46 protein-coding genes are annotated in these 57,671 nt (G+C 61.5%); 15 read left to right on the forward strand and 31 right to left on the reverse strand.

The window, feature by feature from the left end:
• Nucleotides 1-779: 779 nt before the first annotated feature.
• Nucleotides 780-1,931 carry a DUF6602 domain-containing protein gene (locus tag GD429_RS06365; protein ID WP_152856186.1) on the forward strand — a complete coding sequence of 384 codons (1,152 nt, stop codon included), beginning with the start codon at nucleotides 780-782 and terminating at the stop codon, nucleotides 1,929-1,931.
• Nucleotides 1,932-2,232: 301 nt separating this feature from the next.
• On the opposite strand, the gene GD429_RS06370 is transcribed toward GD429_RS06365, so the two are convergent.
• Complete coding sequence (locus GD429_RS06370; protein ID WP_152856187.1) at nucleotides 2,233-3,015, reverse strand: hypothetical protein; 783 nt, start codon at nucleotides 3,013-3,015, stop codon at nucleotides 2,233-2,235.
• A 465-nt stretch (nucleotides 3,016-3,480) separates the two neighbouring features.
• Here GD429_RS06370 and GD429_RS06375 point away from each other — a divergent pair, with 465 nt between their 5' ends.
• The 5 genes from GD429_RS06375 (at nucleotide 3,481) to GD429_RS06395 (ending at nucleotide 10,208) form a co-directional block, all read left to right on the forward strand.
• On the forward strand, nucleotides 3,481-3,807 hold the full coding sequence (locus GD429_RS06375) for an H-NS family nucleoid-associated regulatory protein (RefSeq protein ID WP_152856188.1): 327 nt from the start codon (nucleotides 3,481-3,483) through the stop codon (nucleotides 3,805-3,807).
• Between the two features lie 132 nt (nucleotides 3,808-3,939).
• Nucleotides 3,940-4,857, forward strand: a complete 918-nt coding sequence (locus GD429_RS06380; protein WP_152856189.1) for an SOS response-associated peptidase family protein — start codon at nucleotides 3,940-3,942, stop codon at nucleotides 4,855-4,857.
• Between the two features lie 79 nt (nucleotides 4,858-4,936).
• Nucleotides 4,937-5,653, forward strand: coding sequence for a translesion DNA synthesis-associated protein ImuA (imuA, locus tag GD429_RS06385; RefSeq protein WP_152856190.1), 717 nt, complete (start codon nucleotides 4,937-4,939; stop codon nucleotides 5,651-5,653).
• Entirely contained in the window at nucleotides 5,574-7,052 is a 1,479-nt protein-coding gene (locus tag GD429_RS06390) for a Y-family DNA polymerase (protein ID WP_152856191.1), read from the forward strand. The genes imuA and GD429_RS06390 overlap by 80 nt, the downstream gene beginning before the upstream one ends.
• 9 nt (nucleotides 7,053-7,061) lie before the next feature.
• A complete protein-coding gene (locus tag GD429_RS06395) occupies nucleotides 7,062-10,208 on the forward strand; it encodes an error-prone DNA polymerase (RefSeq protein ID WP_152856192.1) in 3,147 nt (1,048 codons plus the stop codon).
• A gap of 1 nt (nucleotide 10,209) precedes the next feature.
• On the opposite strand, the gene GD429_RS06400 is transcribed toward GD429_RS06395, so the two are convergent.
• The 5 genes from GD429_RS06400 to GD429_RS06420 form a co-directional block, all read right to left on the reverse strand.
• Complete coding sequence (locus tag GD429_RS06400) at nucleotides 10,210-11,256, reverse strand: replication initiator protein A (protein WP_321574433.1); 1,047 nt, start codon at nucleotides 11,254-11,256, stop codon at nucleotides 10,210-10,212.
• Between the two features lie 100 nt (nucleotides 11,257-11,356).
• Nucleotides 11,357-11,767, reverse strand: a complete 411-nt coding sequence (locus GD429_RS06405; protein WP_038785655.1) for a TrfB-related DNA-binding protein — start codon at nucleotides 11,765-11,767, stop codon at nucleotides 11,357-11,359.
• Nucleotides 11,768-11,829: 62 nt separating this feature from the next.
• On the reverse strand, nucleotides 11,830-13,200 hold the full coding sequence (locus tag GD429_RS06410; RefSeq protein WP_152856194.1) for a ParB/RepB/Spo0J family partition protein: 1,371 nt from the start codon (nucleotides 13,198-13,200) through the stop codon (nucleotides 11,830-11,832).
• 29 nt (nucleotides 13,201-13,229) lie between these two features.
• On the reverse strand, nucleotides 13,230-14,048 hold the full coding sequence (locus GD429_RS06415) for a ParA family protein (RefSeq protein ID WP_038785398.1): 819 nt from the start codon (nucleotides 14,046-14,048) through the stop codon (nucleotides 13,230-13,232).
• Between the two features lie 10 nt (nucleotides 14,049-14,058).
• On the reverse strand, nucleotides 14,059-14,463 hold the full coding sequence (locus tag GD429_RS06420) for a hypothetical protein (RefSeq protein WP_152856195.1): 405 nt from the start codon (nucleotides 14,461-14,463) through the stop codon (nucleotides 14,059-14,061).
• A gap of 741 nt (nucleotides 14,464-15,204) precedes the next feature.
• Between GD429_RS06420 and GD429_RS06425 the strand changes: the two genes are divergently transcribed.
• Nucleotides 15,205-15,453 carry a helix-turn-helix domain-containing protein gene (locus tag GD429_RS06425; RefSeq protein ID WP_152856196.1) on the forward strand — a complete coding sequence of 83 codons (249 nt, stop codon included), beginning with the start codon at nucleotides 15,205-15,207 and terminating at the stop codon, nucleotides 15,451-15,453.
• 937 nt (nucleotides 15,454-16,390) lie between these two features.
• On the opposite strand, the gene GD429_RS06430 is transcribed toward GD429_RS06425, so the two are convergent.
• From GD429_RS06430 to GD429_RS06445, 4 genes are all read right to left on the reverse strand, one after another.
• On the reverse strand, nucleotides 16,391-16,696 hold the full coding sequence (locus GD429_RS06430; RefSeq protein WP_152856197.1) for an H-NS family nucleoid-associated regulatory protein: 306 nt from the start codon (nucleotides 16,694-16,696) through the stop codon (nucleotides 16,391-16,393).
• A 668-nt stretch (nucleotides 16,697-17,364) separates the two neighbouring features.
• A complete protein-coding gene (locus GD429_RS06435; protein ID WP_152856198.1) occupies nucleotides 17,365-18,396 on the reverse strand; it encodes an extracellular solute-binding protein in 1,032 nt (343 codons plus the stop codon).
• Nucleotides 18,393-19,244 (reverse strand): ABC transporter permease, encoded by an 852-nt coding sequence (locus tag GD429_RS06440; protein ID WP_152856199.1) that lies wholly within the window; start codon nucleotides 19,242-19,244, stop codon nucleotides 18,393-18,395. Before GD429_RS06440 ends, GD429_RS06435 begins: the two co-directional genes overlap by 4 nt.
• Nucleotides 19,231-20,076, reverse strand: coding sequence for an ABC transporter permease (locus tag GD429_RS06445; RefSeq protein ID WP_415748929.1), 846 nt, complete (start codon nucleotides 20,074-20,076; stop codon nucleotides 19,231-19,233). The genes GD429_RS06440 and GD429_RS06445 overlap by 14 nt, the downstream gene beginning before the upstream one ends.
• Here GD429_RS06445 and GD429_RS06450 point away from each other — a divergent pair.
• From GD429_RS06450 to GD429_RS06460, 3 genes are all read left to right on the forward strand, one after another.
• A complete protein-coding gene (locus GD429_RS06450; RefSeq protein WP_193727074.1) occupies nucleotides 20,051-20,359 on the forward strand; it encodes a hypothetical protein in 309 nt (102 codons plus the stop codon). The genes GD429_RS06445 and GD429_RS06450 overlap by 26 nt on opposite strands.
• Before the next feature lie 258 nt (nucleotides 20,360-20,617).
• On the forward strand, nucleotides 20,618-21,070 hold the full coding sequence (locus tag GD429_RS06455) for a GNAT family N-acetyltransferase (RefSeq protein WP_152856202.1): 453 nt from the start codon (nucleotides 20,618-20,620) through the stop codon (nucleotides 21,068-21,070).
• Between the two features lie 16 nt (nucleotides 21,071-21,086).
• Nucleotides 21,087-22,106 carry an AraC family transcriptional regulator gene (locus GD429_RS06460; protein WP_152856203.1) on the forward strand — a complete coding sequence of 340 codons (1,020 nt, stop codon included), beginning with the start codon at nucleotides 21,087-21,089 and terminating at the stop codon, nucleotides 22,104-22,106.
• Nucleotides 22,107-22,272: 166 nt separating this feature from the next.
• Here GD429_RS06460 and GD429_RS06465 read toward each other — a convergent pair whose 3' ends face one another.
• The 4 genes from GD429_RS06465 to GD429_RS40920 form a co-directional block, all read right to left on the reverse strand.
• Nucleotides 22,273-22,848: a hypothetical protein gene (locus tag GD429_RS06465; RefSeq protein WP_152856204.1), complete on the reverse strand. Its 576-nt coding sequence runs from the start codon at nucleotides 22,846-22,848 to the stop codon at nucleotides 22,273-22,275.
• A 6-nt stretch (nucleotides 22,849-22,854) separates the two neighbouring features.
• Nucleotides 22,855-23,343 carry a hypothetical protein gene (locus GD429_RS06470; protein WP_152856205.1) on the reverse strand — a complete coding sequence of 163 codons (489 nt, stop codon included), beginning with the start codon at nucleotides 23,341-23,343 and terminating at the stop codon, nucleotides 22,855-22,857.
• Nucleotides 23,344-23,570: 227 nt separating this feature from the next.
• Nucleotides 23,571-25,136 carry an integrase gene (locus GD429_RS06475; protein WP_152856206.1) on the reverse strand — a complete coding sequence of 522 codons (1,566 nt, stop codon included), beginning with the start codon at nucleotides 25,134-25,136 and terminating at the stop codon, nucleotides 23,571-23,573.
• Nucleotides 25,137-25,707: 571 nt separating this feature from the next.
• Nucleotides 25,708-25,977, reverse strand: coding sequence for a hypothetical protein (locus tag GD429_RS40920; RefSeq protein ID WP_227791558.1), 270 nt, complete (start codon nucleotides 25,975-25,977; stop codon nucleotides 25,708-25,710).
• Between the two features lie 10 nt (nucleotides 25,978-25,987).
• On the opposite strand from GD429_RS40920, the gene GD429_RS40925 reads away from it, so the two are divergent.
• Nucleotides 25,988-26,167, forward strand: coding sequence for a hypothetical protein (locus GD429_RS40925; protein WP_227791559.1), 180 nt, complete (start codon nucleotides 25,988-25,990; stop codon nucleotides 26,165-26,167).
• Nucleotides 26,168-26,410: 243 nt separating this feature from the next.
• Here GD429_RS40925 and GD429_RS06485 read toward each other — a convergent pair whose 3' ends face one another.
• From GD429_RS06485 to GD429_RS06525, 8 genes are all read right to left on the reverse strand, one after another.
• On the reverse strand, nucleotides 26,411-30,199 hold the full coding sequence (locus tag GD429_RS06485) for a hypothetical protein (RefSeq protein WP_152856207.1): 3,789 nt from the start codon (nucleotides 30,197-30,199) through the stop codon (nucleotides 26,411-26,413).
• A gap of 22 nt (nucleotides 30,200-30,221) precedes the next feature.
• Complete coding sequence (locus GD429_RS06490; protein ID WP_152856208.1) at nucleotides 30,222-30,599, reverse strand: hypothetical protein; 378 nt, start codon at nucleotides 30,597-30,599, stop codon at nucleotides 30,222-30,224.
• Nucleotides 30,600-30,949: 350 nt separating this feature from the next.
• Complete coding sequence (locus tag GD429_RS06495; protein ID WP_152856209.1) at nucleotides 30,950-32,098, reverse strand: hypothetical protein; 1,149 nt, start codon at nucleotides 32,096-32,098, stop codon at nucleotides 30,950-30,952.
• Nucleotides 32,099-32,321: 223 nt separating this feature from the next.
• Nucleotides 32,322-32,582: a hypothetical protein gene (locus GD429_RS06500; RefSeq protein ID WP_152856210.1), complete on the reverse strand. Its 261-nt coding sequence runs from the start codon at nucleotides 32,580-32,582 to the stop codon at nucleotides 32,322-32,324.
• A 54-nt stretch (nucleotides 32,583-32,636) separates the two neighbouring features.
• Nucleotides 32,637-32,852 carry a hypothetical protein gene (locus GD429_RS06505; protein ID WP_152856211.1) on the reverse strand — a complete coding sequence of 72 codons (216 nt, stop codon included), beginning with the start codon at nucleotides 32,850-32,852 and terminating at the stop codon, nucleotides 32,637-32,639.
• A 281-nt stretch (nucleotides 32,853-33,133) separates the two neighbouring features.
• Complete coding sequence (locus GD429_RS06510; RefSeq protein WP_152856212.1) at nucleotides 33,134-33,487, reverse strand: hypothetical protein; 354 nt, start codon at nucleotides 33,485-33,487, stop codon at nucleotides 33,134-33,136.
• A 140-nt stretch (nucleotides 33,488-33,627) separates the two neighbouring features.
• A complete protein-coding gene (locus GD429_RS41805) occupies nucleotides 33,628-36,468 on the reverse strand; it encodes an IS1096 element passenger TnpR family protein (RefSeq protein ID WP_321574434.1) in 2,841 nt (946 codons plus the stop codon).
• A complete protein-coding gene (locus GD429_RS06525) occupies nucleotides 36,461-36,955 on the reverse strand; it encodes a hypothetical protein (RefSeq protein ID WP_152856213.1) in 495 nt (164 codons plus the stop codon). Before GD429_RS06525 ends, GD429_RS41805 begins: the two co-directional genes overlap by 8 nt.
• Before the next feature lie 469 nt (nucleotides 36,956-37,424).
• On the opposite strand from GD429_RS06525, the gene GD429_RS06530 reads away from it, so the two are divergent.
• The gene (locus GD429_RS06530; RefSeq protein WP_227791560.1) at nucleotides 37,425-37,880 is read left to right on the forward strand and encodes a hypothetical protein; all 456 of its coding nucleotides are present in this window, start codon (nucleotides 37,425-37,427) and stop codon (nucleotides 37,878-37,880) included.
• A gap of 196 nt (nucleotides 37,881-38,076) precedes the next feature.
• On the opposite strand, the gene GD429_RS06535 is transcribed toward GD429_RS06530, so the two are convergent.
• The 4 genes from GD429_RS06535 to GD429_RS06555 all read right to left on the reverse strand — a co-directional run bounded on the left by GD429_RS06535 (nucleotide 38,077) and on the right by GD429_RS06555 (nucleotide 41,995).
• Nucleotides 38,077-38,700: a hypothetical protein gene (locus GD429_RS06535; protein ID WP_152856215.1), complete on the reverse strand. Its 624-nt coding sequence runs from the start codon at nucleotides 38,698-38,700 to the stop codon at nucleotides 38,077-38,079.
• 66 nt (nucleotides 38,701-38,766) lie between these two features.
• On the reverse strand, nucleotides 38,767-39,003 hold the full coding sequence (locus GD429_RS06540; protein ID WP_152856216.1) for a hypothetical protein: 237 nt from the start codon (nucleotides 39,001-39,003) through the stop codon (nucleotides 38,767-38,769).
• Between the two features lie 824 nt (nucleotides 39,004-39,827).
• Nucleotides 39,828-40,793 (reverse strand): ParB/RepB/Spo0J family partition protein, encoded by a 966-nt coding sequence (locus GD429_RS06550; RefSeq protein ID WP_152856217.1) that lies wholly within the window; start codon nucleotides 40,791-40,793, stop codon nucleotides 39,828-39,830.
• Nucleotides 40,790-41,995: a ParA family protein gene (locus GD429_RS06555; RefSeq protein WP_152856218.1), complete on the reverse strand. Its 1,206-nt coding sequence runs from the start codon at nucleotides 41,993-41,995 to the stop codon at nucleotides 40,790-40,792. Before GD429_RS06555 ends, GD429_RS06550 begins: the two co-directional genes overlap by 4 nt.
• Before the next feature lie 688 nt (nucleotides 41,996-42,683).
• Between GD429_RS06555 and GD429_RS06560 the strand changes: the two genes are divergently transcribed.
• The 3 genes from GD429_RS06560 to GD429_RS06575 all read left to right on the forward strand — a co-directional run bounded on the left by GD429_RS06560 (nucleotide 42,684) and on the right by GD429_RS06575 (nucleotide 47,399).
• Complete coding sequence (locus GD429_RS06560) at nucleotides 42,684-44,108, forward strand: replication initiation protein (RefSeq protein ID WP_124759602.1); 1,425 nt, start codon at nucleotides 42,684-42,686, stop codon at nucleotides 44,106-44,108.
• Between the two features lie 807 nt (nucleotides 44,109-44,915).
• The gene (locus GD429_RS06565; protein ID WP_152856219.1) at nucleotides 44,916-45,704 is read left to right on the forward strand and encodes a DNA-binding protein; all 789 of its coding nucleotides are present in this window, start codon (nucleotides 44,916-44,918) and stop codon (nucleotides 45,702-45,704) included.
• 477 nt (nucleotides 45,705-46,181) lie between these two features.
• Entirely contained in the window at nucleotides 46,182-47,399 is a 1,218-nt protein-coding gene (locus tag GD429_RS06575; RefSeq protein ID WP_152856338.1) for a twin-arginine translocation pathway signal protein, read from the forward strand.
• Between the two features lie 380 nt (nucleotides 47,400-47,779).
• Here the strand turns inward: GD429_RS06575 and GD429_RS06580 are convergent, their stop codons facing one another.
• The 5 genes from GD429_RS06580 to GD429_RS06600 all read right to left on the reverse strand — a co-directional run bounded on the left by GD429_RS06580 (nucleotide 47,780) and on the right by GD429_RS06600 (nucleotide 57,183).
• Nucleotides 47,780-49,315, reverse strand: coding sequence for a hypothetical protein (locus GD429_RS06580; RefSeq protein ID WP_321574435.1), 1,536 nt, complete (start codon nucleotides 49,313-49,315; stop codon nucleotides 47,780-47,782).
• Between the two features lie 385 nt (nucleotides 49,316-49,700).
• Complete coding sequence (locus tag GD429_RS06585; RefSeq protein ID WP_152856220.1) at nucleotides 49,701-50,246, reverse strand: SMI1/KNR4 family protein; 546 nt, start codon at nucleotides 50,244-50,246, stop codon at nucleotides 49,701-49,703.
• Nucleotides 50,240-54,535: an RHS repeat-associated core domain-containing protein gene (locus GD429_RS06590; protein WP_227791561.1), complete on the reverse strand. Its 4,296-nt coding sequence runs from the start codon at nucleotides 54,533-54,535 to the stop codon at nucleotides 50,240-50,242. The genes GD429_RS06585 and GD429_RS06590 overlap by 7 nt, the downstream gene beginning before the upstream one ends.
• A complete protein-coding gene (locus GD429_RS06595) occupies nucleotides 54,532-55,005 on the reverse strand; it encodes a DcrB-related protein (protein WP_152856221.1) in 474 nt (157 codons plus the stop codon). Before GD429_RS06595 ends, GD429_RS06590 begins: the two co-directional genes overlap by 4 nt.
• A gap of 27 nt (nucleotides 55,006-55,032) precedes the next feature.
• Entirely contained in the window at nucleotides 55,033-57,183 is a 2,151-nt protein-coding gene (locus tag GD429_RS06600) for a type VI secretion system Vgr family protein (RefSeq protein WP_152856222.1), read from the reverse strand.
• Nucleotides 57,184-57,671: the final 488 nt, after the last annotated feature.

The following is a 57,671-nucleotide window of genomic DNA, read 5'->3' on the forward strand; positions in this document are numbered from 1 at the left end:
CCCTCAGTGAGGGGGGCTCCTTGGAGCCCCCCTCACTGAGGGTGGGGCCGTTCCTATTCGGAGTTAAAACCCAGTTAAAAAAATCGGTTAACCGCGCGCGCGTTTACGCGCTGGCAAACGACCGCTGGACAAGGCCTCCAACTCGATCAGGTGGTCCAATCGACGCTGGCACGGTGGCGCAAAAGACGCGCGGACGGAGGTGTGATAGACGCGCACGGTGGTCCAATAGACGCTCAGGCTCCGGAGTTATCCACAAATCGGCCGCACGTGGTGCGAAAGACACAAGCCCATTCACCCCGCGGCACCTCGACTTCGGAAGGTGGAAAGCACAGCGAATCCGTCGATCACTTTAGCCTGCAAGCGCTCGAGACCGATTCCCGTTTTCGATGGGTGGTCCGATAGACACGTTGATGGGTGGCGAGATAGACACTTTCACGAGGAAAAATTCGGAACTGCTGGTGGCGCGATCGACGCGGTCGAATTGGTGGCGCGAAAGACGCGGCGCACGAGCTTCCGTCACGCCGTACAGTCGCCGACCCCGGTGGTGCGATAGACGCGCCAAGCAACCAGTGTGGACTTTGGTACATGTGATCGCCCAGGCAGCAACGTGATCGGCGAAAGGCTCGTTCCCGAGCACCGCAGCCGCCAATCAGCGACCGTTGCCCCCCTTGCAGCCAATCGAGAAATCTGACTCAATGTCCGCCTCACAGCCGAAATCAGATTTTTCAATTCGTGACGACTATTGTTGGCGCACGGTACCGATACGAAGGCGGGCAGACATGCAAAGCATCATCGATAAATGGGCGTCCGCAGTGGCTGAGGTGGCCAGTAAGGCTTTCGAAGTCAGTGCGTCGATCAGCAACCATAGCGACATCCTGGGCGACGCACGGGAAAGTTTCATCCGCGATGTTCTGAGCAAATTCCTGCCAGCAACCGTCCATGTTGGTACCGGTCAGATCGTCGACGCCGGGGGAAATACTTCGAAGCAGATCGATGTCGTCATCTATCGAAAGGACTTTCCTATCCTGAGGAGCTTTGGAAACGCGGACGTTTATCTCGTTGAAGGCGTACTTGCGACGATCGAAGTAAAGTCGACACTGGATAAGGCCAAGCTGACCGAAGCGTTAGACAACGGGCGGTCCGTGAAGGACCTGCGTATCCAAACGCTTCGCGCGTCCGTCGACCAGTTCTGTCAACATTCATTCGGGAAGAGCTTTGATGATCTCGACCTTCCGGAGATTAACTCGCTCAGTACCTGGTTACTCCCCCCGCACTACGTCTTTGCATACCGTGGGTATACGGAAAAGCAAGCGCACTTGCTCGCGAAGCACGTAGACGCGTGGACATCTGGTTTCCCTCCCGAAGAATCCGACGAGACTGACGTCGCTGACGCGAACCAGCCCACGCCGGACCCTGCTGCTTCGACGGGCAGTTTGACCCACGCTGACATTCATCCACAAGTGGTCCGAGTCGCTGATACTGAAAGCCCATTTGCTATCGGTGAATGGGCTACACACGATTTAGGTGCGCGCTTGGAGCGGGTGAAGCTGATTGCTGCCGGTGCGATTGATGCGAAGGACCCAAGCGTGCTTCCACATGTCATCGCAACTCAAGGAGCGGTTGGAGTGCTGAATCTCAACAACGTGCTCGGGTTGACGGATGACCGATTCGCCTTCGGCGTACGATCTGAGCAAAACCCGCTTCGGGTTCTGATATCGCATCTTTTGACGACCATTTTTGAACGAATGGGGTGGCATCAGCTCGGGGCGTCGGGTATCCAATACGCACTAGGTGAGTACTCTCGGCTAACCTCGCTCAGTGATTCGGCGTGGCAAGGATGCGTGGAGAATTACTTCGGTATCCGTGATGCAAAACAGCTCTTAGCTGACCGCGTAACGTCCCGCCCTGATGATCAACAAGGGGAGCAGTAAATCTTGCACGGAGGCTCTGCCGTTCGTCAGCACAGCTGCCCATCGTTAAGCATCCGAAAGGCCCACCCGACGGGGGCATCTATGTGGCTGTCAACATGTCGGGTGCCCGCGTGAGTCAAAGAAGCCGACCGTTCCGAATGGAAGCGGCCGGTATGCTCGAGCGCTTTAAAAGTGAAGCACGTCGGCGGCACTACGACGGCGCGTGGCCGGCATCACCGACCACGTCGCCCTGCGATTTTGCTCGCGCCGATCGACCACGTGCTGTACGGTTCGTCGACCCCTGATCTTCACCGACTTTCCGTCACATGATGATGGCGCCTTTGTCGCCATAACCCATGGGGTTGACATCCATAGCTGCGAGGCGCGGCGTGATGGTACGCGTGCCGTGGTACGAGCTCTCTCCGCTTTGCAACCAGGCGCCTCGACTGCGCTCAACGAAGACGTGGCCGTTCGCTTCTCCCGACAGTAGATGCACCTCGACGCATAGCTCGTCGAATCCGACATCCCGCACTGAGCATCGAGCGCGTACTCCCTCGAGTAGCTCGAATTCGAATTCGTGGTCCCGCGTCGTGCGCCCGCTGGAATCTGCACTAGCCCAGCGGTTATCGCCAGGTCGCAACGAGAAGGCCTTCCGACGCAGGCTCTCATTCACGCCCGACACCATCAAGTTTCGCCATGCACGAGCACGCGTTGACTTGTACTGGTGCGGCTCCTGATTGAAGCAGGTTGTGGAGATGAGGCCGACCTTGTATGCATCCGGGCGCTCGACGTTGATGCGTTTCATCTTGCCGGTCTTTCGGTGTCGCCCGTATCGGATCTCCACGAACGATTCGAAAGAGAAATCCGAAGGGCACGTGTAACCGAGCTCTTCGAGCCGCGCAGCGAACTGACGCTCGTCCAACAGGACAATTGCCGGGTCAGTTGCCTGCGCAGGCAGGTCAGCGCGCAGGGCCGCGTGGGTCGAGTACCCTAGGGCACGCGAAAGCGCTTCAGTCAGGTGGGAGGATTTGACGTGCTTGAACGCTGCCAGCGAGTGCTGCTTAAGCGCCAAAAGCGGAATTTCGGACAGAGCAATGCTTGCCATGATGGGCTCCGGTATCTAGCTGACGGTTCCCGATTACGCATCAGCCCGGACCAACTGGCCGTGTGCAGAATCCTTTGAATTGAGTCCTGGTTTAACCCGGGAACAGGTTGGGCTCAGGCGCCTGCGGCCGATTCTACGCCGGAAGCATCGACACAACAAGGGGCACGTCCGGCAGCACCCGGCCGAGTCCATCCGGCCACCCCGCGGTGACCCGACAGCGTTCAGTCGCACCCGGCACAAATTCGAAGCAGGATCCAATGGGCCATCCAGTGACGGCCGCAGCAAAACTATGGAGCGGACTCGTCGTTATTCACATATCTGAAACGGTTATCACACTGCCAAATCGGTACCCGTGAACGTTACCTACACCCGCGGTGCCGCACGACGAAACTCAGGCCTCGCCACGTGCCATGAGGTTCAGCTACCATCTCGCTTTTCCAAAAATAGATTTATCTGCAATTCACCTTGACCACCGAACTCGATAATCTGCAGGCGCAATTACGCGACCTGAATCAGCAACTTGCCGACGCAAAGCGCGACGAGAAACGAGCGGCATTGGAAGCCATTCGTGAACAGGTTGCGCTTTATGGTGTCACCGAAGATGAATTGCTGCGCGCAGCGGGTTTCCGGAAAGCGCGCAAACAGCGCGCGCCAGCGAAATACTACGACCCATCCTCCGGCAAGCAATGGTCGGGGTTCGGGCCTCGGCCGAAGTGGCTCGAGGGCAAGAACCTCGACGACTACCTGATCGAGCGGGCTGCGAAACCGTGGTGGCCTGGAGAGGAAGCCTGACGGACCACCGGTGCGGTGATCGGCCGGTAGATTGTTCGCCCGTCGGATCGACCCTCACGACAGCGCGCGTTCTGCCCGCGCTCGCGACTTGCGGTACCCTGTCCCAGAACGGTTGCCTTATGGGGGACAGCGATGTGCTATTCCGCAAAGATCCAAGCCAACTACCGGGAGTACGTGCGTCTCTACGGCGCGGACATGGACGTCGAAACGTTCAGTCGACTGTACTTCGCCCGCGCCGCGGGCGGCGACATCAAGATCCCCAAGGCAGTTGACGCTGCATTCCTGGATTCGTCCGGCGTGGCCGACATCGCGGGCGCAATTAACGAATTTCGAACCCGTCGAACGCGCGAGCTCGAGGCCGATCTCTTTGGGCTGCGTACGCGGCTCGCTGCCGCTGAGCGGAAGCTGGCGCATAAGGTCACCAAGACCGCCAGCGAGGACGCCCGGATCGCCACCGACAAGATCGACTCCGCGTTGCGGGCGCTCGACGATCTCCGCCGGCAGGATTCGCTGGAGCGCGACTTCCGGATCTTTCCAGGTTGGTATGCCCCCGTCTTGATCGAACTGGATGGCAAGCGCATGGTGGTGCCGATGCGCTATCGATGCCGCCTGCCGGGATGGTCCGATGCCGACGAACGGGGGAAGCCGGGCACATACAATGCCCGCGTAGACTCGCTCTCGACCGCCTGGCGCAAGGTCTTCGGGTTCACGCACGGCATCGTGCTCGTCGACGCCTTCTTCGAGAACGTCAAGCGCGACGGCCAGAAGGTCGTGCTGCGCTTCGACCCTGCGCCCGCACAGCACATGCAGGTTGCCTGCCTGTGGACGCGCACCGCGGTTCCCGGCTCGGACGATCTCTGGTCGTTCGCCGCGATCACCGACGATCCGCCACCCGAAATTGCGGCTGCCGGCCACGACCGCTGCATCGTTCCGGTGAAATCCTCCAACGTTGACGCCTGGCTCACGCCGGACCCGTCGCGCCGCGCCGCGTTGCGCGAGATCCTCGCCGATCGCGAACGACCCTACTACGAACATCGGCTCGCAGCGTAATTCAGGGAGGGATTGGAAGGAGCGCGGTCGATAGCATATACTGGTTATCCATACAGTATTTTGAGCATCGACGAATTCCATGGCCTCCGCCCTCGCTCACCCCGAGACGATCCACCCAGCGCTCTGGAAGGCGTCTCAACTGGCGCGCTCGAGTGTACGCGGCGTAGACACCGGCCATCCGGACCTGACGGCCGAGCTACCTGGCAGTGGCTGGCCTGCTGGCGCGCTGGTCGAGCTGCTCGCGCAGCAGCCGGGCATCGGCGAGCTTCGGCTGCTCGCGCCCGTGCTCGCGCGCGCGGCAGGGAAGCCGGTCGTGCTGATCCAGCCGCCACATGCGCTGCAGCCGCTCGCGCTGGCGTATTGGGGCGTCGATCCGTCCGGCTTCATCATGCTGCCGACGTCACGGGCAGCCGATGCGCTTTGGGCCGCTGAGCAAGCGCTACGCGCCGGAACATGCGCTGCAGTACTGCTGTGGCAATCTGCCGTGCGCACCGACGCCCTGCGTCGCCTCAACCTGGCCGCGCAGACCGGAGCCGCACTGTTCTTCCTGTTTCGCCCGGCAGCCGCCGCACGCGACGCTTCGCCGGCGCCGCTGCGGCTCGCGCTGACGCCGAGGCGCGACGGCGTCGACGTCACGTTCGTGAAGCGCCGCGGACCGGCACGCGATACGCCGCTGTTCGTACCGCTGTCCCCCTCACCGATCTTGTTGAACCGCCATGCCCGTCTGGATAGGCGTCTGTCTTCCGTCCCTGACTCTAGAGTCGTTCCGGCCACGATCGTCGGCGCCATCGCCTGACGATGCGCGCGGCCTCGTGGTGCTCGAGCACGGTCGCGTCATGGCGCTCGATGGCGCCGCGCGCGCGCTGGGTGTCGTCGCCGGCATGCGTCGCGGGGGCGTGCTGTCGCTCGCACCGGACGCGCAGATCTGCGAGCGTGACGTCGCGCGCGAGCGCGAGCTCGCGCTCGGCGTCGCATACACGCTGCTGCAATTCACGCCAAGCGTCGTCGACTCCGACGAAGCTGTCGTGTTGCTCGACGTGACGGCGAGTCTGCGATTGTTCCGCGGGATCCGCGCACTGCGTGCGCGCGTGCGTGACCTTGCCGCGTCGTTCGGCGTCTCCGCAGCCGTGTCGGTCGCCTCTACCGGTTCGGCCGCATGGGTGCTCGCCCGCGGACTGCGTGGCGGACTCGCACTGTCCTCCCGATCGCTGCACCGCGCGCTTGAGCGCGTGTCGCTCATAGTGGCGCCGCCGGCGCGCGCATATGCCGAATGGTTCGACGAACTCGGCTGCTCCACGCTCGCCGACCTACAGCGTCTGCCGCGTGCCGGCCTCAAGAAGCGTTGCGGCACGCAACTGCTCGACTGGCTTGATCAGGTCGCCGGCATCGCGCCAGCCGCCTACGAGTGGCTGGAGATGCCGCCGTCCTTCGACGCGCGCGTCGAACTGATGGATCGGGTCGAGCACGCAGAGGCGTTGCTGTTCGTCGCGCGGCGACTCATCCTGCAGCTGACCGGATGGCTCACGGCGAAACAGCTGGACGTCGCAGGGTTCGCGCTGCGGCTCGAGCACGAGCGTGGACGTGACGCGATCGCGCCGACCGAGATCGAGATCGCGCTGGGCGCACCGACGCGATTCGAGGAACACCTGACGCGACTCGTCAAGGAGCGCCTCGCGCACATCGAGTTGGCCGCGCCCGTGATCGCCGTGCGTCTCATCGCGCTCCGTGTGCAGGAAGCGGCCGCGCCAAGCGACTCGCTGTTTCCGGAGCCTGGTGGCACGCCGCAGGACCATGCGCGGTTGCTTGAGCTGCTGACCGCGCGCCTCGGCGCGGAGAATGTGCGCGTGCCGGCTCCCATAGCCGACTACCGTCCCGAGGCGGCCGCCCGATGGGTGCCACTGCGCGACGCGCCGAAGCCAACGCCGCTGCCAGCGGACCTGCCGCGCCCCGCATGGCTGCTCGACAAACCGGTCCCGCTTCTCACACGCCAGCATCGACCGTTCTACGGCTCGCCGCTACGCATGGTCTCGCCCGGCGAGCGCATCGAGGGCGGCTGGCAGGACGGCCGCATCGTCACGCGCGATTACTTCGTCGCAGAAGACGAAGCAGGCGTGTGCTATTGGATTTTCAAGGAACGGCCTTCGGCCAGCGACGAGCACGACTCACGCTACTACCTGCACGGCCTGTTCGGATGACGATGGCCTATGAGTACGCCCTACAGCATCCTGCCTGCCTACGCGGAATTGGAGGTAGCGACCGATTTTTCTTTTCTGCACGGCGCATCACGCGCCGAAGAATATGTCGCGCGCGCGGCGCAGCTCGGCTACAGCGCGATCGCGATCACGGACGAATGCTCACTCGCCGGAGTCGTGCGCGCACACGTGGAGGCGAAGGCGGCCGGCCTGCCGCTGATCATCGGCTCGCACTTCCGACTAACCGCCGCCGATGGCTCGCCGGCGATCGCGTTCACTGCGTTGGCGATGAACCGCGCCGGCTACGGCAATCTGTGCGAACTCATCTCGCTCGGTCGGATGCGCAGCAAGAAGGGCACATACCGGCTGGCACCGCTCGACCTCGAGCACCCAGAAGCGCCCTACACACACCTGCGCGGCCTGCCCGACACCATCGCGGTCCTTTCACCCGACTTCCCGGCCAACGAACAGCGCCTCGACGCGCAGGTTGAATGGTTTGCCCGCGTGTTTGGCGATCGCGCCTGGGTCGCGCTGACGCTGCACGCGCGCGCGATGGACGACATTCACCGCGGTGTCGTCGAGCGCATCGCCGCACGCCACGGCGTACCCGTGGTGGCCACCAGCTGCCCTTTGATGCACGTCCGCTCGCGCAAACCATTGCAGGACGTACTGACCGCGATCCGGCTCGGCCGCCCCGTCGCCGAGTGCGGCTACGACCTGGCACCGAACGCCGAGCGCCACCTGCGATCGCGTCTGCGCCTCGCGAACCTCTATCCGGCCGGTGCGCTCGAGGAAACCGTGCGTGTCGCGCAGCGCTGCACGTTCTCGCTCGACGACCTGAAATACGAATACCCGGATGAACTGGTGCCCGCCGGCTATGACGCTGCAACCTATCTGCGCGAGCAGACCTACATCGGCGCGCACTGGCGCTTTCCCGCCGGCATTCCGGTCGACGTGCAATCGCAGATCGAACACGAGCTGCAGCTGATCACCGAACTGCACTACGAGCCGTATTTCCTGACCGTCTACGACATCGTGCAGTTCGCGCGCGGGCGCAACATGCTGTGTCAGGGGCGGGGCTCGGCGGCAAACTCGGCGGTGTGCTACTGCCTCGGGATAACCGAAGTGGACCCAAGTCGCTCAAATTTACTGTTCGAGCGCTTCGTGAGCCGCGAGCGAAATGAGCCGCCCGATATCGACCTCGATACCCCCAACGCGCGCAGAGAGGAGATTTTTCAATACCTGTATGCCAAGTACGGCCGCGATCGCGCAGCGCTCGCGGCTGCGGTCACGACGTACCGGCCACGCAGCGCGTTGCGTGAGACTGGCAAGGCGCTCGGCGTCGACCCGGCAATCGTCGACAAGGTGTCGAAGACCCATCACCACTTCGACTCACGCGACGACGTGCTGCTGCGTTTTGCCGAGGCTGGCCTCGATCCGGATGCACCGCTCAACCAGCAATGGGCCGCGTTCGCCGCGCAGCTGCTTGGCTATCCGCGACATCTGTCGCAGCACTCCGGCGGCTTCGTGATCAGCCGCGGCAAACTCACACGGCTCGTGCCCGTCGAAAACGCTGCAATGGAGGAGCGCACAGTCATTCAATGGGACAAGGACGATCTGGACGCCGTCGGCTTGTTGAAGGTCGACGTGCTCGCGCTCGGGATGCTGTCCGCGTTGCAACGCGCACTCGCGTTGATCTCGGAAAAGCGCGGCGAGCCGTTCGAGCTGCAGGACATTCCGCCAGAGGATCCGGCCACCTACGACATGCTGTGCGACGGCGACAGCATGGGCGTATTCCAGGTCGAGTCGCGCGCGCAAATGTCGATGCTGCCACGGCTTCGGCCGCGGTGCTTCTACGACCTGGTGATCGAAGTGGCGATCGTGCGGCCGGGCCCAGTGCAGGGTGGCATGGTGCATCCATTCCTGCGGCGCCGGCAGGGACTGGAGCCCGTGACGTTCCCGTCCGAGGGGATGGAGAAGGCGCTGAAACGCACCCTCGGTGTGCCGATCTTCCAGGAGCAGGTGATGCAGGTCGCGATGCTGGCGGCCGGGTTCTCCGCCGGCGAAGCCGACCAGTTGCGCCGCGCGATGGCGGCCTGGAAGCGCAAGGGTGGACTCGAGCCCTACCACGATCGTCTCGTGAGCGGCATGCTCGCGCGTGGCTACGATCGCGAATTTGCGGAATCGATCTTCGCGCAGATCAAAGGCTTCGGCGAGTACGGGTTTCCGGAGAGCCACGCGGCCAGCTTCGCGCTCCTCGTCTATGCAAGTGCGTGGCTGCGCCGCCATGAGCCCGCCGTGTTCTTGGCCGCGTTGCTCAACAGCCAACCCATGGGCTTCTACTCCCCGTCGCAGCTGCTGCAGGATGCTCGGCGCCGCGGCGTCCAGGTGCTGCCTGTCGACGTGGCCGTGAGCACGTGGGATTGCGCGCTCGAGGGCGAGTCGACGTCGGCGCCCGTGCGGCTCGGCTTCTCACTGCTGCGCGGCATGCGCGAGGACGCGGCGGCCCGAATCGAACTCGCGCGCGCGGTGCGGCCCTTCGTCGACGTCGCGGATCTCGCCCGCCGCGCGCAGCTGGATCGTCATGACCTGCAGGTGCTTGCACGCTCGAACGCGCTGCGCACACTCTCCGGCGGCAACCGGCGCGACGCCCTTTGGCTGGCCGCCGCCGCGGTGCCGGATCGTGATCTGCTGCGCGGGACCGAACGCGACGATGCCGCGCCGGCGCTGCCCCAGGCCTCCGAAGGCAATGAGATCGTGACCGACTATCGGGCGATGGGCTTCACGCTCGGCCGGCATCCGCTCGCGCTGCTGCGCGATCGACTCGACATGGACCGCCTGCAGAGCGCCGAGCAGCTGGCGACGCTGCGCAACGGACAGTTCGCGCGCGCCTGCGGGCTCGTCACGGTGCGCCAGCGCCCGGGCACGGCGCACGGCGTGCTGTTCATGACGCTCGAGGATGAGACCGGCCAGATCAATATCATCGTGTGGCCCGACCTGCTGGAGCGGTTTCGCAAGGAAGCGCTCGGGGCGGCACTGCTCGCCGTGTACGGCGTCTGGCAGGTGGAGGGGAAAGTGCGGCACCTGATCGCGCACAAGCTCGTCGACCGGACCGAGCTGCTCGGTGCGCTGCCGACGGCCGCGCGGGAGTTCCGCTGAGCTATGCCGTCGGGATCAACTCGTACTGCGCGTCGACCTGCGAACCCGAGTCCCAGCGACGCAGCGCGTAGTACCACTTCAGGAGTTTTTTTGACAGCAGTTCGCGGTGGATACTGGCGATGAGTTGCTCGTCTTGCCGGCGGTTGTCGCGATCGCACCGAAAGAACACGACCATGGCTTTTTCGTCATCGAGTGCGATATGGAATTCCGGCAGCTTGTCCGCCTTCATCGCATCAACAAGGTCGCGTCGAAAGTATTTGAGCGCTTGCGCGGATCCCGACTTGTCATAGAGCTTCCCTAGACCGATCTTGAACCAGAGCTTCTCGCCGCAGTGCTTCTTGGCCACGTCGTACAAGCGGCGTTCGAGACCCTGTCCAAGGCCAAAGTAGCCGGGATGAACAGTGAGAATGCGCCGGTTCAACAGCGAATCGAACGTCCAGGTGGATAAGACCAGCTCGACCTCGAGCGCCCCTTTCTTGTTGCCCGTGTAGGTGATCACCGAGTACTCCTCGATCAATCCGTATCCTTGCAACGTGGGGTGAATCCCCGCCTCGTTTGCCCCGGGCCGCGACGTGTCGAAGTTGGTTTCGATAATCGTACCTTTCAGGCGCCGGCAGCTATCGACGAAACGTTCGTACGACGCACCGCCCGTGCTGCGACGCGTGTACTTCAGGAAGTCGCGGACCTTGAAGCGGATGCGGCGTGACACCGGCAATTCGGCGTCGGCGGCCTTGCAGATCAGCGTCGCCGCGTAGACCAGCAGATCCTTGTCGAAGATATTGGCGGCGCCGACGACACTCGGAATGATTCTGACGAGCTGCTCGCCATTGCGGTAGATCCGCACTCGCGTGTCCTTGCCCTTTTGCAGGGAGAAGAGAGGGAATTCAAGAGAGTGAAGGTCTTCGCGCGGCTTCCAGGTCGGATTCAGCTGTTCGCCGAAGAACAGTTCGAGTTGTTCGGGGTCGAACTCGCCCTCCTCCGCCAGCGATGTGTCGTCGCCCCCATCCGGAGCGTCCCGCAAGTCGACGCCCTTGCCAAGATCCGGCACGGGTCGCCCCGGACCTGGCCTGCGCCCCGGGATTGGCCCTCTCGTTGAGTAACTGGTTGTTTGTTCGACTGTACTCATTCTCTCCCGCGATCCCCGTATTTCACTCCAGCTTGCTCGTCTGCGTCCCCAAGGTCTTGACGAGAGCCGATAGAGCCGACTGCACTTTATTTGTGTCTTTCGAACGCTGCGCCGTTGCCAGAAACAGTTCAAGCGGTTCAATGATCGTGCACGGCACCTCGAACCCGTGCTTCAACCATAGGATGACGTCGCCCTCGTTCAGATTCGATGCCAGCAACCCCTCGTAGTAGCGCGTCACCAACTGATTGACACGCTGTCGAGACACACCGAATTCCCTCGCGACATCTGCCGCGGGCCGTCCATCTACGATCACAGCTCGCGCGATATCGCGGGTTTGCTCCGCAAACGACTTCGTTCCGAACTCGCTTGCCTGCTTGCGCATGGCAGCGTCAAGCGCCGAAAAATTCTTTGCTGATAGGCGGAAAGTTGCCAAGGTTGCTATCCGAAAAGGTTGACAGGCAACGTAAAGGAGCCTGTCCGCCCCAATCCGTTGCATTACAGCGCCCAGTCGCCCGGGGCCAGAGGATGAATTTCGCGGTCGGTATCGTACCTGAAGTCATCTGGCATCACGCTGGTGGTCCTACTCGGATGCAATCTGTTCAGCAGTTCGAGTGGTCCACTCGAATTTAATTCAGCATTGAACCTGTTTATTATTTTACCCGCGATTTCGGTCCCCATGCCAACCAGCGCCGAAGCGGCAAGGTCCACGAAACCCACCCACATTTTCCACTCGACGTCCTCGGGCCCCAACCCGGCCGCGCTGAGATCGGCAGACAGGTTGCGAAAGCGCTCGATCGACCCGGTGCCGATTTCGAAGATTTCCTCTACTCGCCAAACCACAGTTTTCTTCGGGTCCGTGCCCACTGACCGCTGCTGCTTCGCACGGGGTGGCACGTTCGGCGACGCCGAACCAGACTCACCGCCCGAGACAGCGGGCGCCCCGGTCGAGCGGTCCGGCGTTTGGGCAGAAATTGCCGATCCTAGGGAGCCGTCAGGCACTTGTGCATCCTCGGCGCCCACGTCGGTCCCGGCACGCGCTCCGGCCGCCACAGGTAAGGCGGGCGAGGCGGGCGCCGAGTTCGCGTCCTGCAGCGCGGCGGTCTGCGCTCCTTGCTCTGCAATCGCGGGGGAAGCCGGCTCGCCACCGTGTTTCAGCATGCTGAGGCGGGCGTCGAGCGTCAGCCGGCCGATCTTGCGGCCAACCCGCATCTCCGCCGCGATCTCGGCCGCCGTCTCGGTGCTGACCGACTCGATGTCCGCCAGCTTGTTGGCCGCCTCGACGTCATCGAACAGATTCTCATCGAACAGCGCCCGACTGATCGGGCCATATTTCAAATAACGGAGGTGCTTCGAGATCCACGAGGCACTGCGTTGCTTGCCGTTCGGCGCAGTCCAGATACGCGCGGCCTCATCCCGGCCGAAACGCTCGACGTCGGCCGCAAGCCCCGTCGCGGTCTCCCTCAACGAAAACGGCTTGCGGTCAACGTTTTCCGAGACCTGGTACAAGCGGATGACCAGGTAGGGGGTATCGGCCGGGAAGATCTTTGCCTGAATCTCTGCCCACCCGTTGAGCTTGCTCGCACGAATCCGCCGCTCGCCCGCGATCAATTCATATTCGTCTTCGTCCTTGATCTCGCGGACCAGGATCGGTGTATGTATATGGCCAACCACCTTGGCCCGCTCGGCGAAATCGGGAACGTCGGAAAAGTCGTCTCGCACTTGCGGCTTTGCCCGAACCTTCGCGATCAGGATGACCTTGGTGATTGCGCCGGTCGCCTTCTCGATCTCTGCCGCCCGCGCACTGGCCGTCGCCGCACGCGTGAGCATCGAAAGGGATGAGAACCTCCCACTATTTTCCTGCTGCATTCCATCCACCCCGTATTGCGTATTAATTGTTACAGCCCGACTCGGTCGAAAATCGTCGTACACACCGCCTGCATTTCCCTTGCGGCCCGCCTGTCGCTTTCGCCACGCCGGTACTTCCAGACCGGATGAAAGCTCGTCAAGCGCACACCGGCGCGATCCTGTAGTTCATCGTCGAGAACGGCGCCGTCGAAGACATTTCGGACGGTGGTTCTCATGGACAAGTCATCGGCCCGACGCGGATTGACCTTATTGAGCAGGACGCCGATCAGCTCAAGCGCGGGGTTCCACTCTCGTTGCACGAGGTCCAATTTCAGTGAGGTCTCCAACAGACCGGTCATACTGTCGATGCTGAGATCGGTGGGCAATACGATGTACTGGGAACAAATCAGGCCGCCGAGTACGAGGTTGCTCATCGTCGGGGGCGTGTCGATTACGCAGAGATCAAACCCGGCCGTCAGCTTTTCCAGCGACTCCCGCGCGACCAGTGCGCTGTCGAGCGGCCACGTCAGCACGTCCGCCAGCTCCGGCGTCGCGCCGATCATCGATACGCCGTCGATAATCTTCATCGGCTCAACAGGCTGTTCATTTTGATAGAGCAAATGCGCGCTCGCACTGGGCATGACATCCGGCAGCCCCATGTGTTCCCAACTCAGCGCCGAACCGACAACCGTCGGGCCGGCCTGCGCGACCAGCTTCATATAGAGCAAGGACTTGGTGAGGTTGCCCTGCGGATCAAGATCGACCGCGAGGGTTCGCAGACTCCGCTCAATCGCCGTGTAAATCAGATGGCGTCCTGTCGTCGTTTTGCCGACACCGCCCTTCCCGTTGCAAATACCAATAATCTTCATTGCCCCTGCCTCATGCGTGTTCGAGGCACTCAACGGGCTCGAACACCCTGCCGAGGTTATGAAAGACGGCGAGCCAGTTTGCGGCGTAAAGGTTGACGCGCGCGGACTGCGCATCCGTGTGCGGGCTGGCGACACTGTAGTGACACCCTTCCTGGAACCGCGTCACCCGAGCCGATTGGTGCAACGGGTCGACATCAAAGCAGATCCACGACTGCGCACGACCACGGGATTCGTGCTGATCGTGCGCGATCTCCACTTCGAGATGGCCGTCGGTCCTTTCATCGATCGTGCAGTGGACCGCCATGTCACCCTCCACCCGCGGCGGTGCGAAGCGCGTTCGGGAACCCTCCCCTCCAAGTTCCGGAATGAGGTCGATGAGGAGGTGAAAGATTCGGGACTGCACGGTGGTCGGCATGAAATGCTCCTTTTTTTGTTGGCCTTTTTTCCGACGGTGACGACCGCCGGTCTCGATGCGCTTTTATCTTATTATTAGATATGTTGACGGTCAATAGATGACGAATGCTTTCGTTTGGAGGATTCCTCTAGATGCTGGCGTACGAGTTGGTTAATATCTCCGGGCCGTCGATCAGCCACCCGACCGAGCGACCGGCAAGCAAGGCCCGAACGTGCCGGCGTACACCAATGCGCCGAGCAACAAACTAAATTCTACTCAGTTCTCTTCGTGAGTGTGTTTTCGCATGCGAAAAGCGGACGCTGCTGGCATTACCCCCGATCAGGCGAGAATCCTGGCGCTGCTCGATTCGGGGCTGTCCCAAACCGAAGTTGCTGAGCGACTCGACATGCCACCCGCAGTGATCGGGCGCCAGGTCGCGCGTGTCAGGGACAAGGTGCTGGCCGGCACCTACGCTCCCCCGCTCCTGCCACTCGAAGCGGCCGCGTCCACCGAATCCCACCGTTAAGCAAATTCGTCCACGGCGTCCGCCCCTCCTTCGACCGCCGGGCGCGAAACCCTGGTATCGCGCCGACCGGACGGTCCCGCCCCACGTCACACCGTCCCGACGTCGGCAACACGATTGACCGAGCGGTCGATGCCTCAACAAATGGGGGCAAATCATCAGACAAATCGATCCGTGATGGGATCATACTCGGAATAGGTCAAAATGGCCTATTTTCGAAGGCCGGGGAGTATTCGCCTATGCCCCGGACTATCCCTATTCGCGATCCCCGCTACGTGCGGCTTCGCAAGCAACTTCATGCCTTGCGCACTCAGGCCGGTTTGACCCAGGTCGAACTGGCCGCACGATTGCGCATCGACCAATCGAATCTGTCAAAGATCGAACGCGGCGAACGGTATCTGGATACGCTGGCCTATGTGGATTGGTGCCGCGCTTGCGGCGTCGAGCCAACGGATGCGCTGCAGCAGCTCCTCGAGCTCGATGGGTAGTCAGTCGCCTCTGTTCACCCAGCCAAGCCAATCCGCTCGCCATTCAGTCGGTAGCGGTGGATGTTGTCGCCAAGGGCTCGAGCCATCGGGGTTCATCGGTCGACGGACTGCAGGCGTGCCGCACGATCGAACGCTCTGTCGAGATACTGGGCAGGCCCGTCTTTGACGTAGACAGTTCGCATAGGCCGCGGATCTGGCAGCAGCGCGGCAAATTCGCCCGGTTCGCCGGCCGATACTGGAGCGCCGGCATGTCCTTGTACCAGGCATGCTCCAATCACCGCTGGGAACCCTGTTTTCTCCCCCGCCGTGTAATCCGAGAGCGCTCGCGCTTTTCTGACGCGAGCGAGATTTCGAGGAGCTCGTCCGCGAGGTGGCATGATTGCTTCGCGAGATCGACATGGTGCTTGAGGTCCCCTGATGCTGAGTCGGAATGGGCTTCCACGCGGCCCAGAACGATCAAAATGGCGGTGTCGGCGTGGGCCCGCGCCCGCTTGGCGTGGGACCGAGCCTTACGCACCCGGGAGCCTATCCGCTCAATACGAGCACGAACGCTTGGAAGGTGCGCCGTTTCCAGCATCGAATACCGATTTTCCAACTTCTCCAGCTCGGCAACGCACGCTTCCGCACGAGCGGCGTCGGCGAGAACGGCCCGGACTGCCTCTGAGGCGATTGACGCGCTCGACAGTCGAAGGGAAGGCTGACTTCGATCTCGACCAAGACCGAAGCCAAGAATCACTGCGCGAAAGCGACCGAATGCGCTGCGGATACAGGCGATCCTGGAGTGTGGAGGCATGGTTGCACGTGAGGTTGTGTCCGCCCACGTCTCGCTCATACGACGTCGACGCATGTCGGATCTTGCGTCGGGATATGTCGTGCAGCGGTGCGAGCGAAATACCTGATATCCAATAAAATTGAACGGACTGCCGGCTACTCTTCACTATGTCAACGTGTGGATCAGAAACTTCTGTCGGTCATGCCCCGCAATCCACCTGGGTTCACGTCCGCGCCCACTCCAGACTGCACCCGAGACAGGATCGCGGTACTTTGCGATAGCGGGGCCGCGCCGCTTCACGCGACGCGACCGGGGCTGAATATCTGCAAACAGATCCTCCGGTTTCAGTTCGAACTCCGCGATCAACCTCTGAATCTCCTTGATGGCACCGTGTACTTCATTCTTGCGAGCGAGCTCCGCTTGAGCTTGAAGCGCGCGGACCTTCGCTTTGAGCTCTTGGTAAGTTGGCATCTTGTCAGTTCCGAATTGAATGACGCTTTGACCTAGTCAGTTGGTGGCGATCCTCGCTCATAAACATCAGGACTACATATAATCATGAATTAATGAGTGCAAGGACCACGTGGAATAAAAAGCGCGATCGAGAGGGAAGATCGCGAACCGCCTGCGTTGAGAGCTACCGAGTCGCCGAACACAAGCGGGGCCGGCGACCGAGGCTACCTGTCTTCGCCGGGATAAACTGGTGCGCCAAGAAAACAAGTGGCGCGATACGGCGATCTGGATGGCCGTCTGTGCTCATGAAAGCACGAGGCACGCGTGCGCAAGCTTCCGCTGACGTACGCGGGCTGGGCATGCGGCCTGCTGTTCGACCGACGCAGGGAATTGCGATCGCCTCGAGCGAATCGGGTCGAAGCATAGACGGATGCGCCTACGCAATGCGTTTCGGTCAGGCAATGTTGTCGTAATATACGGTCAGCCATGGTGGTCTCTCACTGTGTACGCCAAGGTCAGGCCGCAGGCGATGTTCGCAGCATCGCTTGCGGCCGCTCCGTTCCGGAGCTTTTCTTCGAGCCCCCCCCGCTGCGCGATTTCCGCAACAGATGGCGAGGGTTCGTCTCGATTGGTCAATCCTCCGCAGGAGTGGATCGCTCATCCGTGAGGTCGCCGGGGTCCAGTGACATTCAAGCGTTCCCCTTCAGCTTCAGCCAGACCTTGTTGCGCAGTTGAATCGCCGCGGGCGAGCACATCTTGTACGGCTTGAGCCGATCCCTGTACTGCTCGGGCGTTTTGATCGCAGGGTTATTCAACAGCGCCGGATCGACGTAGCGCTCCGACCCAACGATCTCGTTGCTGTAACGAATCGCGTTGGTCACCAGCGCGATGTTTTCAGGTCGCATCATCCAGTCGACGAACTTGTATGCCGAGTCGACGTTCCTTGCCTTGGCCGGGATCAGCAGGCTGTCCATGAACAACCGGACGCCCTCTTTCGGATAGACGAATCGAATCGTCGTCAGACGATCCTGTGCGCGCGCCGCAGCGCCGTTCCAGACGTGCTGAACAGTAATTTGCCGGGTGGCGAGGCGATCGATCGTACCGTCGTTGCTGTAGGTCTTCACGAAAGGCTTCTGCTTTTGCAGGACGTCGAGCACGCGCTTCGCATCCTCGGGACGCTCGGTGCATTCATCCTGTCCTAGATACCAGCTCGCGGCCATGTACAGCTCCTCCTCGACGTCCAGATCGCCGACCTGCCCGCGCAGCGCCTCGGAAGGCTCGAAGAAGGATTTCCAGCTATCGTCGAGCCGGCCGCCCGGCACACGCGCGCTGTCGTAGGCAAACCCGGTTAGCACGACCGTAAAGGGCATTGCGTAGTCCCGCTGAGGATCGAACGCCGGATGGCGGTATTCCGGCTTGATGTTGGCGATATTCGGCAACTTGCTCTTGTCGAGCTTGAGCAGCAGGCCGGATTTCACGAGCACCGGGACATAGTAGTCGCCGGCCACCACGATGTCGTAGCCTCCTCCTCCCGCCTGCAGCTTCTGGGTCAGTGCGGCATCGCTCGCATACGTGTCGAGCGTCGTTTCGATGCCGGTATCAGTCTGGAACTTCTTGAGCAAGTTCACAGGCAAGATGCCCGGCCAGCTTCCGATATGCAGCTCCGCGGCCTGAGTCGTGACAGCGGCAAGAAGCAACATCGCCCCGATTGTTTTTTTCATAGCGTTCCTATTGCTTGGAGATTCGATGGATGTACGTCGGACTGCCTGGTCGCGGACCGCCGCTTACCCCGACCACCGAGGATCCACACAGCGACCAATTGCACCGACGAGAGGCCGATGACGACGGTTGAAACAGCACTTACCTTTGGTGTGATGCCAATCTTCATCGCACTGAAGATGTACATCGGCAAGGTGGTCATGCCGGCGCCGGCGAGAAAATAACTGGTGATGTAGTCATTCATCGAAGCGACGAACGCGAGCAGCGCCCCCGCGACAATGCCCGGCAGCGCCAAAGGCACGGTGATTTGCCGAAATGCCGCCCACGGTGTGGCGGACAGGTCCGCGGCGGCCTCGAGCAAGGTGCGATCGATCGTCTTGAGCCTGGCTTTGATCGGCAGGTAAGCAAGCGGCACACAGAAGACCACGTGTGCAAACAGAACGACGCCGAATCCAGGCTCGGTCTTGAACATCGAGAACAGCATCATGGTGGCGATCGCCAGCACGATTTCCGGTATTGCCAGCGGAAGCGCGATGAGAAGTCCCGCCGAGTCAAAACCCCGCCGGTCCCTTCTCGACCACCACGCAACCGCCGCACTCGTCGCAAGCGCGGTGGACAGCACCATCGACGTCAACGCCAGACCGAGTGAGTTTTTCGCGGCGCGGACCAGCGTCGGATCCCCCCAGGCCTCCACGTAGGCCCGGAAGCCGAACCCGTCCCATACGAGCGCGGACGGGCCCACGTTGAAGCTCATCCATATCACCGTCAGCATCGGCACATAGAGGAACACCAGCACGGCGCATGCGATCGACGCGGTCAACGGAAACCGCCGCAGTTCAGGCGAACTCATGAACGTGTTCCTGTCGTTGAAGGAGGGAACCCAGTCGGGACACGAGCATGGCCAGCAGTACAACGGCGAGCAAGGCGAACGACATGGCGGCGCCCAAAGGCCAATCCCGGCCGCCCGCGAACTGGAAATCGATCAAGTTGCCGATCATGAATGCATGGTTGCCACCGAGCAGGCCCGGGATCGTATAGGACCCCAGTGCGGGAACAAAGACGAGCCCCACGCCCGCCATAATGCCCGGACGGCAGCACGGTACGACCACATGGATCAATGCGGCCGGCTTGTGTGCCCCCAGATCGTAGGCCGCTTCGACCAACCGCCAGTCGAGATCGTCGAGCGCCGCGAAGATTGGCAGGACCATGAACGGCGTGAATGCATAGACGAGTCCGATCATCGTCGCAAGATCCGTGTAGAGCCAACCGAGCGGGCCTCGTACGAGGCCGGTTCTGGCCAATATCTGGTTCAGCAACCCGTCGTCCGCAATGACGATGATCCATCCGTACATCTGGACGACGACACAGGTCCAGAACGGAATCGTAATCAGGATCAACAACGCGGCCTTCCACTTCCGGGGGCGCGTCGCCATGAACAGCGCCGTCGGGAATCCGATCAGCAGACATCCCGCGGTGGTCAGCAGGGCCATGGTCATCGACCGGGCGAAGATAGCGAGATAGCCCCGCTGAAGCACAAGCGCTCCATCCCAGTCCCGATCGAAAACAACCCGCTCGTACGCTCGCGCAGTGAAGTCCCCCCACGCGACGCCGCCGAAGTCGAGCGGCGCGCTGAGCGAGACCACGGCCAGGACAATCATGGGAAGAACAACGCCTGCGGTCATGACGAGCACCGCCGGGTTGCTCATCGGTCGCCACGATTTCAGTAGATTGAGTATGGGGATTTGGCGCACTGCCAACTACCTCAAATCAGTCAGTTCGATTGGCAAGAAGCGTACCAAATCGATCGCGCCATTTATAGTCGACGCACGTGCCGATCGCGCCAATGTGTTACCCCTGAGCGCCAAGACTATTATAAGTTTCCTGGACGGCATTTTATCTCAAACTATTTCGCAGATTGAAATTCTCAACTCGGGTGTTATTTTGATCGATACAGCGACTTTTTAAGGTCCGTTTCGGTACGTACCAAAACGCCATGGCATCACCAGTCAAAGCTGCCGTACTGCAACCGCCGCAAGCCTAATGGGATGATTGATCTTTTTGGCACACCATCGGCAGCAATACCCCGCGCACACGCGTTTCGCCAGACGGCTACCCATCCCCTCATTGCATAGTGATTATTGGCAAATACGCAAAAATCGTGAGATAGTTGTGCAAGCCGCACCGAGTAAATTTCACATAATGAGAAAAGAGACGATAACGAATATGACCAATGCTGAGAAGCTACAATACCGGCCGATGAATGAGCGCGACATCGGCGCATTTTATGACGTGCGATTCTCCGTGAGCGAGAATAGAATCCACCCCCACCAAGTTCACCTTCTCAACCGCAACCTGCTGATCGAGAAAATCAGGCAGGGAGGTGGCTGGATCTGTGAATGTGGTAATGAGGCCGTCGGGATCTGTCTGCCAGTCATCACCGAAAAGCCGTTCATCTCCGCCTTGTTTGTGAAACCGTCGTTCCATGGCGTCGGCATCGGCAGCGAGCTGCTCGACCGTGCGCTAACATGGCTGAAGGAAAAAGGCGTAGATCAAATCACGCTCGTGACCGATCCGGGTTCCCGGGCTGATGGCTTCTACCAGCGTCTAGGGTGGAGCCGCGGCGAACTGGACGAGTATGGATGCCAGGTCGTGTTCACGAAGTCGCTAGGGAATTAGATATCCAAGGAGTCGAATGAAGCCGGTCGCCGACGTGATTCACCGCACTGCAGCGCAACGTCCTGCGCCGCTTCACACCATCTTCATCACGCTCGACTTGATGAAGCGCTTGGGGGTTCCGGTCGACGTCCTGCTGAAAGGCACCGGCATTTCGCCGTTGGACGTCGAGCGGCCAAACGCCATGGTGACGCACGCGCAGGAAATGGTGCTGTTTGCGAATGCACTGGAGGCTACCGGGAACACCGGGATTGGGCTTCAAATCGGCCACGCGATCCCCGTGACGTCGTACGGCCTGCGCGCCCACGCCATGCTGGTGAGCCCGACGCTGGGTGACGCGCTACGCCTGGGCTTCGAGCACCCGTTGCTGGGAATCAGTTATTTCCGGATGAGGATAACGACAAAGGGCGACGTGGCTAGAATAACGGTTGGTGGCTATACCTATCGCACGGATCTCCTTGTCGTGAACACCGACATGGTTTTCACCGCTATCCGCCGGGAAATGCGCGACTTGATCGGACGATATCCGGAATTTCTGAGGATCGGGTTTGCTTATCCGGAGCCGCCGCACGTAGACTCTTACGGAGCCTATTTCAACTGCCCTATCGAATTCAACTCCAGTGAAAGCTATCTCGAGTTCGATCGATCAATACTTGAAACCGAGCTCCCGCTTGCACATCCGATCGAATATGAATTGGCAAAAAAGGCGTGCTCGAAGCGCGAATTCGAGCTGGCGCACTGGGTCCCATCTGACCTCATCGGGCGCCTCCTTGGCCTGATGTATGACAATCCAGCATGTCAAGACGTCGCCGAATTGTCAAAAAGGCTCGGGATCTCGCTGCGTAGCTTCCAACGAAAACTTCAGGAAATGGGGACGTCGTTCAGTGCTTTGCATAATATTGTCCGCCAAGATCTGACGTCGCAATACCTCGCGGAAAAGGAATACACGGTTAAAGAAATCGCAGCAAGATTGGGGTACAAAAATACTTCCGCATTCAGCCGGGCGATGAAGCGATGGTCAAGAGTTGCAGCTGAATAAGCGCAACATAGAACGGGCTCGCCCTTGCATACGCCTCGTCCTCCCTCTCGGGGTCAGCAGCCGGCACGGTTACGATATTCCGCCCTGCTGCGCCGGCTTGATGCGCGGCCTCGGCTGCTTTTGGACGTCGCACGCCCGACACGAATGCGCCGAGGTTAATCGAGAGTCAGAGGCTTGGCTCGGTTTTCGAGTCAGCCGCGAGGCCTGCATCTTTGCGCGCGGCCTCCAGTACCTGCCGCCCCATCTTGATCTTGTTGGATGAAGCAAGTGTCGCGATGCCAGGAAACACGAGTTTGGCGCTTTCTAGTTTTGATTGCGCAACTGGGTCATCTTCGCTGACCTTTTCCGGGAAGACAGCAATAAACCACACCTGAAAAACCTGCGCCTCTATAGGGCCGCCCTGCCGAAGCCGCATGTAGTCCTCCACTGCCAGAAACAAGATGGCGGAAACATTATCCTCGCGCAGTTCGACCGAGCTATCAGGGTTCGGGTCTTGGTCAGCGTGCTTGAAGAAGTTTCGACACGGCTGGTTGATGTAGTACTTCAGCGTCCGTCCGGCTGGAAGACTTTCGCGCGCCTGCTTGGAGAAACTTTCGATGCCCGCGCTCGTGCAGAGCACGTCGATGACCTCCCATGCGTTCGATGCCAGCGAGTACACGGACACGGGATCGCTGCCATCGAAGAAAAGGCGAATGGCTGTAATGAGTTGCCGCCTGGCTGCGTCGATTTTTGTAACGAGCATGTTCGTCTACTCCTGCACGTGGGCTCGATGGAACATCTCAGTGACTGCCTTCTTAACCGCCTCGGGGTTCATTTCATGCTGGTCGGGATGGGCGTACTTCACCATGTAGCCCGCCATAACGTGCGTGATCGCATCTGCCTCGGTACGGACCCACTGCGCGAGCTGGATCACGTCCGCATAGCTGGCCGGGTCATTGTCGTCATTCGCGGGCCAGCTGTTGCGAAGAAACCAGCGGTGCATGAGTTCGTTGCGGCGGTCAATTAGGGTATTGAGTCGCCCCTCCAAATCTGCAGCGATCTGCCCTCGCTGCGAAAGGACTTTCACGACGTTCGCCGTCGCGTTTTTGTATCGTCGCTCTTCGATCATCCCACCCGTCGCCTGAAGGTACGCCGGGTCGGTGATCATCTTGAAGCCTTCGTGAATCGACACGAAGGCCACCTCGAACATCTGCATCGCGATCACCGCGCGCCCGATCGCCGCGTATGCTTGCTCCATGCATTTCTCCCGTAAGTAAGGCCGCGCGGAAAGCCGCTCGAGCAGCAGGGCGGACAACGTCGTCGTCGCGTCGAATCGGTTATTCGACGCCGAGCCCTGTCAGCAACACAATGGTGCCGGGTCACCCGCGGCCGCATCTGGGGCATTTGGCCCCTCGGATATTACCCTGACGCCCCGGGCGCTACGCCCATGCACATCCTATGCATGGCCGACCTGGCAAGCGCTCGTCAGTTCGCTTCGAGCAAGTCGACGCATCCCAATGGAGCGTCCCGACTCACCACTGCCAGCGCCAAATTTGCTTTCGCCACGAGCTCGAGCGGTCGAAGACCCTGGACATAGTGCCCATGAGTAATGCGGTCCATGCCTGCGCCAGCGAGCTTCGCCACGGTGCGAAGACTGGCAGTGAGCGCGACGCTATCGAGCCGCCCGCCATGCAGGATCAAATTGCGCTGGCGATACAGCCGATGGAAGGACTCGCTGATCATGTCCTTGATCGTCTGAAGTTCAATGCGAGGATTGCTGAGCAATTTCTTCATCCGGGCAACGGCTGCCTGATCCGCTACGCTCGGCAGCGCCGGGATCCGCTCCTCGAGAATCATAGTCGCCAGGATGCGACATCGCTCACGATTGACGTCGACCCCCGAAAGCTCGGCAAAGTTGTCGGGCAGGATGCGCTCGACGCGGTGGGACAGCGCCGTAAGTTCGGCGCGAGGGAACGAGCAAGTGACCAGCGTGGCCAGATTATCCGCCGCAGAGGCTCGGTCATTCGGGTCCGCGAGCAAACCCTCAATTGCGCCCCATCCGCCTGCAACGGCGGCCGGCGGCGAACTCCCCTCCAGATGCGCCAGCAGCTCCAAGGCGGCGTCCACGTCCTGACTGACGTCCGTCGCGAATACTCGGGCCTCACGATGCAACTCCCTGACCTCGACGCCTCGAGCGCTTGCGGTCATCAGCGCCGCGTCGGCGCTGCCACGAACCCACAGGTTTGGCAGGTAGTGGAGTGGCTGGCCCGTCGCGAGCAGGGCACGTGCCGAATAGCGATCCGCTTCATTGCGGGCAGCCTCCGCCGCGCCGATCTCGTCGCGCGCGCGCACGGTGATCACCATGGCCGCAGCGGCCCGCACGCCAGCTGTGTCGAAACCATTTTCCGACAACCATCCGGTGATCGCGGCGCCGGTCAGCCAGACGGTGGGTAGCCCACTGCGTGCCCATGGGGCGATTCTGAACGCCAGTAATACCTCGAACTCACGCGGGACGTTCGTCCGCACGATGCCCTGCAGTTCCTCACACAGTTCGGCTAAGGTGACTGGTTCAGGTGCGTCGTTCTTTTGGGCGATTACGGCTCGCAGATGCTGACTCGAGAAGCCCATATCGAGTAGATGAGCGCCAACGTGGCGTGCGAAGTGCTCGGCACGAAAATCGTGCCTGGCGACCGCAGTTGCCCATCGAGCGAGATAGTCGATCGACACCCGCTCCGAAAGCTCGCGTATTGCGAAGTGTGCGACGCCTTCAGCACGCGGCACCTGTTGCACCTGGTCGCGAAGAAACTGTTTCTCTTCTGCTGTAAATGCGGGGTGTACGCCAACGCGCTTTTGTAGCGATGACGCGATGCGCTTGACTGAACCCTCGCTTAGATGCCCCTGTCTCATCACTGAACAGGCCTCGAACAGTTCCTCCATCGACAACGTAGTACCGATGCCCCAAAGCGAACGGTACCAATGCTTTCGGTCGGAGAAGAACTCGACGAGCCGAGCCAGGGCAATTCTTTCAGGCTGATTGACAAGATTGAACATGTGGCCTAAGATGGGCGTTCGGCCAGCAGCAGTGCTGGTCCACAGTCTAGTGGGGCGCGACCCGATTGGTGCCGGCAATCTTTGATGGCTTAATCCAAGAGGCTCAAGCCCCCAGTTCTTAAAAGCCCCGCTCGATGCGGGGCTTTTTCTTTGCGGTTCCGCTGCAATTTGAGTCGCCCATGCGGAGCCTCGGCGAGGCCCCCACGAGGGCAGAAAATTATACGGGATACTCGTCGGCTCGATTGCGCCATCGAATCGCGGCGAAAGTCGAATTCTTGTTCCGTCATCACACCGGCAAGCCGGGCTGATACATGCCGGTGATCGCCCGGCAAGCTCCTCCCGCCCCGTCACGCGTACAGGCGTCCGCCGGCGACCTCCGCCCGCGCCTCGCTCTCGGACGCGTAGCGGCGTTGCTTGGCGGTCAAGGCGATCGCGACGCGCAGGTCGTCGCCGGTCAGTGGCACCCTGCAGCACGGTGACGCTGCCGCGGATCAGTGTGCGTGCGACCTTCGCCAGCACCTCGCGCGCGGCAAATATCGGAGGCCTCATTCTGCGACGCGGTCGCCAGCTGTCAACCCGTCACGTCACGCGAGCTTCCGGCTCCCGTTTCCGCGTGGCGGATGCGGCCGGCTTCGTCCGCCGCGTCCTGAGTGAACCGCATCCAGGCTAGGTCGAGCTCGACAATGAGCCGACCAGCGTCCTCGAGCAAGCGCTCGCGATGCGCATCGAACCAGCGCGCCTGCGCGATCAGATCGGCCCGATCGTCCGCCTTTCGAACGGGCGTCGAAAAGTGGCGGTGCAGATCGTTGACCGAGACGGCGCGGCCAAACAGGCTTTGCATCAGCCCGCGCGTGGTCGCGATCGTCGCGTCGGGCGGGGGCGGATCCAGCGACTGCACGAACGCGATCACCGCGCGTGCGCGCGCGGCGCTTGATGCCGCTCAGCAAGCCTTGCAAATGGCGATCGCCGACGCCGGCATGCGCGAGCATGGCCGTGACGGCGTCATCGCGATCGCGGAAAGTGAAGAATGACATGGCGCGCTAGTGCTGTTTGAAGATATATCTTTGTACAGCATCGGCGGACGAGATTCACGGTCTGCTGACCGCGTTTCGTACTGCCAGGGCTATGCGACATCCATGAGCCCGAACGCATGACTGCGCAACACCTCTACGTGGCTCTCACGCGAGGCGCAAGGCGAGTCGTGGCTTTGCTCGTCGACGCCTCGCTAACGCCCGTCACAGGCCGCTAATCGATGGGATGGATGCAGTACCCTCCTACTCGAAACGCTCATCGCGTTCTCGGTCCCGCTTGGCCTCCCACACCGCGTCCTCGCTTGCCTCTCGAAGTAGCTCACTTTTCTCCTGTTCGATAAATGCGGACAGCGAGGGGACGCTGCGGGTATCAAATCGACTCAGCAAGATCGCGTTCTCCCTCAGGATCGTCGAGCGCGAACCGCCCCAGATCATCGGACGCAGCCGCTCGACGAGTGCGCTCATGACGACCTGCGCGTCGGGCGCCTCATGAGCCAACCGCGCAGCAAGCGGTCGCCAGTTCCGTGGTTGATGCTCGATTGTCGTCTCGAACACTGGCGCGACGGTGGCGATGAGCGGGTAACGGGTGGCGGGCTCTTCCGAGCACCACGCGAGCAACGATTCGTCGCTCACTTCCTCCAACGGATTTCCATGGTTAAGGATCGTGCGCGTGATCAGCCGGGCACCAGCCGCAACTTCGGTTTCGTCGCCCGTAAACAGGGCATCCAACATTGCTCTCGGCTGCAACTTGGCGAGACACTTCAGCAACTCGCCACGATAGACCCCAAACCGCTGGTCGATCGACGCCCGGCGTAAGTTCGCGCAGAGGGTAAGCACCACGGAATGGCCCGCTTCCCCGATCGCACAGACATCGATCACACTCTTCAAGTGGTAATCGTCCGCTAACGCATCATCGACGTCATTGAAATCGACGGCGCTCAGTACGGTTCGTCCAGCCTCAACGATCGGCGCCGCGTGCAGGCGCTTGTCGTGAATGTCGCTGAAAAACTGGCTGCCGAGCATTCGTATCGCCACCCGCATGCCGTCTTTCACCTTTGATACAGAAACAATAAAGCTGGCGATATCGACGGCGGGAATCACTTCAACAGCCCGGCCGAAATGGATGTCCACGTAACGTGCAATCGGCACTTTTCCGAGTTCAAGCGATCGGCGCAGTCGCGCGATGCCATCAGGCACATTCAATACCGGCGGCAGCAACTGAGGGAAATGCGATGCAAGCGGATCCTTCCGCACGGCCTCGTCCAATAATTCGCCAAGCAGCGGCGAATGCCCGTTCGCGAGCTCGAGAAGGAAGCCGCTGAGAACTCGCAAGTCGCAATTTTCCTCGGGAATCTGCCCGAACGCAGTGACCAAGCGATTCCATAGGTCCTTCGGGTCCAGTGCGCCTCGCGCCAGTCCCATACCGAAATACCATATATTCGACCCGCCACCCAAGATTTCGGGCATCAGCTCATCAAGCACGGCCGGATCGTTCGCGACGTCGGCGGCAAGGGCAAATACCTCGTCATTCTGCCGCTCCACGGCCCGCTGAAAATTGTGTGCGTCGGTGGCGTCACCTTCGTCCAGATCGTAGCCGCTGCTCGAGAACACTCGAGCCCGGATTCGCTCGACGAGACTACGCGGTCGTAGCATATTCGCCATCGCACCCAGCCGCGCGTAGTTTTCAGAATCCTTGTCCTTTTCATCATAGAAGCGGGTCTGCTTCACGGCGTGCCAACCCTCATTCCAAAACCCCTTTTTCGCGAGCTGTTTTGCTAGAACCTCCAGGTCATCACGCAATCCCACCTGCACCCACAGGCCGCGAAAACTCGCCGCTATAACTTCCTGAACATCGCGTTCGACTGGAGTGTTGGATAGAGCAAACTCCTCCGCCACTGAGAGTGCTGCTTTATACCAATGCAGGACGTCCGAAGCCGTTTCCGGGTGATAACCAAAGTCACGGGAATGCGCACCAAACTGGAAGTCGTACTGCGACGTAAAAAAATGAGAACACAACAAAGCTCGGAGTGCTGACAATCCAAGCTTGCGCTTGATTGCGTTGTCAGACCGCAGTAGCTTCCGCACGACTTGCACCCGCTGCTCGGCCGAGGCATGTGTTCCTGAAAGGAAGAGATGGAAAAACGAGGTATGAATATTACTTGCTGCGCCGAACTTGCTGTGGACAGCAAGGAACTGAAGCAACGTCGCGCACCGGTCGAAAAGGTCGGCCCGCCAAGCTAGGGATCGCAATGCGTGGGCAACATAATCATGCCCGTCCAGCGCTAGATCAGGGCCGACTGGCGGCACGTTGACTTCCAGTGCTATCAGACCGGCTTCGGGCGCTGCGGGGAGGCAGTTTTGAAAGACTGCCTTGCCAAAATCGTTGAGATTCCAGACGTGTTGGCCGATCCATCCCTGAGCGGCTAGCCATGTACCAACGATACTCCTTGCTTCGGCGCTGCTGTCGAGATAGCCCAATCGCCTCGCAAAGGAGATCGTCAAGCGCTCCGGTGCACCACCCGCAAGAGCCTCATTGATCCGGTCAAGGGTGAGATTCTGCAGCGCACTCGTCGCGAGGTGGTTTGCGAGCGCATGGGGAAGAATCGCACGCCATTTCCCTCGGCGTTGCGCAAGGTCTCGTCGCAGTAGCTCCGCGACGGCCCCATGGGCTTGTTCGGGACTAGCACCGACCAGGCCAGCAATTCGGTATAGCTCAGCATCAGGACCGTCGGATAGGTCGTCTGCGTTGAACGAGTAAACGAGCGCGCAGGCCTGTGCCATCGCCAAGAGCGACTTGTCGAAGCCCTGACGCTGGGCGAAGAGGCGCTCGAATAGCTGTGCATCGCTTAGTTTCGCGAGTGTGCCGCCTCGATTGACCGTACTAGCTAGCGCAATCGCAATACGGGCGTTGCCGCAAGAGAACTCGGCCGCTGTTCTCACGTTTATGCCGGATAGCCTCGGGAAGCGGCTCTGTAGAAGTGTTTCGACGAGCCCAACCGACGCCGCGCGGAGCTCGAAGACTTCGGTGCCTTCCGGCACGTCATCCTTAATGTCATACTCGACAGTCAGGATACTCAGGCTACCGCCCGAGGACCGCACCAGCTCCGATAACCGTCCGTGCAACTCCGAAGGGCAATTGTCGACGATCAAGATTGCACGAGCGCGACTGGCAATCAGGTCGGACGTGAGCTTGAACGGTTGCGGATCTGGGTCGTTGCTCAAATTCGTGTAAACCGCAAGCGCGGGGTCCAACGCGTCCTGACCAACGCGATCATCGAAAAGTGCCTGCACAAACCGCGTTTTCCCAACCCCAGACAAGCCGACTAGTCTCACAACGCCCGGTGCTTGACGCAATATTCCACGAATGCGGTGCAACCCGTCCAACGCGGACATCTCTCGTGAATTGCCGGAGGAGCGGTCTCGCATCCGGACATCGTTGTCGACCAGATAGGCTGCGTCGACTCCTCCAGCGGGGTATGCCCATGGACCAAAAGCTTCCCAGCCTGAGATTGACCGGCCGATTGCGCCTCGTACCCAAACGACGAGTCCTGGATGGTTGCGCACCCACGTCGCCAATCGTGTACGATCGTAGAAGTCGCTATGAAGCTTGCCAGCTAGCCCGTTGGCCGCCGCCGTAATCGCCTTCTTACGCTTCGCCAACGCACTATCGCTAGTGGTCCCCAACGAGCTGACGATGATGTATGCCCCTTCTTCTTCAGCGAGATCCCGGATCACCGGGCGGAGTTCTCCTTTGGGGCGCATTTCCGCAGTGATGGCGCCCGGCGGCATATCCTGTCGCTTGACCTGAAAGCCGGTGCAACAGCGAGGAATAAATCCATCATCCCACTCTCGGTTCGGTACGCTGACTCTCACGTCAAGGCCGCCATCGGTTGCATTCTGATCGCCCCCCCAAGTGACGGCCGCAGTGGAACACCCACGGCTACGCAATTCCGCTTCACATAACCGGCCGACGAGGGTTCTGAGCTGCCGATCATCTAGGTTGGCAATATCCTCGGGGGTAATTTCAAACATGTTCGAGAATTCCGTGTCAGATTCATTGTTCGGACGGTCGGACATCACATCCGCAGCGCTGAGTTGCTGAAGCGACGGTGCGATCGGCCTCGCTGTGAAGCTGCGCGATTGCAAGCCAATCGACCTCGGCAAGATCGAGCGTCGATTCCAGATAGGGAATCACGCGCTGCTTGAACTCGGCCGGCATGCGCGCCTCGGTGGTCTGCGTTGCACGTCGGTAGTGTGCGATGCCCGGCTTGAGAAGCCAGTTCTCGCCATTTCTCCCGAGAAACAGGTGGATGTTGTAGCTGAGGTCGGGCATTCCCGAGACCCATCGGTCGACGAACTGCAGGAATATCGCGAGGTCACGCGCTTCGCCGAGATACTGAGCGGTCCGGTCTTCGACAATAGAGTTCAGCATAGGTCGGGTAAGTCAGGCGACGGTGACGGAAGAACCTGGGTCTGCAAGGTCCGGGCATGGCCGGCACACCGGATTGGATCGACACGTCAATCTCGTGGCGTCGTTGAATGCCCAGCTAGCAGCACCGAGCATGACAGACGTCACTGGACCCGTTCCCGGATTGCTGGTTGCAGGTCCTCCGGGGAGGTGCCCCCTCCCGCACGTTGGCGTGGTGTGAGAAATGCGCTACTACCGCGTCGCGCTGCTCCAGCTCGGAAGCCAACTGCTGATCATCCATTGAAGTATCCCCGTAGTCGATCATCGACGCGCAACTCCCGGAGGATCGGGAAGATTCTGGCACTCTACATCGCCTAACTGACGGCACGATATGCCGCGTGCTGCGTCTGCAGTGCGTGGATCTTCGCGCGAAGCTCTTCCTCGTAAGCGAAGTTGCTTTCGAGTCCGACCGTGGCGTCCTGGACGGCTTTTATTAGCCGTAGCGCCCGCACGTCGTGAAACGGATTCAAGCCGATGAAATTCCCCAGTGTTAAGTCATCAGGCGGTGGCGCGGAAATCAGCTCGACGAGTTTCGCCGCAGCCCGAGATAGGTCCCATTCGGATACAAACAACAGTAGCGCGCACAGCGCGAGAACCGGGGCACCCTTCGATTCCTCGCCGATCAGGGATGGGCGGCCAAACGCCCGCCGAAGTGGCTGCCAATGAAGGGCGGCAAATTCGGCCAACGCGATCGCGCGTTCGTAGTGCGTTGCAAGCGGCGTCGCATCAAACATGGTTTGGCCCATGCGTTGGTTGATGAGCGCGATCGCGCGCTCCTTCGCATTGAACCAACCGAAGCCAGGTCGAAGCCGTGCGAGGAAGCGCTCGACGACCTCGCTATACCGAGTCGACAGTTCCCGTTGTGCCGCGTGCTTCCAGTCGAACTCAGGAACATCGCCAAAGCACGGCTGAAAAGGCACGCTGCTCCCATGGGCACGGTGCGCCGCAAGCTGAATACACCAGTTGACGGCCGCTGCTGGTCGACTAATGTGGAATTGATGGGCGGATCTCAGCTCGAAATGCCACTTTCGGAGCGCGCGCATGTCAACCTGGTTGAACATTTGCCGCTCAATGCCCGTGCATACCAGTTGGCCAATCGCACGTGTCAACGCGGACTTTGCTTCGCCGAAATCGACCCCACCTTCGCGCTTCGCATCAGAGGTGTCGTTGCGATAGAAGTCGCACAGCGGATGATGGGCTGTCTGTTCACCGGGGCCGACGAAGCGGAAATGTGCCTGTCGAACCACCCGCCCGTTGCTGCTGCGGCCGCCGCGAACAAACATCGCACCTGTCGCGAAGCACGAAGGGCACTCGAGCTCCGGGACCACTACAGCGAGCGCTTCCCGAATCAACGGCGACGCGAGATCGATTGGCGCATCCGAGGCGGTGCCCGTACATAAGCGCGCCAATTGCTCTACATCCAGTTCACGACCGAATTGCTCTGAATATGCTGTCCGCGTCATATCGAATCCCGCTGTTTTCCAAGTTTCTTAATATTTGTTCCGCATCTAGTCCGCGAGACGGGACACGGCACGTAGCGACGCTCTGGCCCAGCGTGGAAACCGGCGAACGACAGGAACACCGAACTGACGGCGATGGATGATCTCCCGCACGCTCAGACGAAATGCAGCAGGAGACGCTCAACCGAGTTCGTCATGTCCCCCGCTTTGCGAAGGCCACGGCCCCTCATCGGTACTTCCGCGATTCATTCGGAGACTGAGGTGTGCGGTATCGGTAGTTGTTGTCGATCCACTGCTTTGCCCATTCGATCCCGCGTTCGCAGGCTTGGGCTCGATAAACGCGATTGCCAAGGTCGGTGAAAATGAACCGCTCGTCACCACGTGAGACGATCACACCCGAGACGAAGAGCCGCTGATTCGCCAAAATGGTCGGTGACGCCTCGATCTTCCAGCCCTCGTACTCCGCGAACCGATTCACCCGTTTCATCGCAACCTCCGGCTGCTGCTTCGCTGTCGTATCCTATCGCGCACACATGGCGCGCTATTCCGCTTTTATGCGTCGCGCTACCGGGCCGCGCCATCCTGTAGCGTTCGATAGAAATTGGCCAGTCACGCCATAACCATGGCGGTCGAAGCCATAGGGTTCCGTGACCAGCCCCATCGTTGCCATCGCATCGAGGGCGGACACGGCGGCTCCGTTGTTGATGGGGTGCCAGTCTTTTCTCACCTCGACTGCAATCTCCGCGAGTCTGCGCATCCCATCCTCCTCGATATTCAGCCGTTGTCGGTCACTGCATAGTAAAGGTGCCACCACCATCCGGTGCGGGTCTGAATCGTCGTCATACAGTTCAGTGCGTCAGGGCCCGAACTGTTGTCCCCGATCGCCGCAGTCATCTGTCGCATGTTCGGGCATACTCCGAGCCAAAGGGCGTACCGCGTGTTTTCGACCCGCACTAAAGCTCGGCCCAACACGTGCGTCACAATCAGCAAAAGCACGATTACAAAGTTTCGCATCAAGCGCTCCTGCTTAGCGAGTCGTCATGTGGCGTTCTTCGGTGCATCTACGACACTTTTCAACACGTCCATCGTTTTACTCTGAAGGCGCTCCATATGCTTCGGCTCCGGGCGCCACATACCGATCGCATTGCGCGCGATGTCGAAGCCGATCTGAAAGATGATCGCCAACGCCTCATCCGAGGTCGGAAACGTTGCCGCGTTCTCATCCGTTGCGTCGACGTCTTTCCGCTGCACGGCAACCAGTGAATCCGTGCGCCCCGTCTCGACGAGCAACACACACCAGCCGCCGGCGATGCGTTGAAGCATGAAGTCCGAAATGAGGCCCCCCGCGCGCTGGGCGCTTGCGGCTTCGACAGAAATGGTACGAACTTTCATCACGTGATTCAACGGTCCTATTTTTCAGTACCACGAGCTGAACCCCGACAGCTATTCGAGCGAGGAGTGATTGAAACGCCGCGAAGTGATCGGCCGCAACGGTTCACAGGAAGTCAAGGGGCACGCCGGCTCTCCGAGTGTCAAAGTACAACGAGCCGCGCATTCGCCTCGGCGAGCCGAAACCCGTCCGGATCGAACGGCTCGCCCAACCACTCGAGCAGTTCTCGCTTTTCGTCGGTCATCCGGCCGGCGAGCGTGCGCAGCAACTGCGCATAGCCGGCCGGTCCGCCACTGTCCTCGGGTGGGCACGCCCCGGCGCCGGCGACGCAGCGCGGATAGCGCGCGTCCGCGGTCGCCGGCCCAATCGCCTCGATCGTGACGGCGTGGCGCCAGTCGTCGTCGAGGTCGTACGTGTAGGTCAGCGCCGCACTGATCGCGGCCACCTCGTCGAGCCGCACGTCGGCCGCCCCGCTTGCCAACGGTTTCAGCGCCCCAACCGGCCCCGCAAACCCGAACCCGTAGCGATGCCGGTCGTGCCAGCCCATCGCGGCCTGGATCACGTCGTGCAGCGCGGCCAACGAAATGTCGGCCGGCACTTCGAGGCGACGCCAGACTTCCGGCATCACGTCCTGCAGACTGACCCGCAGGCGCATCACGCGCGGGCCGGGCGGCGCCTCGACGATATCTCCTTCTGCCGACGCCGAACGTCCCGCCCCGCCCGGAAACGGAATCACGTTGCCGGCCGGCACCCGATAGGTCCACGTGCGCTCCGTGCCCACCCACTGCGCATCGATCTCGGCCACGCAATTGTGCAGATGCGCTTCGTCGCGGATCTCTTCGAATAGATCGTCGAGCGCAACGTCAAGTGCCGCCTCGTCTTCGTGCAGCACCTTGAGCGCGTACACGCCGGGCGCGAGGCGTTCGGCCGCGTGATCGGCCAGGATGCCGCCCTCGAGCGCGCGGATCGTCCGCGCGCGCCCGCGCCCGGTGGATGCCACGTTCTCGACGCGCAGCGTGAGCTTGATCGGTGCGCACCGCATCCCGGCCACCTCGTCATCATCGCGCGCAAGGAAGGCGTCGCCATCTTCGTCACCGATCAACTGCGGCGCGAGCGACGCCGATTCGGTGGGCACCGCTCGCGCCTGCTGCTGGTAATAGTCGAGCGCCGCTTCGAGCACGCGCTGCTGCTGCGCCTTCACGTAGATCGACGTGGTCGCGAGTGATGCGTGGCCGAGAATCTGCTGCACCACGTCGATCGGCACGCCGCGCGCGGTCGCATCGGTGCCGAACGTATGGCGCAGCGCGTGCGCGCTGGTCTTTTGCAACTGCGCGGCGTCCCACAGCGACAACGCGCCCCAACGCTGCAGCTCGACCTGCAGCCGCTTGAGCGCCGTCCGTACCAGGCGTCCGAGCGCATCGGGCGTGTAAGAATCGACCTCGGCGACCGGCCGCTCGCCGTGCCGGGCCTGGGCCGCCGCCGTGCCGGGAATCGTCAGCGGTGCCAGCAAGGGCAAGTCGGGCGAGCAATCATCGGTCACTTCCCTGCCGTGCCCCCCGTCCCACGCGAGCCGGCGGTCGGCCCAGTGCGCGCGCAGCGCATCGAGCGTGGCGGGGCTGACCGGCACCGTGCGCACCTTGCTGCGCTTGCCGACCAGCGTGAGCGTCCACACCGATTGCCCTTTGATGCCGTCGACGCGCTTGATGCCGCTGCGCCGCGCACGCGCGGCTTCGGCGCGGCGCAGGCCCGAATCGACCATCAGGCCGATCGCCGCGCGCGCGATCCGCCATTGCGCGGCCGCCTCACCTGGCCGCGCGCAGCGCGCATCGAGCGTGTCGCGCAACGTGCGCAGCAGATCGGGAGACAACGCCCGATCGACCTGCAGCGACCACTCGCGCGTGAGCGTGGCCGGCAGCGTCACTGCGCTGAACGGGTTGCCGGCCAGATAGCGCACCTTGACCAGCCAGTCGAATGCCATGCGCAGCGTGCGCACCGCATAGGCCTGGCTGTCGGCCGACAGCGAGCCGGTAAAGGGACGCCAGCGGCCACTCGCGCGGGGCCGCTTCGGTCCGCAGAAGTCGGCGCTCGGCTGCGCTAAAAAATCCTTGTACGCGTCGCAGTCCTCGACGCGCAGTGACGAGACCGCGACGCCGCGCACCTTGAGCGCCCACAGCACGAAACGCTCGATCTCGCGCGTGTACGCGCGCAGCGTCGCGGGCCGGTCGCGGTAGCGCGCGAGCCACGCGTGGAGGGCGGCCAGGTCGTGCTCGGCGCGAATGAACGGAAACCCCACCGCGCGGTTGGTGCCGCTCGCACCCGACAGCTCGACCGGCGCGGCCAGCCGCTCGAGCGGTGCGAGCCCTTGCGTGCCCGGCCCGACCACGATCGCGCGATCGGGTGCGGGCGTGAGCGGCGTCGCGTCGACGTCGGCATCCACGCGCGCGCCGAGCGTCGCCTCGTGCCGGCGCAGCCAGACCACCAGCGTCTTCGCGCGCAACGGACCGATGCGGGGAATCGAGCGCCACCAGCTGCCGCCGAGCCGGTTGCAATACGCAATCAATTCGCCGAGCGTCGCGATCCCCTCCCCGATCAGGCGCTGCGCGACGAGTGGCCGGAACCACAGCGTGAGCGCGTGATCGGCCGCGGGCGCAGCCGCGGCGAGCTTGGCCGCGTCCTCGACCATGCGCAGCGTCAAGGCGGTGAGCTTGGCTTCACCGTGCTGCCGCATCGACGCGCGCAGGTGCTCGGCCAACGCCGCGGAACCGTTCAGGAGCGCCAGACGCACCAGCGCGTCGCGCATCGCGGTCAGATGCCGCTCGACCGCGTCGGCCTCGGCCGGCACCGCGCCGTCCTCGACGTCGTAGAAGCGACGCGCGATGGTCGCCGCGGGAATGCCTTGGATGCGCGCGCGCAGCGCCGCGAAGTCGGTGCGCGTGTAGGTCGCCGGCGGCGGCACCGTGAGCGCTTGCGGGCGATTAGCCATCCGACGGCGCTCCCGCGTCCGGGCCGATCACGCAATAGCTGTGGCGCTCGAGCAGCGCGATCGCATCGCGGATCTTCGCGTGGCCGAGCACACGCTCGCGCTCGCGTGGTTCAGCGGCCTCAAGCGCGGCCTGCTTGGCGGCCCGCACCGATCCTGGATGCGGCCGTTGCGCCCCGCAGGAAGTCCCCTTGGGGGACACGCTGGTCCAAGTGTCGGGCGCGAGCCGGTACCCGCGGGCGCCACCGGGGCCGACGTCCGGCCCGATCCGGCCCGCCTGTGCCCCACTCGGCACGCCGGCCTGCAGCTGATCCTGCAGGCGCCCGAGTTCAAGCGGACTGCACGCGTCGCTGGAGCACGGTGCGAGCGTGAACCCGGCAGCGCCCGCATTGACTCGGGCGGGCTGGCCGAGCGCATCGAGCAGGGTGCGCCCGAGGGTATCGCGCCGGGTGACGCGTGCGGGCAGGTGGGCGGAACGGCGGAGCACCATGAGGGTCGGCGGGCTAAAAGGGAGTGGCCCTAAATATTCAAATCGCAACTGCTGTATTCTAGCAATTAAACAGCAGGCTGCTAATAGGAGTTAGCAGACAAGAGCTGCCGCTAAAAAAATCGGGCCGCCTCGTTCTCATGTCGGCGGCCCGCATTCAACCCAACTACTCCGGCGGTCAGGCTGTCTAGGCCCGAAAGACCGCCGCGCATCCAGCATAGGCGCTGCTGGACCGGCCAGCAAGGCCGATTTCGAGGGTGACGATCCGCCTCTCTCCGCCCTCCCCTGCTCGGCTCGAGTCAGATGCCGGCCGGGCAAGTTCAATGCCGCTCTCCATCCATGTGGCGTCGCCCCCGCTATCCGGCGCAACGTCTGATGCGCAGAGTTATCAGATGTGGCATTTTTGCACCCGGCTCGACGGCCGAAATACCGTGCTGTATAAAGATATATCTCCATACAGTACGGTTTGACGATGCCCTTCTTCACGCCGGCCGATCACGACGCGGCCGTGCAGGCCATGCTCGCGCACCCCGATCTCGGCAGCCGGCACCTGCGCGGCCTGATGAGCGGCATCAAGCGCCGGGCCCGGGCGCGAGCGGTGATTGCGTTCGTCCAGGCGATCGCCCCGCCCCCGCCCGACGCGACGATCACCACCACGCGGCAGCTGATGCGCGTGCTGTTCGGCCACGCGGTGTCGGTCAACGACCTGCACCGCCACTTCGCGACGCCCGGGCGCCGCGCGGACGACCGGGCCGATGCCGAGGCGCTGGTCGCCTGGCTGGCGGACCACAGGGAGCGGCTGACGGCCGACGCCGAGGCCGAAATGGTCGAGCTCGAGATCGCCTGGCAGCAGTTCACGGCGAGGGCCGCGGCGGCCGCCGGCGCGATCCGCACCGCTGGCCGGGCCGAACGCCACGGCGAGGCGTAGTTCGCCAAGCCGTATGCTGTATGGAGATATATCTGGATACAGGATCGAGAAACCCATGAAAAACCCGACCGGAGCCGCGTTGGGGGAAGTATTTGCGTGATCAAGCGGACCGTCTTGGCATACCAATAGGGAGAGTTCGACATTGACGGTGCGCCACCACAACCCGGCCGCAGCCGGGTTCAGGCATTCACGTCGGTCAGTCGCCGCACGCGCGATGCGCGTTGAGAAACGCGAGCGGCCCGTCAATCGGAAAGAACAGCCCCTCGTTCGTCATGGTCCCGTCGACGAGTTGGCCGTCCTTGATGAGCTGAATGTCGAGGTTCGGCTCGACATAGCGCCCCTCGTTCGCGATCTCGCGTTCTCGCGGGGACCACAGTTCCTCTGCCTCGCAGTTCTCGAGCCCCACCCATTGGCCACTCGCCAGAAACAGCCCGATCCACTTCAGCTTTCGGCCATCGTCCGTCGTCACCAGCACGAGCCGGCGCAAGGTCCCCTTTTTAGTCGCCAGCTGGATTGGTGAAGCGCCGAACGTCGACTCAAGAATCGGATCGTGCTCGATCAGAAAGTGGAACACCTCAGACGTCGGCTTCGCATCGAATTGCTCGACGACGGCCGCCGCGTAGGCGATCCACTCATTCAGGACCGCCTGCTGTTGGGCGATCACGTGCTGGGCTTCCGCGTCCGGATGGAACTGCTGATCCGGGTGCTCGGCTATCTTTCGGTCCATCAACGCCTGACGGTCGGCATAGCGTTGGTAAAACTCGGCGCGCAGTTCGCGCAAGCGGTGACGGGCGGCCTCAAGCTCGGCGGTCGGTTCCATGGGACGGTTCGTTGCGTAAGGTTTCAGGATGCATCAATGGGTGCGCCGGCGGCCGACGCGTGCCGATCAAGTCGTCGGCGCCGCGTCGATCTCCGCCAGACTGCCAATGCTTCGACCGGACTCGGGGTCGAAATAGGGGCTGATAAACAGAAGCGTGTCGACGTCGTAATCGAGCACGCGGACATTGCGCTGCACACACTCCACACCGAGCGGGCCGGCGTAGCGGATCGGGGTGGCGTCGCGCGCCTTCAGGAGACGCTTCGTTGCAGCGGCGTGAGCCAGAACGCGATCGCGTAGGGTCATGGTCGGTCCCATCAAAGTGAAAACGTCGATCGTACCTGTGAAAAAACGGACCGCTCGACACCGTTTTCCTACACGCGGTACAGCGCTGCTTTCCTTCCTGCGAAGTCTGGTCCACACATTACGTCGCCGGCCGCAGCCGGTTTTCGATCGGCAGCCCAGCGACGCGGGTAAATTCAGCCGTGTTGGCCGTGACTTGGGATGGCGTCGACGTCCAGCGCATGCGCGGCGATCAGCATGTCGTTGGCGGCGATGCGGGCATTGCTTCTCGAGCTCGGCCCGCAACCGTCCAGAGCACCGGTTCAAGAGTGCTCGAGACTCTATTCTGCTTCACGAAAGATATCAATGCGGCCGAGCAGAGTTGGTCTTGCCCCACCTACTGAGGCCCCACTAAAAATCGCACCCGCAAAGGCTTTCGGACTTGCGGTTCTCGGTCCGGACTTGACCGCAATGTGGTCAAGTCACGGGGGCGCCACTATCCCATTAGCGCTCGAACTCTTTTGATATCTTCAGGAGTAGAGCGCGCTTTCGCCGGGTGAAGTCAGAAAAGTCTGGGGCGGGGACATCCCATAGAGGCCTCCAGCGCAAAGTGCGCACGCTGACTGATGGGCTAGGCGAAGCGGGTGCGGCCACCATCTCGTAGCGCCTTGTTGTGGGACGGCGAGTGTTCTAGTAGAACACTCCAGCGAAAGGGCCAGCAAAGTGTTCTACTAGAACACCAATAAAAACAGCCCGATCGGCTAGCCAGATCGGGCTGTTTTGGTCAGACTGACCATCTGTTTAAGTCGAACCTTGGCGGACTCTTATCATCTGCGGCGCCTATTCCCCTACTCGTTTTCCGTGAATAGCCCGGTAACGAACGAGCGGATTCTCCCCTCCATTTCGGGCGTCAAGGCGCCTGCCTTGATCTTTACCGAAAGCCCCCCTGCGTCCTTTGTTATTGACCCTGCTTGCGCCTTCCCCGAGAAAATCTTCTCAATGCTACGGTCAGTAACCGACCCCGACTTTCCTTCATTGTCTATTGCATCCTTCAAGGCCTTCGCGAGCTTGGTTTGATCCAGATCCCCAGCAACCACTCGCGCCCATAATTCCGACGCAATCTCATGCGCGCGCCGGTCCTTATTCTTGAGTACCGCTGCCAGATCAAACGCTCCGTTCGAGCCGAGGAGGCGTGGGTTAATCTCTAGATCGCGAACAACGAATTCGGGCAGTTCCCCAAAAGCTAGGTACCGGTACAGCATAGTGCGGTTGAGTCCTAACGCTTCGGCCATCCGCTTCTTATTCGGAAACTCCTTCTCCGTATCCCGGATTGATCGTGAAATCTCGTAATCGGACAGGTCATCCCGAACGACGTTCTCAACCAACGCGAGCATTGCCATCTCCTCGTCGGAGATGTCAACGAGTGTGACCTTGATCGTTTCCATTCCGATCATCTTGTGCGCCCGCCAGCGGCGCTCGCCGGCCACAATCTGGTAGCCTGTCTTGGCTTGACGTACCACAATCGGTTGCGCCAAGCCGGCCTCGCGGATCGATTCCGCAAGTTGGGTCATCTTCTCTTCGTTGAAGATTCGTCGAGGCTGCCAAGGGTTGGGCACGATGTCCGCCACGGGAAGCACCGAAGACGGCCCGGTCTTTTCCAACTCTTCGATCCGACGGTTAGCGTTTGCCAACGCTGCGGCCATCCCGGGCGCCGTCCGAGCACTCGCCCCATTGGTTTCGGTAGGCGTATCGTATTCGCTCGTCGACTTCATGTTCGCCGTCTTGGCTTTCATGCGTTCACGGAGGTTGCTCATTCTGCGCCCCTCCATTTCGCAACGTACTGGTCGTCGATCCACCGACAATAGTCTGTCAGTGGTTGCCGGATGCGCGAAAGAGTCTTTGCGACCGCATCCCCCCTCGAAAGGTCGAAGACCGTCGAGAATGCAAGCGCGCCGTTGCTCATAACGCTCGATGCCGGGATCTCGATCGGTGAAAGCCATTCCTCATATGACTGCCGGGCCCAATCACGCACAATGTGGGAAGACGACGTACTGGCGTTATCGACCTTCGAAAGAAGTACCGAAACAAAGTCGTAGCTCTTCTGTACTTCGTGCTTCGAGAAGGTCTCCGCCACGGCCGAAAATAACGTCCAGAAGGACACGGACGAGATGAAGTCAAGGCTCTCAGGGACCAGCGGCATCACCAGTGAATCAGCCGCAATCATGCCGTTCATCGTCAAATAGGACAGCGACGGTGCACTGTCTAAGACGATGTAGTCATATCGTGAGCGAAGCGGTTCGAGACCTTTCCGTAGCACTGCCCAAAATTCATACTTTGAGTTGCCAACGACCTGGCTCGGTATAAAAAACTCCGCGTCGTGCATGAAGTTGTTCGCAGGGATGAGGTCGATGCCGTCCCAGTAGGTGCTCTGAACTTTCTCACCGAGCGTCACTTTATCCGGGTCGTAGATGTAGGGCAGCACGGTGTCTTCCCACGTCACATCCTTCTCGGCGTAAAGGCCACAGAGTTCCGACAGTGAAGCTTGGGGATCCAGGTCGATCAGCAATACTTTGCGGCCGCGGAGCGAGAGCCCTTGCGCGATACACATTGCGGTCGTCGTCTTGCACGATCCACCCTTGAAGTTCGCTGTTGAAAGCACTGCGGCGTGGTGAGTTCCTACTCCGGTCTTCACCGGAGATTGCCAGATAGCGGAGGCTTCCTGTACCCAGAGACGCGCCTCCGCCAGCGTGAATAGACGTGAGCGACCATTTCCTTGCGGTTCTCCTGCTGGGAGCGGATTGTTCTCGCGGTTATAGTGGTACTGGATCTTGTTTCGCTCTAGCCCGCACAGTTCCGCAAGTTCGGTCGTGGTGAAGACTGGAGGACTTTTGCGAGGTCGGGGAGCTAAAATCTCTTCCCGAAGGTCCTTCGTCTTCATTTCCAAGCGCGCGGCAAACTGGCTCAAATCAGACAGATTGACTCGCCGCTCAACCGCTGGCAACTCACTCATCTTCATCGTGGGTGTCCTCATCAGTTTCGGGAAAGCCTCGTATTTTCGGCTTTCCACAGAATTCTTGGGTTGGTCGAATTTTTACGACAAACCCAAGAATACGCGCCTGATCCAAAGTTAGCTAGAAAATTCGTCTCCACATCCGTATTTCGGCGTTTACACCTCCCAGACCGTGTGTTTTCGGGCCTTCAGAGGACTCAGCTCGTGTCAATTTGAAGCTTAGGTTCCAACCGGCCTGGGAGGAGAGCAAAGGGGAGCGCGGCAAAAGGCTCACCGCTCGATTGCCGAATCCCATCGCCAAAGCGGCGATCTCGGCGGTTCCGTTGCTTCCTGAGCCTTGATCGACCAGCCAAAGCGCCGCAATTTCGAGCATTTCAGCTAGGCGTCAGTTCGTTCGTTGTTTTAAAAAACAACACCGACAAACTTACAGAGACAACCCATTTGCTTCTTAATCAAAGGCTTAGCGTTGAATCGGTGAGCCTTTTGGCGGCATTGGGGGTGTGAATAGCGGCCTCCAAGAGAGAATTGCCGGCCCAGCAGTGGCGGCTTTGCCGATCGGTGAGGGTTTTGCCGCTCAAACGGTGAGGCTTCTGCCGGTCCTGGGAGCGGCTGAACGCCGGCGGGAGATATGGCCGGTGAGCTTCGTCTCTTGACAGCACACCGAATGCGCGCGTAACGTTCAGCCCCATGATCAATGGATAAGGTGGAAGAGGGGATGTCCGAACGCGGCCAACTTGCCACGTCGCAACAACTGGCTCTGGAACTGTTCTCAGCGGCTGCGGACGAAGGCTATAGGCCGATTGAAACTGCGACGACGGACATCGGGTTCCTGAGGAACAACCTTCTAGTTCGTATACTTGATCTCACCGTCCTCGGAAGGCGGTTGATTGATGCAGCGTATTTCATCGTCGCACAGCGCGAAACCGAAGAGGCAATTTACGACGAGGACCTGGGCTTTTTCAAATGGCTGATGCGTTACCCGGCCGGGAACAGCAACCGCAACTTGCGGGACGCTATTACCGCAGCTCAAAAGGCTCTGATTCAGGTCTCTGGTCCCATCGGTAGCGAAGACACTCATCCCTTTGGCTCGCTACAGTTGATTAATCGTGTTTCGATCGACGACGGCCGCATCCGCTTTCGCGTTCCGCCGGAAATTGTGCCGCTGTTGCGAGGGCCGCAGAAAACCCACTGGCTGAGCCTGCGAGTCACAACGCAGTTCAATACGACATTCGCTCGGGTGCTCTATGATCACCTGATGCCTTATGCGTCCGAAGACGAGGTCGTTACGGATTTTTTTTCGACCGAAGAGATGAAGGGCTGGCTCGACAGTAAAGCAAGTGGGCCGGTCGAATACAAGTATTTCAACCGGGACCACATTGAGCCTGCGATCAAGCAGATCAACCAACACTCGCACCTGGAAATTACTCGGCTCCGCTCGGACACGAAAAACGTGCCGGGAACGCGAAAGACCGGCTTCACTCGCTTTCGAATCAAGCGGAAAGCGCCACTAGATACATTATTCCATGTTCCCAATGACCGGATCGAGGTGTACCGTCTGTTGATGGACGGTGCGGGACTCTCGCAAACGGACATAGACAAGATCGACCAGGACCGCGCGTTTTACACGGTTGAGCGATTGCGGAATGCCTACGACTATACCAAGGCCAAGGCCGAACAAGGAAAACTCAAAACGGTCCGTGGGTACTGCATGGACGCGATCAAAAACGGCCGCAAATTGTCCGAGTTGGAGCGTGTCAACGCCCAGGCGCAACAAATTCTCGACCTTGACGAGCAGGTAAAGGAAGCCTCAGCGCGCGCTCGTGATGTTCAGCGCGAGCTGCATGTGTCGGCCGTTGAGTTGGCGGCACGCGACAGAAATACCAGTCAGTCCGAGCAAGGGATCGCGCTATTTATGGCTGCATCGCCAGAGCAACAGGACGAGTGGTTTCGCGAATTCGTCCATGCGCCGACTAATGGCTTCCTAATGACCCGCAACGGAATCGACAAACGCACGGCGACTGTTGACGATATTCTTGCTGCGCCCTTGCTGCGTGGGGGGCTCGGACAAAGCGTCTTCATGAAGACCCGAGCTGTGGCTCGAAAAGCCACTGGCCTCTAACTCACATACTTCGTCGTTACCAGCGCTTCAAGGAGCTAAGTCCGATGACGAGTTTGATCGCGATTGGGCACCGGCCCTGCCTTCGGCTTGCCACACACTGCAACCCGGGGCAGTGACGCGCAGACCCCATCTGGTTGGTGCCTACCTCTTGTGATGATGTTCGCAGTGCAGCGCGCCGCGGATGCATTTGCGGCCCAATTTTTCTTTGAGGTATTCGGGCTGTCGACCAGATTCAAGCATGTCGATAGCCTCGAGGATTACTGGGTCCTGATCACAGTAGCACTCGTTGGCGATCCGAGGATCACGAATTACAACCCGTGGTTTCCACGCTATCGCATCCGGCGGGCGATCTACCCGCCTACGCGGCGACTGATTGCAAAGCTTCGTGCTGGTATTAAAAGCCAGTCGACCGTCGCAGTAGCGCCCGTCCCATCAAAGACCTGGGGTTTCGCATGCGAAACCGCGGCCGAACCACCCTCACAGGGGTGGTGCGCCTCGCACCCCCGTCCCGCCAACGCTCTAGTGCTCTGAATCCGAGCGGCCGGCGTCTCAGCGCGCCAGCGCCGGTTCAGGCCGCCGGCCCTTCAAGTGTTCGATCAGATGTGCGTCAAGCTCGCCACCACTTCATCGAGGCCGGGATGGCCGATGTGGAGCTGGCGACTGCGCCGATCGGCGCCACCGAGGCCGGACTTGGTTGAGTGCTGCGTGCGATAGACCGCTACCATGGATCGACAAACGCACTTGCTTTCGAACGTTTCGTATCATAACGTATCGTATCAATCATATCGTATCGTAACGAGGTCAATAATGGGTCGCGAAGCTACCATCACCGCAGAACAGGTCTACGCTATCGCGGACACGATGAAGGCCGAGGGGGTCAAGCCGACCCTGCGCGGTGTCCGCGAACGGTTGGGCGGGGTCGGCAGCATGGGCACGATCACCAAGTTCCTCCAACGTTGGAAAGCGGGACAGGACCAACAGCCCAGTCCGACCCTCGCGGTGCCGGCGGCACTGCAGCGCGCGATCGTCGATTGGATGGCTTTGGAGCTCTCGGCGGCTCGAGCGACACTCGAGGCCGAACTCGCTGATCTCCAGCAAGCGGCCGCCGATCTCGCCAGCGAAAACGAACGACAGGCGGATCTCATCGCGACCCGTGACGACGAAATCGAGGCCCTGTCGATCGACAAGGCCGAAGCCGAGGGTAAAGCCGGGCAATTGGCCCTCGATCTCGCCGCGGCGCGGGATGAGGCCGCGCGCGAGCGCCAGGCGGCCGAACAAGCCCGAACCGAACTCGCGAAGGCACTGCTGCGTTTGGAGGCGATGCCGAGATTGGAAATGGATCTCACGGCCGTGCGAGGCGAACTCGAGCGGGAACGTCTGGCGCGTATTGCTGCAGAACAATCGGCCGCCGTCCTTGACTCGCAGAAGACTGATTTGAGTGCGCGGCTTGAGGAGGCGAGAGCGCTCACCGAGCGTGCCGAGGCTGACGCGGAGCGAGCGCGATCGGAGGCGAGGGTGGCCGGCGAACAGGCGGCGCAATTGCGCGGGCAAACTGGACGCCGACCGGCGAAGCGGGTCAAAACGAAGTTGTCGTGATGACCGGCGAGGCCGCGCAAGAGGCCTTGCCTCCCGGCTATGCACCGGATGTGTCGCGCACGCGGTGCGCCCCCGTTCTTGGAGGCAAGAGGGCGAGGGTGGTGCGATGGGGCCTGGGCTTGCGAGCAGGAAGCGCAATGACCGTTAGTTGCATAAAAGATCTCATTCCCACGCCTCCCTTACCCCAGACGAGGGCGCACCCGCTTGTAAACAGAAGCCCCTGTCGATATACTGGGCGCACGCCTGAGACAACAGGCGTCGGGTTTGGCGACCCGTACAATCAAAGCGCACAAGACCGCGCCCTGCGGTCTTTTTTGTGCCGATGGCCTCTGCGCGCCGCTTCTATGGGCGGGCCTCGGTGGGGAGACCTTACGGTCTGCCGGTTTCTTTGATTGCCGGTTCGCCAACCCTGCCTTGTGCCCGCTCACCCCATTTGGCGATGGGAAGCGGGGTCAACCGCAAATCAAAGAGGCTATCTTGAACAACATCGCGCCTGCGTCCGGGCAGCTATCGCGCTGCCTACCGTTCTCTTCGTCCCGCGCCTGCGGATGGCTGCTCGCCACGCTTGCGAGTGGCACATCGCTATGGATCTCCGTCGTCGCCGGCATCGAGCGTGGCGGGCTTCCGGTCGAGCGCGCGGTGTGGGCGGCTGTCGGCGTGGTCCTACTTCTCGGTGCACACCTGATCCCTGCGCTGTCGCGCGGCGCCGGAGCGAACGTCCGCCTGCTCGCGATGGCGTTATGGATCGTCTGCATGGTTAGCACCGGATATGGTCACGCCACGTTTTTCTTGGCTGCGCAGCGCCACGCGGGTGACGTGAGGGCGACGACGCTCCATCGCAGCGTCCAGGCGGCCGATGCACCGCCGGCCGCTGGCCGCAGCCTGGCTGAGATCGCGCGCGATCAAGCGCGCGTGACGCAGCAGCTCGCAGTCGCCCGCAATTCACGATGCACGACCCGCTGCGAACAACTCGCCGTTCGGCGCGAGTCGCTTTCCGCGCAGCTTGCTGCCTTCGACGTCGAGGCAGCCGAAGGTCGCCGGCGCGAACAAACCATCGACCGGATGCGAGTAGCGAACGAACGCCAGGAGGCGCGCGAAGAACTGGCTCGAATCGATCCGGTCACCGCGCGGGCGGCGGCTTGGCTGGACGTTTCTCGCGAAACCGTCGACCTTGCGGTTGCACTCATCTACGGCTCGGTGCTCGAGTGCGTGGCATGCCTCTGCTGGCTGCTTGCGCTGCCGCCGGCCCGGCGCGATGCCGGCGGCCACCCGCAGCCTTCGATCGTGTCCGATTCCAGCGTGGCTGCCGCGAGTCACGTCCCAGTCACGACATCCCGATGCCGCGTCGAGGCGCAGCCCGCACCGGCCGCGGCAAGTAACGCCCCGGTCACGTCGAGTCACGCGGTAGACGCCGCCGCGACTTATCCGTCGCGCGATGGGTGCACGGGGCGCGTCACGCACTCCGACTTGGTGGTTCTCACTCATGCAATCGCGGAAGGGCAGCTCCGGCCAACCGTGAAGGAAATCCGGACGTTTTTGAAGTGCTCCCAAGACAAGGCGATGCGGTTGCGGCGCCAGTTCCTAGAGGTGATGAGCGAAGCGCCCAGCGGCGAGCATCGTTCAGACGCCCGGGTATTCGCCGGGCAACGTCCTCGGCTCGTGCATTCGGGTTCCGGCCGGCCACGGGCAGCGTAGAGGGCGCGGGATGAACATGCACTTACGCGCTGCTGAGCGTAAGTGCCGCCGTTGTTCATCATTTGCGGACTGCCTGAAACGAAGGGTGGTTCGACGCTGCTGGTGCGAGAAGGCCTGCACGTGTGCCCGCCAGTGCCGAAGCCATGCTCTTGCGACGTAACAATCATTGACTATCTGTCTGGAGCAGGCCGCCTAGAATGAGTTATCCTAATCGTCATATGATCTAATACCCAGATTTCGCGTGTATTGATGACCTCCGCAGTCCATCGATTCGACGGCATGGCGGCGGCGAACGACGAACAGCCTGTCTTCGTTCTGACGACGCCAAGGTGTGAAAAGGTGACGTCCGTTTTACTCGTGACTGAATCTCGGCCCGCGCATCATGCCAGACCAAGGCGATCCGGCCGCACGATCGTCGGGCCGATGAAGACCAATTTGCGCAACGATGCCTGCGGCCCATGCGGCTGCATCCGGAAATGCGGTCGCCGCCAATGGCCCCGCACTTCGTGGTGCGGGCCGTCCGTCGGGACGTTGTTCGCCGACTCGGCATCAAGAATTGCAGGCCCGACGACATGCCGATCGTAGAGTTGCTCGATCTCGGCGAGCCGCTCGGCACGCTTGCGCTTGCCAAGCCCAGCAAAGTTGCGCGGTGCATTCGAATACGCTTGATCATGCACGACCTGCGCATCGCGCGCGTTCAGATACAGTAGCATCTTGATCGCATAGTCGAGCGCGTGGCGCCACAAAGAACGGGCCTCCGCGTCGTCGGTATACACCGAATCCTGGAACGACTCGTCCAACAGGGTGTGAATGGTCTTGTCCGGATCGTTCAGCGACAGGCTGATCGCGTCCATCATGACCATCGAGCCCACGTCCTTCCGATAGGTCCACGTCGCGAAACCCAAGGCACGCGCGGTCCGGAAGATCGCGATCGCCTCCACTTCGCCCGTGCGGCCCCAGCGAACCGGCTCGGGAATGATGCACAACGTATCGGCAGGCAATGTCAGCATGCCGATCGGTACGTCGTCGGCAATGTATGCTGCGTCGAGCAGCCGGTGCAGGGGTGGAGTCGGTTCATAGAACACGCCGTTGCGGACCTCAAATGCCAGCCACACGGCGCTGAATTGCGCGAGCATCCGGACCTGTTCGGCGGAATAGCCGTCTGCGCCGTCGGGTAACAGGTCGTGCGTGAACTGATCGATGTAGCGGACCAGCGCTATCAGGCCCCACGTCTGCAATGCTTGAGTCAGCGATGGAGACACAATTGCGTCGACGGTGTCGCGCAGCTCGTGCCAGGCGCTCATCGCACCAGTGACGCGGTACCGGATCAGGCCAGGCAAGCGAGCCAGCTTCGGATCTGCGGTGTCACCGGCGCGCCGCAATGCATCCACGAGCTGGTCGCGGATGATGGCCCGTTGGCTCCGCGCATGTTCCTCGCCCGTCCGTGGCCGTTCGACCAAGGGCGAATGCCGACGCCGTTTAGCGTAGAGGGCAACGGCGGTGGCGTCATGCCGGACCTCGATAATCATCGTGCTGGCGCGGCCGCGAGAGCGGCCATCCCACCCAACCTGCAGGCGCAGATGGTCGCCGAGGACCATCGTTGCGTCGGCGGGCGACACCGGCATCGTCACCCACTCGATCAGCTTGGGGCGGATTTGCTGCCAGATTCCGTCCAGCAATCCTTCCCGATCTTCTCCGTCGTCCGGTTGGAGCGCGCCGGTCGTCACCCATAGGGTCACGCCGGGCAGCAGCCCCACGATCCGGACCGGTTGTCCGTTCAGCGCCATCGAACCCATCAGCGCAACCTGGAACAGGTCGCCGGTCGAGAGCGTCGCGCCATCGCGAAGGACAACGTGTGATCCTGATTGGAAGGCCAACGAATTGACGTCGACCTCACGAGAATTCACCTGGTGCACCCGAAGCCTTCCATTCGTGATCGTGCCGCGTGACGGCAGCGAGTTTTCGCTGGATTATTTGCCGAAGTCGCTCGCGTCAATCCAGCCGTCGATTGCGAGCATCAGCATCGTGCGACCCTTCTGGTGATCGGCGAGTTGCGATGCCAAGCCAGGATAGACCTGTTGGACATCAGCAGATTTGCCCAGTCGGCCACATCAACAGGACTGAACGTATACGCCACCTCGGACACCGTCGACCCCATCGCGTTCGACGGTTCGGTGAAGCTCACCAAGCAAATCCTGAATCGGACGATAGGTCTGCATGAAAGCTTTCTTACCTCACTCTTATGCGCATGCTTCACCTCCGACTCGGCTGAATCAGAAACGAGAACATCCTGCTTTCAGGTTAGAACTGAAGATCCACCTTTACGGCACGTGGCGCATTCTCCGGCGGATCCTCCGGAGTTAGACGGCTAACAAAATCCTGCAGAGTGTCGGTGATTCTAGTTAAGCCTGTACCGTGTGGTGGCAAGCCAGGACCGACCTCGCTTTCATGATCCCAGAATTCGACCGAATGAGCGCCGCCCGATGGCGAAATCCTCAGGCAGACTTGGTTCCCACCCGGCGCTTCTCCGATTGGAATCCAATCAGCCGGAATACGGCCCTTATACGTCTCAAACCTCTCGAGCATCGCCGATCCGTATTTGCTCGACAGTCCGTAGAGAAAATCTAAAGAATCGGTGCCGTCGTCTGCTGCCCAGGGTGACGGTTCATCAGACCGAAACTTGATGAGCGAATTGAACTCTATGTCCCCGCCGAAATGCAGCAGCAAGTTTCTATAGTCGTCCGGAAGCGGTCCAACCTCAGCCTCCAAGGAAGCTAAAAGTTGCATCTTCCTTTCCGACGACAATTCGTTAGGGATTGCTCCGAGTTGCGAAAGTTTGTCTAGCATCGCGCCTTCCTCATATCTGCCGCAGATCCCGTGTGCGGGACATTTCCATGTAGATCAGATGGAATGAACTGAATTTCCGTCGCACTCAAATGATGGGGCGTAAGTCCCTTCTCTTTCAATAGATTCTTGGCAGCGTTCGCACTAATTCCTTTGATTCGACCAAGCTCAGCATAGACCGTTGGGAAATCAGCCCGCGTACCGTTAAGTACGTCTTTCTCGAAGGTTAGCGTACCCTTTGACCATGCAGAGAAGTCAGGGCGTCCCCCCTTGAAAGGAATCGGATCATTGCCTGTAATGGCATTTACTTTCGCATTGTCAGAATACCAGTTGCTGTTCCCAGGTTCACCGTCCCAGCGGCCGTTGGTGCGTGGCAACCTATCGGCCGCCCAGCCCCACGGGTCAATCCATACGATCGAATTCGGCCCGTACTGATACAAGTTCGTCCCACCGATCAGCCCAATCGGATCCGGATTGATGAAGCGTCCGATATCCGGATCGTAGAACCGGAAAGTGTTGTAATGCAGCCCGGTCTCGCGATCCAGATACTGCCCCTGGAAGCGCAGGTTCTGCGGCCGCGGCACGTGCGTCGGCACGGGGGCCGCGGCCTGTGCTTCGCCCCACGCCGGCGTCGGCCGCTGCGGCGCTCGCGCGATCCATTCCTCCTGAACTGCGTTGCCCCACACCTTGTAGCGAGCCTGCCAGACCAGTTCGCCGCCGACGTCGGTCAGCTCTTCGGGCAACCCCGACACGTCGTTATGGAAATAGTAGACGGTGTCGCGCGCATCGTCATCGTTCGCCGCGGGCGCCGCCTGATCGATCCGCGCGAGCGGTACATAGCTGTCCGGCTCGTATAGGTACGTCAGCGCCTCTTCGCCGAGGCGGTCGTGATAGATCTCCTGTACGAGTCGCATGCCGTCCCACAGGAAATCCGTGCTCGTATAGCTGCCGTTGAGCTTGCGGATACGACGGCCGAACGCGTCGTATTCGAAGTGCGTGGTCGACACGCCGAGCCGGTCCTTCGTCACGACGGTCTTCAGCTGATTCCAGTCGTCGTATTCGAGCGTCTGCTCTCTGGCGGGGCCGTGGCCGCTCAGCTTGCGCACGAGCCGCCCGTATGCGTCATACTCGAAGCGCTTGTCCTCGAACATCCTGAGCCGGTTGTGTTCGACGTAGCCGCCCGGGTGGTCGCTCGATACCAGGTTCGCGGCGGCATCCCAGCGGAACACCTCGGACGGCAGGCCTGGCCCCGTCGCCTGCTCAATGCGGCCGGTCGGGTCGAAACTGTAGCTCGTCGTACCGTAGCGCTGATCGCGCTTCTGGACGACGTCGCCCGCCGCGTCATACTGCCACTGCTTGGCGAGCAGTACGTCCGCCGATGCACCGCGCTGCGCCGCCGCTCGCGCGCGGCGACCAACGGCGTCGTAGCCGAACTGGCTGGTCAGCTTGCCCTGCGTGCGCAGCACCTCGCGGTGCAGATCGTCGCGCTCGATGTCGGCGATCGCGGCGTCGTCGACGCGGATCTGGTGCACGTGGCCGGAGCCGTAATGCAACCAATCGATCGTCTGTTCGCCCGAGACGATGGTGCTGACGCGATTGCCGAGCTCGTCGTAGGTGTGCGCCAGCCATCCAGTCGGCGTGTACTCCTCGAGCACCTCGCCGCGCGCCCCGTATTTCAGGGTAACGCGATTCTTCAGCGACGGATTGCGACCTGTGAGCGCGTACAGTTCGCCCGCTGCGATCCGACCCGCCTTGTCGTAACGGTATTCACAGCGCTCGCGTGTGGCTTGCTTGGCGACGAGCTGACCGATCGCATCTCGTTCGAATGTGGTCTGGAGCTTTCCCTCGCGCAGCGCGATGCCCAGCCCGCGCATATCGTATTCGTACGCGCGCGCGTTGCCGTCGAGCCCGACTTCCTCGATCAGTAAGTCGCGGCGATCGTAGCGGAAGCGATAGGTTTCGCGGTTCTCGTTGGTCAGGCTCGCGAGCCGGAACGCATCGTCGTAGCCGAAGCGCACGACACGATCGGCTGCGTCGGTGCGCGACAGCAGCTGGCCGCGCGGATTCAGCTCGTAGCGTGTGCGGCGCTGGTTCGGATCGACGACTTCGACGAGCCGGCCGGCGTCGTCGTAATGAAACGTCTGGCGCGCGCCGTCGGCGGTTGCGATTGCCGTCACGCGGCCCATCGCGTCGGCTTCGTACACGGTGGCATGGCCGGCGGCATCGGTCACGCGCGCGAGCGCGCCGCGCGCGTCGTACTCGAAACGAGTGGCCTTGCCCGAACAGTCAGTGTAAGAGGTCAGCTGCGCGCGCGCGTTCCATGCGAGGAATTTATAGCCGCCGCGTGCGTCGCGAATCGTGTGCACGAGGCCGCGCTCGTCGCGGTGATACTCGGTCGCGAAGCCCGCTGGATCGCGCGTCATCGTCAGGTTGCCGCGCGTGTCGTAACGGTAGATCCAGCGTGCATTGGTCGGGTCGATTTCCGCGACCGGCAGGTCATAAAAACCGTTCCACTCGGTACGCGCAGTCTGGCCGAGCGCGTCGATGCGAGCGGTCTGGCGGCCACGTTCGTCGTATTCGAAGCGCGTCATATGGCCGGCTGGATCGGTCGCGCTGATCAATTGGCGCATCGCGTTCCACTCGAGCAGCCACACGTGGCCTTCCGCATCCACGTGACGACTCGGTTGCCGATCCTCGTTCCACGTCCAGCGCGTGATGCGGCCGAGTTGGTCAGTGATCGTCACTTCGCGCTGGGTGAGATCCGCATCGAACGTGTAGGCTTCGCCGTCGTCGGTCCAGTGACGCACGACGCGTGCGTCGCGGCCTGTACCCTGCCAGGCATAGAAGCACTGCAAGCCGCCGCGCAGCGTATGCTGGACCATCAGGCCGTGCTCGTATGCGAACTTCCGGCCGGTATGCCCGCTGCGGTCGGTTACGGCGGCCAACTCGCCGGCGTCGGTGTACGCGTAGCGCACCAGCGTCTCAGATTGTTCGCCGTCGACGCCGAGCGTCAGCTCGACCGCGGCGATCCGCTGCGGGTGGGCATCGTCGTAGGCTAGCGTCAACAGGCGCCCAGCACTGTCGTGCAGCCGGGCCGGTCGGGTGACGTCACCGGCCGTTTCGTGCGTCACTTCGATCCAGTTGCCGTTGCGATCCTCGAGGCGCCGCAGCTTCAGCGTCTCCGTGTCCGCAATGGTCCGCGCACGCCCGAAGTCGCGATAGAGGCCGTCGACAGTTTCGACCACGTAGTGGCCGCCGGCGGTGCAGATCAGATACATGCCCTCCGGCACGCTGCAGTGGCTTTCACCGGGCGACACGGCCGGGCACACGATGTCGCGGCCTTGTTCGTCCCAGTAGGTGATCGACACGACTTCGCCGTGTTCGCGCACAAGCTGCAGCTCGACGCTGATCGGCACGCTCCAGCCGGGTCCGAACAGGCTGTCCGCGCGATCGTCGTGACTGCTGTAGAAGCGCCGCCAGACGATCGGCAGCGGGCCTAGCAGTTCGAAGTCCGTGTCGTCAGCGCCGTCAAGGATCTTGCCGCCGGTGATGACGTTGACCGGGTGGCCTCTCATCAGACTGCCGAGGAGGGTGCCGCCGAGACCGGCCAATAGGCCCATCCCGAGGCACGGTAGTTTGCCCTTCAGGTTGCTCCACTTCATATTGCCGCGACCGCACAGCGCGAGCGCAATGCCGATCGCCATGCCGAGCCAGGCAACCCACGGCCGCGCCGCGCTGATATCGCGTACCGTTTTCGTGCCGCCACCCACGAACACGTCGGGTGATCCTTTGGAGATCGTGCCGTCGCAGGTGGTCTTGTCGTCGACGCGCGCCGCGGGTAAATCGTTGATGTAGACGCTGTCCGAACCCTGCGCGATCATCTGCGGTCCAGGATGGTCCTGACATTCGACGGTATCCATGTCGGCGCCGTCGGCCGCACGCGCAGCGTGTTCGCCGTTGATGAACACGTCCGGGGAGCCGCTCTTGATGTGGCCTTTTACTTGCGGCGGTGAAATCGCATTGCCGAGCCCCTTCGCGGCCTCGTCGATCTTGTCGTTCAGCCCCGAGGCCTGCATGGAGGCGGCCACGCCCACGCCAATCGCGAGCACCAGTGGCGTAGCCAGGCCGGCCGTGCCGACTTCCAGCACGGCGGCCGCAGCAAGCAGGGCGCCCTCAGTCAGCAGCCAGCCGATGCCCATGCCGCCCAGCAGCGAGCCCCCCATGCCGATCAGGTCACCCATCAGGGTGGTGTGGGTGAACGGATCGTCCTTGCGCGCGGCGGGCTGACTCATGGGCGGTGGCTATCGGAAACGAGCGAGGGCGCCGTGGGACCGTGCGGGCGCGGCTGGAAACTCTCGAGCATCCGGTTCGCAAGCGCACGCTGCTCGTCGGTCAGCGGCGCCGCGCTGGTCAGCGTCATGATGATCACCTGGCCGCCTGCGTCGAGCTGAAACGCGGTCTGGTGTTGATGAAACGTGCGGCCGTCCTGCTCGTGCGTGGATTCCGTCTGGACGCCCGGGCATTCCGCCCGTCCTACCGTCACCGACCGTCGGGTCTGCACAGTGAGGTCCTTGGCGGTGCGCGACGCCAGTTCCCATTCCCGATCGACGAAGGCGTCGATCGACTCCGCGTCGCGCAGTCGGCCGCGCGACACGACCAGGCTCAAGCCACCCGTCCCGATCGGAAGAATCAGCATGTTGACGGTGCGGTCGAGCGCCGCGTCCGGCAATTCGAAGGTGCCTTCGTGGATAGCGTAGTGCATGGCAGGTCGTAGTCGTGCGTGTTCGCGTTACTTGTTGAGGTCGATGCGCTGGCCGTTGACGGTCACGCCCGCGTCGTTGATCACGATGACCGAGTTTCCGTGTTTGAGGCGGATCTCGTCCGGCGTCAACGAAATCGAACTGTTCTTGACCTCCAGCAGGATTTTGTTGTCGGCCTGGTGGGTCTGCGTGCCTCCTCCACCATCCTTCGCCGGCGTCAGCACCTCAACCGTGGTCGCGGTCGTGCTGCGCTTCAGGGCGATCGTCTCGGTCAGGTTGCCTTGGGGAATCTGCTTTTCTTCGCTGCCGGTTGCGACCAGGACGGTGCGCAGCGGCCCGAACACCTTGTGCGTCTCGCTGTTCTCAACCACGGTATTCATGTCCTTCTGCGCGTGCATGAAGAACTCCTGCTGGCCGTTCACGTCGGAGAAACGCAACTCGTTCGAGCCCGCGCCTTTGTGCGTCTGACTCTTGATCCCCATCGTTTGACCGCCGGCGCCGTGGTACGGATTGCCTTGCTCGCCGTTGTATACGCGGCCCACGATCACCGGATTATCCGGATCGCCTTGATTGAACGCGACGACCACCTCCTGTTTGATCCGCGGAATCGCGGCCGCGCCCCAGCCGTCGCCGGCCCACGGTTGCGACACGCGCACCCACATCGAGTCGGAACCGTCCATCTTGCCGCGCCGGTCCCACAGGAAGTGCAGCTTCACGCAACTGCCGTTGGTGTGGATCTGCTCGCCTTTCGGTCCCACCACAATCGCCGACTGCGTGCCGTGGATCACCGGCTTCGGTGTCACGCGCGGCGCGCGGAACGGGATTTTCTTCGGCAGCAGCGCGAAGCTGTTGCGATACGGCAGTTTTGTGTCGTGCTGCGTGTAGTCGTTTACGGCCTCGTGGCGCACGTGAAGGATCACGTATTCCTGGTTGTTCGCCAGAACTGGGTGACCGGTGACCGTTACGCAGCCCGCCGTGGTCATACGCCACGCGTGGCCGCCGCCGGCGTAACGGTGCGCCTGGGCTTCCTCCGCCTGCATCGCGATGCGCGCGTACCGATTGCCGTCGTCACCATGGTCGTACAGCGACTGGTGCTCGAAGCGTTCGGTCGCGTCGAGCCGAGCGTGCTTGAGGTTCTCCGGACCGGCTTCGACCAGCATCAGCGGCGAAGATGGATTCTGGTGATTGAAGTCACGATAGGCGATTTTGCCGACACCGAAGCGCCGGCCTTCGTATAGCTGATCGATCCCGTTGAATTCGCTCGATTGGCTGTCGGCGTACGGCACCGTATCCATGCCGTCGATCGGCCTGAACATCAGGTTCGTGTCGCCGATCACAAGGATGTGTTTGTCCTTCTGGTAGCGGTGAGTCCAGATCAGCCCCTCCTGTTCCATCAGGCGGGTGCAGAAGTTGAAATAGGATTCCTGATACATCACGACATACTCAAGCGGCTTCTGCTCGGTGCGGATGTCGAATACGAAGTCGGAGAAGCCGTGTTCCTGAAAAATCTCGTTAAGGATGTCCTGCAGGGTCTTGTGCTGGAAGATCCGGCAGTCCGTCGAGCGTGTCAGGAACCAGAACCACGGCACCACCGACATCTGGTACTGCGTGACGCGGCCGGGGTGACTCACCCGATCGAACGCGGCCACATAGCCGTCGAAGTAGCGGTCGTTTTGCGTGTTGCCCGCCGCGACAATGCGCTCGAGCGTCGACTGCCGGGCGTTGTGGTCCAGCTTCAGCTTGATCTGCTGGCCGATCAATTGATCGGGCGTGAGGTCGTGCTGGTGAGACAGCAGGTCGAGGTGGATTTCCGGCAGGCGATTCACGTACTCGTCGACGATGGCCGCGCTGACCAGCAGGACGTCGGGACCGAGCGGCGTGTCGACCGTCACGTACCGATTCAGCTGCGTCAGGCGAGCGGTGCCGGTCGCGTTGTTGAGCGCTTCGGTGACCGCGCTGGGCGCCTTCTCCATCAGCGAGAAACCCGTCTGTGCGAGCTGCGTTGCGCGCTGCACGGTATCGAGATGACCGGCCAATCCCGCCAGCGGGCCAAGCTGTCCGGCGACGCCGGAGGCAAGGGAGCCGGCCAGGCCGCCCAAGGCGCTGCTGACCGGCGTCAAAGCGCCCAGCGCACTGCCGCCGAGGCCGTTCGGGACGCCGCCATTCGGAGCGAAACTCATTGTTCTTCCTTCGTCTCAGGTTCTGTCCGTCAGGCCAGCCGGCCCGAGGCCTCGTTAATGTAGGAGAAATTCGGGTAAAACACTAGCGGACATCCGCCCCTTTATTTCATATCTGAACGCTTCGGATATGATTCCGCGCGGGACGGCTGGCAACGTCTGGCTGTTCCGCTCGTTAATTCGGACGATGAAACAATCGGCACATTTGTTTCGACCTGCCGCGCTTCCCGGTTCGGCAAGTATTTTGTTGGCGCTGCGCCCCACTAGAGCAGCGGCGCGACGCCCGGCTGCGGCTCGCCACGGCGCAGGGTCGCGCGTGTGCCGGCCGACATCAATGTGACCTGGACGAAGCTGTTGACCGGCGCCTACGGGGCGAACAGCTTTGCATCGTTCGAAGGTCACAAGGCATCTTGCGGGGCGATCCTGATCTCGTTCGTTCCTACGTCAGGGCGATCGTAGAGATGTCCCCACAACCTATCTGAATTGGAGCA

Origin of the sequence: Burkholderia sp. BE17, assembly GCF_009362305.1 — a bacterium.
GTDB classification, from domain to species: Bacteria; Pseudomonadota; Gammaproteobacteria; order Burkholderiales; family Burkholderiaceae; genus Burkholderia; species Burkholderia pyrrocinia_C.

Excerpts from the sequence above, each read along its gene's own strand:
- GD429_RS06565 (WP_152856219.1), top strand. The coding sequence starts at position 44,916 with ATGGGTCGCGAAGCTACCATCACCGCAGAACAGGTCTACGCTATCGCG.
- GD429_RS06390 (WP_152856191.1), top strand. The coding sequence starts at position 5,574 with ATGCCCGTCTGGATAGGCGTCTGTCTTCCGTCCCTGACTCTAGAGTCG.
- GD429_RS06535 (WP_152856215.1), bottom strand. The coding sequence starts at position 38,700 with ATGGAACCGACCGCCGAGCTTGAGGCCGCCCGTCACCGCTTGCGCGAA.
- GD429_RS06395 (WP_152856192.1), top strand. The coding sequence starts at position 7,062 with ATGAGTACGCCCTACAGCATCCTGCCTGCCTACGCGGAATTGGAGGTA.
- GD429_RS06460 (WP_152856203.1), top strand. The coding sequence starts at position 21,087 with ATGAAGCCGGTCGCCGACGTGATTCACCGCACTGCAGCGCAACGTCCT.
- GD429_RS06470 (WP_152856205.1), bottom strand. The coding sequence starts at position 23,343 with ATGGAGCAAGCATACGCGGCGATCGGGCGCGCGGTGATCGCGATGCAG.
- GD429_RS06430 (WP_152856197.1), bottom strand. The coding sequence starts at position 16,696 with ATGCCAACTTACCAAGAGCTCAAAGCGAAGGTCCGCGCGCTTCAAGCT.
- GD429_RS06380 (WP_152856189.1), top strand. The coding sequence starts at position 3,940 with ATGTGCTATTCCGCAAAGATCCAAGCCAACTACCGGGAGTACGTGCGT.
- GD429_RS06495 (WP_152856209.1), bottom strand. The coding sequence starts at position 32,098 with ATGACGCGGACAGCATATTCAGAGCAATTCGGTCGTGAACTGGATGTA.
- GD429_RS06595 (WP_152856221.1), bottom strand. The coding sequence starts at position 55,005 with ATGCACTACGCTATCCACGAAGGCACCTTCGAATTGCCGGACGCGGCG.
- GD429_RS06455 (WP_152856202.1), top strand. The coding sequence starts at position 20,618 with ATGACCAATGCTGAGAAGCTACAATACCGGCCGATGAATGAGCGCGAC.
- GD429_RS06420 (WP_152856195.1), bottom strand. The coding sequence starts at position 14,463 with ATGCCGACCACCGTGCAGTCCCGAATCTTTCACCTCCTCATCGACCTC.
- GD429_RS40920 (WP_227791558.1), bottom strand. The coding sequence starts at position 25,977 with ATGCAAAGCCTGTTTGGCCGCGCCGTCTCGGTCAACGATCTGCACCGC.
- imuA (WP_152856190.1), top strand. The coding sequence starts at position 4,937 with ATGGCCTCCGCCCTCGCTCACCCCGAGACGATCCACCCAGCGCTCTGG.
- GD429_RS06525 (WP_152856213.1), bottom strand. The coding sequence starts at position 36,955 with ATGGTGCTCCGCCGTTCCGCCCACCTGCCCGCACGCGTCACCCGGCGC.
- GD429_RS06560 (WP_124759602.1), top strand. The coding sequence starts at position 42,684 with ATGGATAAGGTGGAAGAGGGGATGTCCGAACGCGGCCAACTTGCCACG.
- GD429_RS06500 (WP_152856210.1), bottom strand. The coding sequence starts at position 32,582 with ATGAAACGGGTGAATCGGTTCGCGGAGTACGAGGGCTGGAAGATCGAG.
- GD429_RS41805 (WP_321574434.1), bottom strand. The coding sequence starts at position 36,468 with ATGGCTAATCGCCCGCAAGCGCTCACGGTGCCGCCGCCGGCGACCTAC.
- GD429_RS06450 (WP_193727074.1), top strand. The coding sequence starts at position 20,051 with ATGGGAAGAACAACGCCTGCGGTCATGACGAGCACCGCCGGGTTGCTC.
- GD429_RS06540 (WP_152856216.1), bottom strand. The coding sequence starts at position 39,003 with ATGACCCTACGCGATCGCGTTCTGGCTCACGCCGCTGCAACGAAGCGT.
- GD429_RS06410 (WP_152856194.1), bottom strand. The coding sequence starts at position 13,200 with ATGCAGCAGGAAAATAGTGGGAGGTTCTCATCCCTTTCGATGCTCACG.
- GD429_RS06590 (WP_227791561.1), bottom strand. The coding sequence starts at position 54,535 with ATGAGTCAGCCCGCCGCGCGCAAGGACGATCCGTTCACCCACACCACC.
- GD429_RS06425 (WP_152856196.1), top strand. The coding sequence starts at position 15,205 with ATGCCCCGGACTATCCCTATTCGCGATCCCCGCTACGTGCGGCTTCGC.
- GD429_RS06415 (WP_038785398.1), bottom strand. The coding sequence starts at position 14,048 with ATGAAGATTATTGGTATTTGCAACGGGAAGGGCGGTGTCGGCAAAACG.
- GD429_RS06510 (WP_152856212.1), bottom strand. The coding sequence starts at position 33,487 with ATGAAAGTTCGTACCATTTCTGTCGAAGCCGCAAGCGCCCAGCGCGCG.
- GD429_RS06505 (WP_152856211.1), bottom strand. The coding sequence starts at position 32,852 with ATGCGCAGACTCGCGGAGATTGCAGTCGAGGTGAGAAAAGACTGGCAC.
- GD429_RS06530 (WP_227791560.1), top strand. The coding sequence starts at position 37,425 with ATGCCCTTCTTCACGCCGGCCGATCACGACGCGGCCGTGCAGGCCATG.
- GD429_RS06435 (WP_152856198.1), bottom strand. The coding sequence starts at position 18,396 with ATGAAAAAAACAATCGGGGCGATGTTGCTTCTTGCCGCTGTCACGACT.
- GD429_RS06555 (WP_152856218.1), bottom strand. The coding sequence starts at position 41,995 with ATGAAGATGAGTGAGTTGCCAGCGGTTGAGCGGCGAGTCAATCTGTCT.
- GD429_RS06600 (WP_152856222.1), bottom strand. The coding sequence starts at position 57,183 with ATGAGTTTCGCTCCGAATGGCGGCGTCCCGAACGGCCTCGGCGGCAGT.
- GD429_RS06445 (WP_415748929.1), bottom strand. The coding sequence starts at position 20,076 with ATGACCGCAGGCGTTGTTCTTCCCATGATTGTCCTGGCCGTGGTCTCG.
- GD429_RS06475 (WP_152856206.1), bottom strand. The coding sequence starts at position 25,136 with ATGTTCAATCTTGTCAATCAGCCTGAAAGAATTGCCCTGGCTCGGCTC.
- GD429_RS06370 (WP_152856187.1), bottom strand. The coding sequence starts at position 3,015 with ATGGCAAGCATTGCTCTGTCCGAAATTCCGCTTTTGGCGCTTAAGCAG.
- GD429_RS06440 (WP_152856199.1), bottom strand. The coding sequence starts at position 19,244 with ATGAGTTCGCCTGAACTGCGGCGGTTTCCGTTGACCGCGTCGATCGCA.
- GD429_RS06465 (WP_152856204.1), bottom strand. The coding sequence starts at position 22,848 with ATGCTCGTTACAAAAATCGACGCAGCCAGGCGGCAACTCATTACAGCC.
- GD429_RS06550 (WP_152856217.1), bottom strand. The coding sequence starts at position 40,793 with ATGAGCAACCTCCGTGAACGCATGAAAGCCAAGACGGCGAACATGAAG.
- GD429_RS06490 (WP_152856208.1), bottom strand. The coding sequence starts at position 30,599 with ATGCTGAACTCTATTGTCGAAGACCGGACCGCTCAGTATCTCGGCGAA.
- GD429_RS06485 (WP_152856207.1), bottom strand. The coding sequence starts at position 30,199 with ATGTTTGAAATTACCCCCGAGGATATTGCCAACCTAGATGATCGGCAG.
- GD429_RS06585 (WP_152856220.1), bottom strand. The coding sequence starts at position 50,246 with ATGCTAGACAAACTTTCGCAACTCGGAGCAATCCCTAACGAATTGTCG.
- GD429_RS06365 (WP_152856186.1), top strand. The coding sequence starts at position 780 with ATGCAAAGCATCATCGATAAATGGGCGTCCGCAGTGGCTGAGGTGGCC.